General features: G+C 69.0%; 26 protein-coding genes (2 of these 26 only partly in view). 10 read left to right on the top strand and 16 right to left on the bottom strand.

Annotated features, from left to right (window positions below):
• A protein-coding gene (locus tag ACLJRL_RS34550; RefSeq protein ID WP_410660561.1) for an SDR family NAD(P)-dependent oxidoreductase crosses the window boundary here: on the top strand, nt 1-902 show its 3' portion. It extends 34 nt beyond the left edge of the window; only the last 902 of its 936 coding nucleotides appear in the window; the start codon falls outside the window, past its left edge; the stop codon is at nt 900-902.
• A 73-nt stretch (nt 903-975) separates the two neighbouring features.
• Here ACLJRL_RS34550 and ACLJRL_RS34545 read toward each other — a convergent pair whose 3' ends face one another.
• The 3 genes from ACLJRL_RS34545 to ACLJRL_RS34535 all read right to left on the bottom strand — a co-directional run bounded on the left by ACLJRL_RS34545 (nt 976) and on the right by ACLJRL_RS34535 (nt 2,868).
• Nucleotides 976-1,692: an anti-sigma factor domain-containing protein gene (locus ACLJRL_RS34545; RefSeq protein ID WP_410660560.1), complete on the bottom strand. Its 717-nt coding sequence runs from the start codon at nt 1,690-1,692 to the stop codon at nt 976-978.
• Nucleotides 1,689-2,285, bottom strand: coding sequence for an ECF RNA polymerase sigma factor SigK (sigK, locus tag ACLJRL_RS34540; RefSeq protein ID WP_410660559.1), 597 nt, complete (start codon nt 2,283-2,285; stop codon nt 1,689-1,691). The genes ACLJRL_RS34545 and sigK overlap by 4 nt, the downstream gene beginning before the upstream one ends.
• Before the next feature lie 121 nt (nt 2,286-2,406).
• Entirely contained in the window at nt 2,407-2,868 is a 462-nt protein-coding gene (locus tag ACLJRL_RS34535) for a MarR family winged helix-turn-helix transcriptional regulator (RefSeq protein WP_410660558.1), read from the bottom strand.
• A gap of 93 nt (nt 2,869-2,961) precedes the next feature.
• On the opposite strand from ACLJRL_RS34535, the gene ACLJRL_RS34530 reads away from it, so the two are divergent.
• A complete protein-coding gene (locus ACLJRL_RS34530) occupies nt 2,962-4,140 on the top strand; it encodes a cytochrome P450 (RefSeq protein WP_410660557.1) in 1,179 nt (392 codons plus the stop codon).
• Here the strand turns inward: ACLJRL_RS34530 and ACLJRL_RS34525 are convergent.
• The 3 genes from ACLJRL_RS34525 to ACLJRL_RS34515 form a co-directional block, all read right to left on the bottom strand.
• Nucleotides 4,130-4,336: a CsbD family protein gene (locus ACLJRL_RS34525; RefSeq protein WP_410660556.1), complete on the bottom strand. Its 207-nt coding sequence runs from the start codon at nt 4,334-4,336 to the stop codon at nt 4,130-4,132. The two genes, ACLJRL_RS34530 and ACLJRL_RS34525, sit on opposite strands and share 11 nt — an antisense overlap.
• Before the next feature lie 128 nt (nt 4,337-4,464).
• Entirely contained in the window at nt 4,465-4,965 is a 501-nt protein-coding gene (locus ACLJRL_RS34520) for an ATP-binding protein (RefSeq protein WP_410660555.1), read from the bottom strand.
• A 60-nt stretch (nt 4,966-5,025) separates the two neighbouring features.
• Entirely contained in the window at nt 5,026-17,049 is a 12,024-nt protein-coding gene (locus ACLJRL_RS34515; protein WP_410660554.1) for an amino acid adenylation domain-containing protein, read from the bottom strand.
• Nucleotides 17,050-17,240: 191 nt separating this feature from the next.
• Here ACLJRL_RS34515 and ACLJRL_RS34510 point away from each other — a divergent pair, with 191 nt between their 5' ends.
• Nucleotides 17,241-17,852, top strand: coding sequence for a LysE family translocator (locus tag ACLJRL_RS34510; protein WP_410660553.1), 612 nt, complete (start codon nt 17,241-17,243; stop codon nt 17,850-17,852).
• Nucleotides 17,853-17,863: 11 nt separating this feature from the next.
• Nucleotides 17,864-18,541 (top strand): B3/4 domain-containing protein, encoded by a 678-nt coding sequence (locus ACLJRL_RS34505; protein WP_410660552.1) that lies wholly within the window; start codon nt 17,864-17,866, stop codon nt 18,539-18,541.
• A 7-nt stretch (nt 18,542-18,548) separates the two neighbouring features.
• On the opposite strand, the gene ACLJRL_RS34500 is transcribed toward ACLJRL_RS34505, so the two are convergent.
• Together ACLJRL_RS34500 and ACLJRL_RS34495 are read right to left on the bottom strand one after the other, a co-directional pair.
• Nucleotides 18,549-19,490, bottom strand: a complete 942-nt coding sequence (locus tag ACLJRL_RS34500) for a Ku protein (RefSeq protein WP_410660551.1) — start codon at nt 19,488-19,490, stop codon at nt 18,549-18,551.
• 58 nt (nt 19,491-19,548) lie between these two features.
• Nucleotides 19,549-19,827, bottom strand: coding sequence for a YggT family protein (locus ACLJRL_RS34495; protein WP_410660550.1), 279 nt, complete (start codon nt 19,825-19,827; stop codon nt 19,549-19,551).
• 429 nt (nt 19,828-20,256) lie between these two features.
• On the opposite strand from ACLJRL_RS34495, the gene ACLJRL_RS34490 reads away from it, so the two are divergent.
• Both ACLJRL_RS34490 and ACLJRL_RS34485 read left to right on the top strand, forming a co-directional pair.
• The gene (locus tag ACLJRL_RS34490; protein WP_410660549.1) at nt 20,257-23,187 is read left to right on the top strand and encodes a BTAD domain-containing putative transcriptional regulator; all 2,931 of its coding nucleotides are present in this window, start codon (nt 20,257-20,259) and stop codon (nt 23,185-23,187) included.
• Between the two features lie 311 nt (nt 23,188-23,498).
• The gene (locus ACLJRL_RS34485) at nt 23,499-24,521 is read left to right on the top strand and encodes a SagB/ThcOx family dehydrogenase (RefSeq protein WP_410660548.1); all 1,023 of its coding nucleotides are present in this window, start codon (nt 23,499-23,501) and stop codon (nt 24,519-24,521) included.
• Nucleotides 24,522-24,959: 438 nt separating this feature from the next.
• On the opposite strand, the gene ACLJRL_RS34480 is transcribed toward ACLJRL_RS34485, so the two are convergent.
• The 3 genes from ACLJRL_RS34480 to ACLJRL_RS34470 all read right to left on the bottom strand — a co-directional run bounded on the left by ACLJRL_RS34480 (nt 24,960) and on the right by ACLJRL_RS34470 (nt 28,821).
• Entirely contained in the window at nt 24,960-26,636 is a 1,677-nt protein-coding gene (locus tag ACLJRL_RS34480; RefSeq protein WP_410660547.1) for an MFS transporter, read from the bottom strand.
• Nucleotides 26,637-26,871: 235 nt separating this feature from the next.
• Complete coding sequence (locus tag ACLJRL_RS34475) at nt 26,872-27,579, bottom strand: DUF4097 family beta strand repeat-containing protein (protein ID WP_410660546.1); 708 nt, start codon at nt 27,577-27,579, stop codon at nt 26,872-26,874.
• A 12-nt stretch (nt 27,580-27,591) separates the two neighbouring features.
• Nucleotides 27,592-28,821 carry a cytochrome P450 gene (locus ACLJRL_RS34470; protein WP_410660545.1) on the bottom strand — a complete coding sequence of 410 codons (1,230 nt, stop codon included), beginning with the start codon at nt 28,819-28,821 and terminating at the stop codon, nt 27,592-27,594.
• Between the two features lie 296 nt (nt 28,822-29,117).
• Here ACLJRL_RS34470 and ddaH point away from each other — a divergent pair, with 296 nt between their 5' ends.
• Nucleotides 29,118-29,960 (top strand): dimethylargininase, encoded by an 843-nt coding sequence (gene ddaH / locus ACLJRL_RS34465; protein ID WP_410660544.1) that lies wholly within the window; start codon nt 29,118-29,120, stop codon nt 29,958-29,960.
• A 127-nt stretch (nt 29,961-30,087) separates the two neighbouring features.
• Here the strand turns inward: ddaH and ACLJRL_RS34460 are convergent, their stop codons facing one another.
• The 5 genes from ACLJRL_RS34460 to ACLJRL_RS34440 form a co-directional block, all read right to left on the bottom strand.
• Entirely contained in the window at nt 30,088-30,774 is a 687-nt protein-coding gene (locus tag ACLJRL_RS34460) for an LmbU family transcriptional regulator (protein WP_410660543.1), read from the bottom strand.
• Nucleotides 30,775-31,022: 248 nt separating this feature from the next.
• A complete protein-coding gene (locus ACLJRL_RS34455) occupies nt 31,023-31,244 on the bottom strand; it encodes an MbtH family protein (protein WP_410660542.1) in 222 nt (73 codons plus the stop codon).
• Between the two features lie 30 nt (nt 31,245-31,274).
• Complete coding sequence (locus ACLJRL_RS34450; RefSeq protein ID WP_410660541.1) at nt 31,275-32,549, bottom strand: lysine N(6)-hydroxylase/L-ornithine N(5)-oxygenase family protein; 1,275 nt, start codon at nt 32,547-32,549, stop codon at nt 31,275-31,277.
• Nucleotides 32,550-32,699: 150 nt separating this feature from the next.
• Entirely contained in the window at nt 32,700-48,893 is a 16,194-nt protein-coding gene (locus ACLJRL_RS34445; RefSeq protein WP_410660540.1) for an amino acid adenylation domain-containing protein, read from the bottom strand.
• A gap of 8 nt (nt 48,894-48,901) precedes the next feature.
• The gene (locus ACLJRL_RS34440; RefSeq protein ID WP_410660539.1) at nt 48,902-54,559 is read right to left on the bottom strand and encodes an amino acid adenylation domain-containing protein; all 5,658 of its coding nucleotides are present in this window, start codon (nt 54,557-54,559) and stop codon (nt 48,902-48,904) included.
• 380 nt (nt 54,560-54,939) lie between these two features.
• Between ACLJRL_RS34440 and ACLJRL_RS34435 the strand changes: the two genes are divergently transcribed.
• The 3 genes in view from ACLJRL_RS34435 to ACLJRL_RS34425 are tightly spaced (at most 52 nt apart) and all read left to right on the top strand, a layout consistent with a single transcriptional unit that may run on beyond the window.
• Nucleotides 54,940-55,584: an FMN-binding negative transcriptional regulator gene (locus tag ACLJRL_RS34435; protein WP_410660538.1), complete on the top strand. Its 645-nt coding sequence runs from the start codon at nt 54,940-54,942 to the stop codon at nt 55,582-55,584.
• A gap of 52 nt (nt 55,585-55,636) precedes the next feature.
• Nucleotides 55,637-56,437: a thioesterase II family protein gene (locus ACLJRL_RS34430; RefSeq protein WP_410660537.1), complete on the top strand. Its 801-nt coding sequence runs from the start codon at nt 55,637-55,639 to the stop codon at nt 56,435-56,437.
• On the top strand, nt 56,434-57,671 hold the 5' end (the start) of the coding sequence (locus tag ACLJRL_RS34425) for an SDR family NAD(P)-dependent oxidoreductase (protein ID WP_410660536.1). 2,524 nt of this gene lie beyond the right edge of the window; 1,238 of the gene's 3,762 nt are visible here — the first part of the coding sequence; its start codon is at nt 56,434-56,436; its stop codon lies beyond the right edge, outside the window. The genes ACLJRL_RS34430 and ACLJRL_RS34425 overlap by 4 nt, the downstream gene beginning before the upstream one ends.

Genomic DNA, 57,671 nt, shown 5'->3' with positions numbered 1-57,671 from the left:
TCGACCGGACGCTGCTCGGGTACAGCAGCATCGGGCACCTTCTGCGCAAGCGATGGTGGCCCGAGGACCCGCGGCCGGACGCGCTCGCGGGCAAGGTCGCCGTCGTGACCGGTGCGAAGGCCGGCCTCGGCAAGGCCACCGCCATCGGGCTGGCGAAACTGGGCGCGACCGTCCGGATCGCGGTCCGCGGCGACGGCGACGCCGCCCGCGCCGAGATCGAACGCGCCGCGCCCGGCGGACAGGTCGTCGTCGACCACTGCGACGTCAGCCTGATCTCGTCCGTGCGCGACTACGCCAAGAACCTCGACGGCGAGGTGGACATCCTCGTCCACAACGCCGGTGTGATGCCTTCGGAACGCCGGGAAACCGCCGAGGGCAACGAACTGATGCTGGCCACCCACGTGCTCGGACCACATCTGCTGACCGCGTTGCTGCGCCCGAAGTTCGCCGACGGCGCGCGGGTGATCTGGATCAGCTCCGGCGGCATGTACGGCCAGCCGCTGCGCGCCGACGACCTGCAATATCGCGAGGGCGCCTACCGGCCGGCGGCCGGATACGCGCGCACCAAACGGATGCAGGTTGTCCTCGCCGAACTCTGGGCGGACGAACTGGACGGCTCCGGGGTCACGGTGCACAGCGCCCACCCCGGCTGGGCGGACACGCCCGGCGTCGCGACCTCACTGCCGACCTTCCAGAAGGTGACCCGGCCGATCCTGCGCGACGCCGAGCAGGGCGCGGACACCTTCGTCTGGCTCGCCGCGGCCGAAGAACCGGGCCGGTACAACGGGATGTTCTGGCACGACCGGGCCCAGCGGCCGACGCACTACCTCGGCAAGACCCGGGAAACCGCCGCGCAGCGCCACGAGCTGTGGCAGTCCTGCGGGCGGCTCACCGGCCTCTAGATCTCGATGCCGTGAAGGCCCCTTGAGGGACTCTGAGTCCCTCAAGGGGGCCTTCACGGACCTGCTTTAGTGGCTAGACGAGGGAGAGCATCGCGACGGCCGGGTTGGTCGGCGTCCGCGAACCTCCCGCGGGCTCGGCGGTGATCCCGACCCGGTCGATGCCCTGCGGCAGATCCGCCAGCATCGGCCGGGTCCGATGTGGACCGTCCTCCGTCATCAGCCCGGCCGAGTGCACGCCGCTCGCACCGATGAGCCAGACCTGGTAGACCCGGCCGGGCGCGAGTGGCGGCAGGTCGTTCGCCAGCACGACGACCTTGCCCTGGCTTTGCGAGATCACCACGCTGGTCGTCCCGGCGCCCTTCACCGTCGAGGCGTCGGGCGCGGTGAGCACGGTGTTCACCGCGGCGAGTTGCTGCTGGGCGGGGTCGCCGCCCGGTTCGGTGGTCGTGGTGGCCAGGCCGAACACCAGCGCCGCGACGGCCGCCGCCGCGGCACCCAGCAGGGCGATCCGCACGGACGGCTTCTTCACCGGCTCGGCGCGGCGGACCGCCGCCACCAGCGGCGGCCACTGCCGAACGTGCGCGATCTCGGTGAGGGTCACCTCCCGCAGCCGAGGCGGGGGTGCGCCGGCGACCGCACTGCCCAGGCGGGCCGCGGTCTCCCGCAGTTCCCGGACCTCCTGCCGGCACGCGTCGCAGCCCCGCAGATGCCGCTTGAACGCCACGGCCTCCTCGTCCGGGACGGCGTCCACGGCGTAGGCCCCGGTCAGTGTGTGCAGTTCCGCCGTCATTGCCCCACCCCCAGGCAGTCACGCAGCCGGATGAGTCCATCGCGGATGCGGGTCTTCACCGTGCCGGGCGCGGTCTTGAGCACTTCCGCGACCTCCGGGTAGGTGTAACCGTTGTAGTAAGCGAGCACGACCGATTCGCGTTGCAGATCGGTCAGCGCCGACAGGCACTGACGCACCCGCTCCTGTTCCAGATTGGCGATGGTGGACTCGGCGACCTCGTCGAAGGGACGCCGGAAATCGAGCCGTCCCGCGCGGTCGTCCCGATCGAGCGCCGCCTGATGCGAACGCACCCTGTCCACGGCTCGCCGGTGCGCGATCGTGAGCACCCAGGCCAGGGTGCTGCCCTTGCCCGGTTTGAACCGGGCCGCCGTGCGCCAGACCTCCACCAAGACCTCCTGGGTCACCTCCTCGGCGAACGTGCCGTTGCGGACGACCCGGTTCACCACTCCCCACACCGGTCCCGCCACCACGTCGTACAGATCGGCGAACGCCTGCTCGTCCCCGGCCGCGACCCGTTGCATCAGGCTCGCTTCGGCCGGCTCCGCTCCGGTGCCGCCGTTTTCGCGCAGACTCGTCCGCACACCCTCGACCATCAAGCTGCCTCCACCTCACCCGACGCCCGGCTACGCGGTGCCATGACGTCTGACAGTGATTCGGGGCCGCGGCGCCCGCGGACTGGTCAGGTGACGGAATCCACCCGAACGGTGCCGGGTGCTACTCGGCGAGCAGTCCGTCCATTGTGGATCGCAGGTTCCGCAGGAAGGACTCGAACCGCTCGATCTCCTCCGCCGGGTATTCCGCCACCAGCCCCGCGAGCCCGGCACTGAACGGGCCGAAGAACTCGCGCGCGGGCCCCTGGATGTCGGGGCCGCTGCGCAGGGTGACCACCCGCCGGTCGGTGCTCTCCCGGGTCCGCACCACGTAACCGAGACCTTCCAGCCGGTTCAGCAGGTTCGTGGTCGCGCCGGAGGTCAGTGAGACGCGCTCACCGAGACGGGCCGGGGACAGCGGCGAGCCGGTGTCTTCGGCGTAGAGGATCTCGACCAGGGCGGCGGCGTCGGTGGAGTGCAGGCCGAGCCAGTCCGCGAAACGGCGGGTGAACTCGGTGTAGTTCGCCCCGAAACCGCGGAGACCGTCCAGCATCGACGCGGTCCGCGCCGCGACCTCATCCTCCATCGACGGTTCTCCTCCTCGTTCCAGGTGCTTTGACAACCTACCGGCCACGAATATACCTTCATTGTGAAGCTACTTTCTCATGAAGGAGTTGCGTTGCTCCCCGACCCGTTCGCCGCGACGACCCGCGGTATCACCGAGCCCGACCCCGCCCGTGCCGCGTTGCGCGCCGCCGGTCCCCTCGTCGAAGTGCCCGCCCCGGCGGGCGGAAAGGCGTGGATCGTGACCGAGGAGGGCCTGGCCCGAGAGGTCCTCTCCGACCCGCGCATCGCCAAAGACCCCGCGCTCGCCCCGGCGGACTGGATCCCGCTGCTGGCCGGGCTCGAGCAGACGGCCGCCGAGCAGCCATCCCTCACCACGCTGGACGGACCGGACCACACGCTGCTGCGGCGCGCGCACGCCCCGCTGCTCAGCGCCAAACGCATTCAGGCGCAGTCCGGCCGGATCCACGAAATCGCCCGTGAGCTGCTGACGGACCTCGGCAGCGGCCCCGTCGACCTGATGGACGGATTCTCCACCCGCTTCCCGCTCACCGTGCTGCTCGACCTGCTGGGAATCCCGCTCGACCTGCTCGACGACGCCGTCGACGCGTGCCGCCGAATGTCCAGCCCCGAACCGGGCGCCCAGGGCAAGGCCATCGCCGCGATCGCCGAGCTGGCGGCCGCGGGCCTGACACCGGACCGGAACGGGCTCGCGGCGGAACTCCGCGACCGGGTCCCGCCCGGGACGACCGAAAACGACCTGCGGTACCACCTGTTCGGGCTGATCTTCGCCGGGCAGCTGACCACCGACGCGTCACTCGGTTTCCTGTTCGCGAGGCTTCTCAACGGGGACGAGACACCCGAGGACGAACTCGTCCGCGAAACGCTGCGGGAGCACCCGCCCGCCCCGTTCACCCTCTGGCGGTTCACCACCACCGAGATCGACCTCGCCGGGACCCGGCTCCCCGCCCGGTCACCCGTGCTCGTCGACATCCAGGGCATCAACACCGATCCCGCCCGGAGACCCGGCCCGGACCTGGCTTTCGGGGCGGGCGCGCACTTCTGCGTCGGCGCCCAGCTCGCGCAGCTCGAACTGCGGGCGGCGGCGGCGGTCCTGCGCACCGACTTCCCCCAGGCGCGGCTCGCCGTACCCCACGCCGAACTCCGGCAGTCGTTCCTCGGCGGTATCCAGGGCACACGGCTCGTTGGCCTGCCGATCGTCCTGCGCGATCGAAAACGGTCCGGGGCCGCGGAGAACCGCCGCCCCGGACCGGAAGGACCCGCTACTTCTTGAAGACGTCGCGGACCTTGTCCGCCGCGTCGCCGACGGCGTCCTTCACGTTCTCGACGGCGCCCTTGAGACCGGCCTTCGCCTGGTCCGTCTGGCCCTCCGCGCGCAACTCTTCGTTGCCGGTGGCGTCGCCGGCCGTCTCCTTGGCCTTACCGCCGAGTTCCTCGGCCTTGTTGCTGATCTTGTCGCCCAACGACATCGAGACCTCCTCCGTCCATGGCGCTCGGATCGGGCGCCGTACACAGTAAGGACAGCCCGCTCGCGGGATTCGTCATGCGCACGAACGGGTGATCACGCTCACGCCCTCGGTAAAAGCGCGTGAAGGGCTCAGCCGGACCAGCCGCTCAGCCGGGACAGGAGCCGTTCGAGGACCTCGGGATCGGCGCCGACGGGATCACCCGAGACGGGCTCGTCCACCAGGGTCCGGCGGTCTCCCCGGCGCGGCAGCTGCACCTGTCCGGCGGACAGGCCGCCGGGCAGCGGCAGCTCGCACCAGATGGTCACCCCGTCGGTCTCGCACGGCACCACCCCGGTCCGTTCGCCTGGTGCGGGCGTCGGCGCCGCGAGGCCGGCGAGGCCGTGATCGACCTCGATGACCAGCACGTCCGCCTGGAGCCGCAATCTCAGCGTCAGGAACGGCGGTTCCTTCGGATCAGCGGCGTCGACGAGCGCGCCCACCAGTCTGGCGGCGGCGGTCTTCGCCTGATCGAGTAACGGCCGCAAGGACCAATCCGACAAGATGAGGCGGACGAAGAGCTCGGAGCACAACACGGCATTCGGTTGTGCCACCAGCCGGAGGTCGTCCACCTGGGAGGTGCGCGCGCTCAAACCCTCGCCTTCCGCGTCGACGTGCGAGCGTGCATCATGCCACCCCATCCGGTGACGGATTCAAGCCGCCTCGGCGCTGTCGATGATCGCCTCCAGCGCGGTGCGCCAGAGCCCGGCCAGCGAACGGACCTCGTTCTCTCCCAGCAGCCCCGCCACCCAGCCCCAATAGGACACCAGTTCGGGCCCTTCCGGCTGGTCGACGATCCACAGGCTGGACTCCAGCACATGCGAAACCCGCATGTCCGGCTCGCTGCCCCCGCCCATGATCGTCGGCGAATCGGCGGTGGGCAGCCAGTTCCGCCGGTCGTCGGCCGCGGTGAACCGCCCGAGGTAGTTGAACTTCAGCCGCGGCGGGGTCAGTGCCGCGAGCCCCGGCGCCGTGTCCGGGTTGAGGTAGCGCAACATCCCGTAGCCGAGCCCGCTGTCCGGAAGCGCCCGCAGCTGGTCCCGCACTCGTCGCACGGCCCGGCCCAGGTCAGGCCCGGCAGTGAGGACGTCGTCCCAGCCGACATCACCGGTGGCGAACCACGCGGGGAAGACGTTGACCAGCCAGCCGACAGTGCGCGAAGTGTCGGCGCCCGCGGAAATCGGGTCCCGGCCGTGTCCTTGGAGGTCGACCAGTACGCCGGACGTGTTCCGCCAGCGGGCGAAGGCCAGAGCGAGCGCGGTGTAGAGCGCGTCGTGGGCCCCGCACGAGAAAGCCGCCGGGACGGTGGTGAGGAGCGAACGCGTCTGTTCCGAGGGAAGGGAAAGACCGAAGGTGCGCAACGAGGACACCGTGTCCCGGGCGGGATCGAGCGGACGGCGTTCGATCCGCGGGTTCGGCCGCCGGAGGATCTCCGTCCACAAAGGAAGCTCCGCGACCCGTTCCGGGCTCGTCGACTGTTCCGCCAGTTCGCGTGACCAGGCCCAGAAAGACGTCGCGGACGGCGGGAGTTCCGGTTCCACACCCGCTCGCACCGCATCGCAGACGGTGCCGAGTTCTTCCAGCAGCACTCGCCAGGACATCGCGTCGATCACCAGGTGATGCGCGACCAGCAGCAGCCTGCCCGGCTCCTCGCCCGCGTCGAGCCACACCGCTTGCAGCATTTTCCCCGCCTCCGGGTCGAGACGCTGCTGAGCAGCGATCGCCTCGGCGTCCACTGTGGATCCGGTGGCCCGGCGCAGGATCGCGTCGGCGTCCCCGAAGTCCGGTTTGGTGACTTCGAGGGTCAAACCGCTGTCCCGCTTGAGTTTCGCGCGAAGCGCGCCATGTCGTTCGAGGAGGACGTCGAGCGCGGTGACCAGGTCGGTCCGGCGAAGCCCGGCAGGAGTGCGGACGATCATCGCGAGGTGATACTCCTCGATCGGCCCGCCGAGTTCGGCCAGCCTCGCGACGATCGGGGTCAGGCCGGTCTCCCCGACGAGGTCTGCCGCACCCGTGTCATAGCCCGAAGACAGAGGCCGGGCCACCGCGGCCAGTCCGAGGACGGTCTGTTCGGTCAGGACGTCGCGCGGGGTGATCTCCAGCCCGGCCGCCCTGGCCTCGCTCACCAAGCGCACGGAGACGATGCTGTCGCCGCCGAGGTCGAAGAAGCTGTCGTCGATCCCGACCCGCCGTACCCCGAGGACCTCGGCGAACACATCGGACAGGATCCGCTCGGTGTCGTTCCTCGGCGATCTGCCCGGCACGGCCTTCTCGAAGTCAGGCGCAGGCAAGGCCTTACGGTCGAGTTTCCCGTTCACCGTCAAGGGAAGCCGGTCCAGGACGACGAACGCGGCGGGAACCATATGTGACGGCACCGCCTTCGCGACGAACTCGCGGAGATCCGCCGGCGGCTCGTCCCCCTCGGGAACGACGTACCCGACAAGGCGCCGCGCACCTGGCTCGTCCTCCCGGACCACCACCGCGACCTGCCCGACGGCCGGATGACGCACGGCCGCGGCCTCGATCTCGCCGGGCTCGATCCGGAAGCCGCGGATCTTGACCTGATCGTCCGCACGGCCGTGGTACTCCAGTGTCCCGTCGGCGCGCCACCGTGCGACGTCGCCACTGCGGTACATCAGCCCTGGCGCGAAGGGATCGGCCACGAATCGGCTCGCCGTCAACCCCGGGCGACCGAGATACCCGCGCGCCAGACCCGCACCGGCGACGTACATTTCGCCGCGGACACCCTGCGGAACCGGCCGCAGCCTTTCGTCCAAGACGTACACGCGCAGATCCGGAAGTGCTGTCCCGACGAGGCTTCCGGCCTCCGACGCGCACAGTTCGCGGCCGAGTTCCTGGTGTGTGACGTGCACGGTGGTTTCGGTGATGCCGTACATGTTGACGAGAGTCGGCCCCGCCGGATGCGTGTCGTACCAGTCCGCCAGCTGCGCGAACTGCAGTGCTTCTCCCCCGAAAACGACGTAGCGCAAAGAATTCTCGCCCGGTGTCGCCCGGTCCGCGGCGATGAACTGGGAGAACGCCGACGGCGTCTGGTTCAGCACGGTCACCCGCTGTCCGCGTACCAGACGCACGAACTCCTCCGGGGATCGCGTGACCTCGCGGGGTACGACGACGAGCTTTCCGCCGTGCAGCAACGGTCCCCACAGTTCCCAGACCGAGAAGTCGAAGGCGTAGGAATGGAACAACGTCCAGACGTCGTCGTCGCCGAACCCGAACGACGACGCGGTGGTGTCGAAGAGCCGCACCACGTTCCGGTGCGTCACCAGGACGCCCTTCGGTTGTCCGGTCGAGCCCGAGGTGTAGATGGCGTACGCGGGGTTGTCCGGCGTGGCACGACGTTCCGGAAGCGGTGCGCCGGAGTACGCGGACAACGCTCCATCCGCGAGTTCAGCGGCCGAAACCACGACGTCGGGTCGCGCGTCCGCGAGCACATAAGCGACGCGTTCGGCGGGATAGTCCGGGTCGATCGGGACGTACGCCCCGCCCGCCTTGAGCACCGCGAGCACGGCGACGACGAGGTCGGCCGAACGCGGGAGCAGCAGCCCGACCCGGCTCTCCGCCCGGACACCGCGTTCGATCAGCAGCCGGGCGAGCCGGTTCGCGCGGACGTCGAGTTCCCGGTAGGTCAGGGAAACCTCGTCGCAGACCACAGCGATGTTGTCCGGCACCACCGCAACCTGTGCTTCGAACAGCTCGGGCAACGTGACGTCCCGCCCCTTCCCAGTGGGAATCGGGCTCATGAACCGAGCACGTTCGTCCTTTGTGGTCAGATCGATGTCGCCGATCCGGCTCTCCGGGTCCGCCGCCCAGGCCATGAGCGCGTGCCGCAGGCGATCCATCAACCGCAGGACCGTGCCGCCGTCGAAGACGTCGGTGCTGAAGTTGACCCTGCCGGTCAAGGTCTTGTCGCGCTCCTCGATGAATTCGAGGGACAGGTCGAGTTTGGCGGTGTTCCAGGCCACCGGTTCCGGCCGGACGGCGAGCCCGGGCGGCGAGAACACCGGCCGTTCGGTGTTCTGCACGGTCAGCATCACCTGGAACAAGGGGTGGCGGGACTGGGAACGCTCGGGTTTGAGGACGTCGACCAGCCGCTCGAACGGCACGTCCTGATGGTCGTACGCGGCGAGAACGGTCTCGCGCACCTGCCTGAGCAGGTCCCGGAAGGACGGCTCTCCGGAGGTGTCCGTGCGCAGCACCAAGGTGTTCAGGAAGCACCCGACCAGCTCCGAAAGCGCCTCGTCGGTGCGGCCGGCGAGGGGGGTGCCGATCGGGATGTCGGTGCCCGCGCCCATTCCGGTGAGCAGCGCGGCGAGCCCGGCCTGCAGCACCATGAACACCGTCGTGCCGGTTTCACGGGCAAGGCCGGTGAGCGCGCGGTGGACCTCGGCGGGCCAGTCGAAGGTCGCCAGTTCGCCTCGATAGGACGCGATCTCGGGACGCGGCCGGTCGGTGGGCAGGGCGATCTCGGACGGCAGATCCGCCAGCGCGGACCGCCAGTACGCGAGTTGCCTGCCGAACAGGCTGCCGGGATCGCCTTCCGCGCCGAGCCGGGCGCGCTGCCACAGCGTGTAATCCACATACTGCACCGGCAGCGGTGACCACGCCGGTGGTGTTCCCTCGATCCTGGCCGCGTACGCCTCGGAAAGGTCCCGGAAGAACGGCGCCTGCGACCAGCCGTCCCCGGCGATGTGGTGGTAGACCCCGTACAGCACATGGGTTTCCGGGCCGAGTTCGAACAACGACACGCGCAGCGGCGTCTCGCAGCTGAGGAAGAATTCGTAGGCCGACGCGTCGGACATCCGCGCCGGCAGTTCGGCTTCCGTTGTCGGCACGACGTCGAGTTCCGGTGCGGCGGCGGGAAGGACCACTTGGCTCGGCACCCCGCCGTCGTGCGGGAACACGGTGCGCAGGACTTCGTGGCGGTCGGCGACATCGGCCAGCGCGGCCCGCAACGCCGTGCGGTCGAGACGTCCGGTCAGGCGGAAACTCCAGACCATGTTGTAGGCGTGCCCGATCCCGTCGAGTTGCTGCAGGTACCAGAGCCTCAGCTGCGCCGAGGAAAGCGGGATGACGGCGGGTCGCGGATGACGGCCCAGCGGCCTGCTCGCGGCGTCCGCGCCGGACAGCCGTCGTGCGAGCGTCGCGACCGTCGGTGCGTCGAACAGGTCCCGCACCTTCAGTTCGACGCCGAGCACGGTGCGCGCCTTGCCGACGAGCCGGGTGGCCAGCAGCGAATGCCCACCGAGGTCGAAGAAGTCGTCGTCGACCCCGGCGCGCTCCAGTCCCAGCACGTCGGCGAACAGTTCGGTGAGCACGGCCTCTTCGGTGGTCCTGGGCGCGCGGTACTCACCGGCGGCGAACTCCGGGTCGGGCAGCGCCTTCCGGTCCAGTTTCCCGTTGGGCGACAGGGGAAGACGATCGAGTGCGACGAGCGCGGACGGGACCATGAACTCCGGCAGCCGTCCGGCGGCGAAGTCACGCAGCCCGGTCACGTCGACATCCGCGGGCACGACGTACCCGGCGAGCCGCTTGCCGTCGGTGGCGACGACCGCGGCCTGCTCGACACCCGGGTACGCGGTCAGCGCGGCCTCGACCTCGCCGGGCTCGACGCGGAAACCCCGGACCTTGAGCTGGGAATCGCTCCGGCCCGCGTACTCCAGCCTGCCGCCGGACCAGCGGGCGAGGTCGCCGGTCCGGTACATCCGCGACCCGGGTGCGCCGAAGGGATCCGCGACGAACCGTTCCGACGTCTGCCCGAAGCGGCCGTGATAGCCACGGCCGACGAGACCGGCGACGTACAACTCGCCGACGACGCCTTTCGGAACCGGCCCCAGCCCCGGGCCGAGGACGTAGGTTCGCATGTTTCCCAGCGGTGCGCCGATCGGCACGGAGACGTCGTCGCCCCCGTCGTCAGCCAAGAAAGTACTGGCGTAGAACGATTCCGTCTGACCATAGGCGTTGACCACCCGGATTCCGGGGAAGGCGGTGCGCACCCGGCGGCCCAGGGACGACGGCAGCGCCTCCCCCGCGAACACCACGGTGTCCACTGTGGTCTTTCCTTCGAGTTCGTCCACGATCTCGGCGAAGACGGACGGCACGGTGGAAATCACGCCCCCGTCCCAGCTTTCGCGTTCGCCGAGCGCGAGGACGTCGCGGGCGATCTCGACCGTCCCGCCGTGGCACAGCGCGGTGAAGATCTCGAACACCGAGACGTCGAAGTTGATCGACGTCCCGGCGAACAGCCGGACCCCTGGCGCCATGCCCACCACGGGCGCCAGCCGCAGCACGCCGTTGACGACGCAGTCGTGGGTGATGGCGACGCCCTTGGGGACACCCGTCGATCCCGACGTGTACAGCACGTAAGCCAGGTTTTCCGGCCGCGCTTCGGCCGGTTCGCGCTCCGGACCGGCTTCGTCCAGGTACAGCAACGGTGTCCCGTCGTCGGGCAGGACCGTCGCGGCGCCCGGCGTCGTGACGATCAGTTCCGGCCGGGCGTCGGACAGGACATGCGTCAGCCGGGCGCTCGGATAGCGCGGGTCGATCGGCAGATAGGCGGCACCGGATTTCAGCACCCCGAGCAACCCGGCGACCAGATCGGCCGACCGTTCCACCGCCACACCGACCACCGATTCCGGCTTCGCCCCGCGCCGGGCCAGCCGTCGCGCCAGGCGATTCGCGCGCGCGTCCAGTTCCGCATAAGTCCAGCTCACCCCGTCGCAGACCACCGCGAGCGCGTCGGGAGTCGCCGCGGCCTGCCGGGCGAACAGGCCGTGGATCGTGGTTTCCGGGGTAGGCACGGCGGTGTCGCGGAGCAGCCGTTCGCGCTCTTCCGGCGCGAGGACGTCGATGGTGGCCAGCTGGGCGTAGGGTTCGCTCAGCAGCACCTTCAGCACCCGCGCGAGCCGGGCGGCGATCTCCGCGGCGGCTTCCTCGGTGAAGAGGTTTCGCTGGTACTGCAGGGAAAGCCGCGGATGCGGGTCGGCGGCGGCGAGCACGGTCAGCGGGTAGTGGGTGCCGGAGCGCGGGCGCACCCCGGTGAAGGCGATCCCCGCCGTCGTGGTCGCGTCCGAGAGACCGGCGCGGTCGATCGGGTAGGACTCGAAGACGACCAGGGTGTCGAACAGTGTCGGCAGCCCGGTCGCCTGCTGGATCTCGCTCAGCCCGTGGTGATGGTGATCGAGCAGCCCGGCCTGACGGTGTTGCAACCCGGTCAGCAGGCTCGCGAACGTCTCGTGCGGCGAGGTTTCGACCCGCACCGGCACGGTGTTGATGAACAACCCGACGATCGAGCCCACCCCTGGCAGCGCCGAAGGACGGCCCGACACGGTCGCTCCGAAAAGGACGTCGCGCCGCCCGGTCAACTGTCCCAAAAGGACCGACCAGGCGCCTTGGATCAGCGTGTTCACCGTGACACCGAGATCGGCGGCGCGCCGGGTCAGTTCGACCGGTCCGTTCTCGGACAGGAGCACGGCGACCTGACCGATGCCACGCTTTCCGGAAACACCGTCCTTTCCGGACACCCCGGCCGGCGCCAGCAAAGTCGGTTCGTCGACACCGGCGAGTTCCGAGGCCCAGGCGCGGGTGGCTTCGGCATGATCCTGCCGTGTCCGCCAGGCCAGGAAGTCGCGGAAGCCGCGGACGTCGGGCAGCGCCGAGGCGTCGCCACCGGAGCCGTAGAGCCGCAGCAGATCCTCCATCAGCAACGGGAGCGACCAGCCGTCGAACAGGGCGTGATGCGCGGTGAGCACCAGCTCGGACCGCTCGTCTTCCAGCCGTACCAAGGTCATCCGCACCATGGGCGGTTCCGCGAGATCGAACGGGGTGGCGTGGTCGTCGTCGAGAAGTCTTTCCAGCGCCTCCCCGGTGTCGTCGAGGTGCCGGAGGTCGACCTCCCGCCAGGGCAGCTCGACGCGATCGAGCACCAGCTGGACCAGGTCTGCGCCACCCGGCACGAACGCGGTCCGCAATCCTGCGTAGCGGTCGAGGATCGCCTGTCCGGCGGCGCGCATCCGGGCGGGGTCGACCGGCCCGGAGACGTGGAACGCGAGCTGCATCAGGTAGGCGTCGTAAGCGCTGTCGGCGAGCAGAGAGTGGAACAGGAGGCCGGACTGCAAGGGGGTCGACGGCCACACGTCGACGAGACCCGGGTACGCGCGCTCCCACTTTTCGAGTTCCTTTTGCGTCGCCGAAACGAGCGGCAGGTCCGACGGTGTGAGGCCGCCCGCTCCCTGCCCGGCGACGTGCCCGGCCAGCCCGGTCAGGGCGAGGCACCAGAGGTCGGCGAGTTCCTGGACCTCGTCGCGGGTGAGCAGTCCGGCGGGGAAACCGAAGTGTGCGGTGAGCCGCGCGCCGTCGTCCCCGTCGTCGACCAGGGCATTGACCTCCACAGTGGACAGTGCGGGCCTGCCGGGGTCCGGCGCCGCGACCAGGTCGGTGAGACCGCTCGCCTGCGTCCACGGCTCACCGGACGGCGCACGGAACCGGCCGAGGTAGTTGAACCCGATCTGGCCCGCCTGATGCCGGGCCAGCACTGGCGCGGTCTCGGGGTTCAGGTAGCGCAGCAGGCCATAGCCGATGCCCTTGTCCGGCAGAGCGCGAAGCTGTTCTTTGATCGTCTTGACGGCGTCACCCGCCGCGCGCCCGCCCTCGAAGGCGTTGTCGAGGTCGATTCCGGCGAGATCGAGCCGCGCCGGGTACATGCTGGTGAACCAGCCGACCGTGCGGGAGAGGTCCGCGCCGGGCACGATCTCCTGTTCCCTGCCATGGCCTTCCAGCCGGATCACCGCCGACGTCTCGTCCACCCCGCGCTTCTCGCGCCACTTGGCGAGGGCGAGCGCGAGCGCGGCGAGCAGGCCGTCGTCGACTCCGGCCCGGAACGCCGCCGGGAGAGCGGTGAGCAGGGCTTCCGTCACCGCCACGGGCAACTGCATCTCGACGGTGTCCACGGTGGAGGCCAGATCGCGTGCGGGATCGAACGGACGTGCCCCCAGTGCGGGGTCCGGTCCCTCCACTATGGACTTCCACTGCGTAAGTTCGGCGACTCGCTCGGGCTCGGCCGCCTCCTCCACCAGGGCATGCGCCCACCGGCGTGCCGAGGTCCCCACCGCGGGAAGCTCGGCGGCCCGCTCCCAAGCCGCGGCGAAGTCGGGCAGCAGGATCCGCCAGGAAACCCCGTCGACGACGAGGTGGTGCAGCACGATCAGCAGCCGTCCCTCGCCGGACGGCGGGTCGAACCAGACGAACCGCGCCATCACCCCGGCCGTGGGATCGAGCAGGCCGGCGGCCGCGTCCAGCGCCGCGTCGACTGCGCCGTCTGCGCCGTCTTCAACCCGGTGGATCAGTGTCGCGGCGTCAAGCGATCCGGGCGGCCCGGCCACCAGGCCGTCGGCCACGAGCGCGGACCGGAGCAGGTCGTGCCGGTCGAGCACGGCGGCGATGGTCCGGGTGAGGCCGTCCGCGTCGATCTCCTCGGGCAGGCCGACCAGCATCGCCATCGAGAACCGGTCATGCCCGCCGCCGAGTTCGCCGAGATACCGGGCGATCGGGGGCAGCGGCATCCAGCCGACACCACCGCCGTCGAGTTCTTCGAGGGCCGGTACACCCGAGTCGCGGCGGGCGACCCCGGCCAGTCCGGCGACCGTGCGGCATTCGAAGACCTGCCGGGGGCTCACCTCGACACCCAGCGCCCGCGCCCGGGTGACCACCTGGATCGAGCGGATGCTGTCGCCGCCCGCGGTGAAGAAGTCGTCGTCGATCCCGACCCGGTCCACTCCGAGGACTTCGGCGTAGACCCGGGCGAGAACGTCCTCGGCGGGCGATCGCGGTGCCCGGTACTCGCCGACGGCGGCCTCGGGGTCGGGCAGCGCCGCCCGGTCGAGCTTTCCGTTGGGGGTCAGCGGGAACCGGTCGAGGATCACGAGGTTCGACGGGACCATGAAGTCCGGGAGCCGGGCCGCTGCGAACGCCCGCAGTTCGCCGGCGGAGACCCCGGCGGTCAGGTCGGCTTCGGTGCCGGTGATCCCGGAACCGGTGGGCACGACGTACCCGATGAGCCGCTTCTCCCGGACGAGGACCGCGGCACGGGAGACGCCGGGGTGGGCCGTGAGCGCCGCTTCGACCTCGGCAGGCTCGACGCGGAAGCCGCGCACCTTGACCTGGTCGTCCGCCCGGCCGGCGTATTCGAGTGCGCCGCCGGACCAGCGGGCGAGGTCGCCGGTGCGGTACATCCGGTGACCGGGCGGGCCGAACGGGTCGGCGACGAACCGTTCGCCCGTCGGCCCCGGGCGTCCGTGATAGCCGCGCGCGACCTCGCCCGCGACGTACAACTCCCCCACCACGCCCGGCGGTACCGGCTTCAGGCCCGGACCGAGGACGTAGGTCCGCATGTTGCCCAGCGGTGTCCCGATCGGCACGACGCCGGTGGCCTCCGCGACCTCGAACTCGACCGCGAACTCGACCTCGAAAAGAGTGGCGTAGAAGGATTCCGTCTGACCGTAGGCGTTCACGATCCGCACGCCGGGGAGCGCCTCGCGCACCTTGGCCGTCAGTTCCGCCGTCAGCGCCTCACCGGCGAAGACGACCGTCTCGATGTCGATCTGGCCGGGCACCTGGTCCACCAGTTCGGCGAAGACCGACGGCACCGTGCTGACGACACCGCCTGCCCAGCCTCCGCGTTCGCCGATCGCCAGGACGTCCGGCACGACCTCGACACTCCCACCGTGCGCGAGCGTCGTGACGATCTCGAAGACCGACACGTCGAAGTTGACCGACGTGGCCGCCAGGGTCGTCGTCTCCGGGCCGATCCCGAGGGCGGGCGCGAGCCGCGTGACGCCGTTGACGACGCCCGCGTGAGTGATGGCCACGCCTTTCGGCCGTCCCGTGGAGCCCGACGTGTACATGACGTACGCGAGGTCTGCCGACGACGCCGGGCAAACGCAGGCGTCACCGGCGGCGAAGTCGATCTCTTCGACGAGGACGTGCGGGATGTCTTCGCCCGGCAAGATTTCCTGCGCCGCTACGTCGGTGAGGATCACCTGGGGCCGGGCGTCGGACAGGATCAGGCCCAGCCGTTCACTCGGGTACTTCGGGTCGATCGGCACGTATCCCGCGCCGGACTTCAGCACACCCAGCAAGCCGGGAACGAGGTCCGCCGTACGCGACAAAGCCAGCCCCACCAAGGAACCTCGCTCCACCCCGCGACCGGCGAGGGCGCGGGCCACGGCGTCCGCACGCGCGTTCACCTCGGCGTAGGTCCACCTGACGTCGCCGCACACCACCGCCACGCCGTCCGGGGTCGCGGTGACCTGTCGCTCGAACAATCCCGGCACGGTCAGGTCCGGTGTCGTGACGGCGGTGTCGTTGACCTCGCGGAACCACGTCTTTTCGGTTTCCGCCAGCAGGTCCACCGACGCTATCGGCTGCCCGGGGGCGGCCAGGGCGGTTTCGAGGAACGCCGCGAGCCTCGTCGCGTAGAACTCGACGTCGTCCGCGCTGTAGGCCTCGTCGGCGCCGACCTCGATGTACAGGTCGCTGTCGGAGCGGCCGGTGAAGTACAGCAGGATCATCAGGCCGTCGATCGCCCCGGCCGCGGAACCGGCGAAGGCGGCTCGGCTACCCGCGAAGTCCAGTTCGTGGGAGAACAACATCAGGTTGAGGTTCGGGCCGAACCGGCCGGTGATCGATCCCTGCTCGCTGGTCGCGCGAGACACGTCATAGGCGGAGTGCGCGAAGACCGCTTTCATCTCGGCGGCGACGGAATCGGCGACGTCGAGAAGGCTGGCGGCGACCGGGACGTCCGCCCGGATCGGCACGACGTTGGCGCGCAGGCCGTAGGTCTTCTTCAGCGGGCCTGGCCGGTTCGCCGACGTCATCGAGAACGTGAACTCGGCCTGGCCGGAGAACTGCCGGAAGAAGGCGGCGGCGCCCGCGGTGAGAAGGGTGGCCAGGGGAACCCCGGGGCGGGTCCAGGCGTCCACTACCTCGCGGGCCACGGAAACGGTGTGGTGCGGCCGATCCGCGCCCCGCTCGCCGGGAAGCCGGACCGCGCCGGGGGCGTCGGCGAGATACTCACGCCAGAATTCGGCGTCCTCCAAGGATTTCGCGGAGTCCTGGTAGCTCCGCTCGGCTTCGGCGAGCAGAGCCGGATCGCCGGACGCCGACGGCTCGGGCACCGGGTCACCGCCCGACAACGCCGTGTAGATCTCCGCGACCCGATGCGAGAACAGGCGGATCATCCCGTAGCCGTCGGTCACGATGTGGTGGAAGACCACCACGAGCGCGAACCGGGTCTCGGCGATCTTGATCAGCGCCGCGTCGAAGAGCGGGTCCCGAGCGAGGTCGACGGGCCGCTGTTCGAGGCTCGAAGCATGACCCCACGCCGCGGCTTCCGGATCGGCTTCCCCGGTGACGTCGGCGAAGTGAGGCCGCCAGTCGCCGAGTTCGCGAGGCACCTGACGCAGACCGTCCGTGTCCTCGACGAAGTTGACCAGTGCGGTTCCCGCCTCACCGAGGGCCATCCGGAGCGCGCTGTCCATTATGGACGGCTCGACCGGCCCGTCGACGATCCACCGGGCGGAGATGGTGTTCGGCCTCTCGGGCGCCAGTTTCTGCGCCAGCCAAACGGCTTTCTGCGCCGACGACACTCGCGGAGAACGCAAACCGACCATCCCCTTAAGACGAACCGACCCCTGGACCCACTCCTGCCAGCGTCCGGTCGACGGGACGGCATGGTCAAGACGATCGGCTCCCGGACGCTGTCCCGAAGCCTTCGCGCGCCTTCTTATGGTCCCCTGAACTGAGCCGAGTTTGGCTCTGTTCAGCAGACCAAAAGCGGCGCAGAGTGGTCTCCGTGAGCATCGCCTTCCTGATCACCACGCTGGTCGTGGTCGCCACCCCCGGCACCGGGGTGGTCTATACGCTGTCCGCCGGTCTGGCCCGCGGGAGACGCGCGAGCGTGATCGCCGCGACGGCCTGCACGCTCGGCATCGTCCCGCATATGATCGCCGCGATCACCGGGCTCGCCGCGCTGCTGCACGCGAGCGCGGTGGCGTTCGAAATCATCAAATACCTCGGCGTGGCCTACCTTCTCTACATGGCGTGGTCGACGTTGAAGGACCGGGACGCGATCGTCGTGGAGGGCGATCCCGAACCCCGGTCGGCGCTGCGGACGATCACGTCGGGCGTGCTGATCAATGTTTTGAACCCGAAGCTGACGCTGTTCTTCTTCGCGTTCCTGCCGCAGTTCGTCCCGGCGGGCGAGCCCGGCTCCCTCCCGCGGATGCTGCTGCTGAGCGGGGTGTTCATGCTGGCGACGTTCGTGGTGTTCAGCGTGTACGGCATCCTCGCCGCCGGCGTCCGCGACCAGGTCATCTCGCGGCCGCGCGTACTCGCCTGGATGCGGCGGATCTTCGCCGGCTCCTTCGCCGTGCTCGGCGTCAAACTCGCGTTCACCACCCAGTAGACAGGTCTCGTATGCGACTCCAGCACAACCCCGCGATCCGCGCCGACCACCCCGGCCTCGCCGTCGGGACGCTCTCGGCCACCGGCGTCACCCCCGAACTCGCGGTCGACGAAGCCATCGAGAAGTACCTCGACCAGGCGACGCGGCGGCTCGCGGACGGTCCGGAATCGGAGTTCCCGGAAATCCAGGCCTGGCGGCGGGCGTTCACCAAGATGGGCCTGAAGCCGACGCAGTACCGGTGCGCGTCGGAATCGCTGTTGCGACGACTCAGGAAGGAGCGCACGCTCCCCCGGATCCACCCGGTGATCGATCTCTGCAACGCGGTCTCGGTCGCGTTCGCCATCCCCGTCGCGGTCCTCGACGTCGCGAAGATCGGCGGGGCGCTCGAAGTCCGCTACGCGCGGGGAGACGAGAAGTACGTGACCTTCGCGGGCACCGTGGAGAACCCGAACCCGGGCGAGGTGATCTTTGCCGACGAAGACGGCCAAGCCCACGCTCGGCGATGGACGAACCGGCAGAGCGGGCACTCGGCCGTCTCATCGTCGACGTCGGACGTGCTGATCGTCTCGGAAGGCCTGCACGCGACGGCGTCCGAGGATGTCGGGCGGCTGATCGCGGCGGTGGCGGCCGAACTGGCGACGGCGGGTGTGAGTGTCGGTCCCCACCAGCAGCCGCAATTAGAGGACTGAACGCGGCTCACGAGGCCTTGAGCGCCTTCTCCAGTCTGGCCCGCGTCATCTTCGAGCGCCCCTTGATGTCCCGATCCCGCGCCAGCTTCTCCAGCTCCGCCTTCGACAGGCTCGACAGGTCCTTCGACGGCGACTTCGCGGCCGTGCGCTTGGTTCCTGCGGTCTTCTTCTTGGACTTCCCGCTCTCGACGCTCTTCGAAAGCGCCTCGAACAGGTCGACGACCTTCGTCGGCTCACCGGGCTCGGTGGCCGGAGTGATCGTCTCGCCCTTCTTCTTGGCCTTGATCAGTTTCCGGACGCGATCGGTATAGGTGTCGCGGAACTCCTCGGGCCGCCAGTCGTCGCTCATCGCCTCGATGAGGTCGACGGCCATGTCGAGTTCCTTGCCGCGCGCCTTGGCCTTGCCCGGCAGGTCCGGCAGCTGCTCGGCGGGGTCTCGGAGGTCCGCGGCGAAATGCAGGGTGTTGAGCACCATGACACCCTCACCGGCGCGGACGAGCGCCAGATACTCGCGGCCGCGCATGACGAACTTCGCGGTCCCGGCCTTGTTCGACGAACGCATCGCCTCGAGCAGCAACGCATACGGACGCTCGAATTCCTCTTTGGCGGGCGCGAGCCAGTAGGTCTTGTCGAAGAACATCGGGTCGATGTCGTCCAGTTCGACGAAGCTCTCGATGTCGAGCGACTTCGACCGGCCGGGGGCGATCTCGTCGAGCTCCTCGGATTCGACGACCACATACTCGCCGCTGTCGAGCTCGTAACCCTTGACGATGTCGTCGTAGTCGACTTCCTTGCCGGTGCGCTCGTTCACCCGCCGGTACCGGATCCGGTCCTCGGTCCCGCGCTGGAACTGGCGGAAGTGCACCGTGTGGTCCTCGACGGCGCTGTACAGCCGCACCGGCACGGTCACCAGACCGAGTGAAAGCGAACCGCTCCAGACCGGGCGCATGGGCGCACTCCTCTCGTCCACCCGCCTGGTACCCGGATTCGGGACCGATCACACCTGGTCAGAGACTGAAGGCGACCGACTGCAGGATGAGGACGACGAAGAACACGATGGTGAAGGCCAGGTCGATCGCCACTCCGCCGGCGCGCACCGGCCGGATCACGCGGCGGACGGGCGCGATCACCGGTTCGGTCAGCCGGTGGGTGATCCCGCGCGCCCGGAACGACCAGGGTGGCAGACGCCTGGCGAGGTTGACGGCCCAGTCCAGCACCAGCCGGGCGACGAGCACGATCAGGAACACGGTGAGCAGGAAGCCCAGCAGATTGCCAAGAGCACTCATGACGGCACACTCCTCTTCGACCAGTGTGCCCGGCTTTGCTAGGAGGAGCCTGTGACCGCGAAGGGCTCCCAGGGCGGTTGGCCACCCCCAGATCGAAGGCCAACCGCCGCGGAGCCCCTTCAGGTGGCTCGGCGCGCTGCCCCGTCGCGCCGAACCCGCTCAGCCGATGTCATCAGTTTTCCAAGCGCCTGCATCGGAATTACATCGGTTCACCACCGGCCGGCATCCACGCAGTTCAGCGGGTTCGGAGGGTAGGATCAGACCGGATTCGAGGCAGGCGCGAAGCCGCCGATTAGGCCGAATGCCGGACAGCGTTCCCCCACGCCGACCTGGCTGGGCGCCGACGCGGTGGGTTAGGGTGCCGGTCACCGGGCGAGACGACTGGGAGGTAGTGCGTGAGCACGCTCACGGTCTCGGACATAGTGGCACATGACCGCCGTTCCTCCACCTGAAACGACAGGATCGCCGCGAACCGGCGATCTCCAGGGCACCGGTCATCCCCCTCAGCTCAGCTTCTCCGTGCTCGGCCCGCTCGAAGCCGAGGTCGACGGAGCCCCCGTCCGGCTCGGCGGACGTCGTGAGCAGCGTCTTCTCGCCGCCCTGCTGATCAACGCGGGCCGGCTCGTCCCGGCGTCGTACCTGATCGGCACGATGTGGCCGGAGCAGCCGCCGAAGACCGCGGTACGCCAGGTCAGCAACGCGATCGCCCGGCTGCGGCACGATCTCGGCGTCGCGCGGTCGGCCGTGATCACCACCGGGTCCGCGTACCGGATCGCCGCGGGCAGCGCTTGGCTCGACTCCGCCCGGTTCGAGGCCGACTACCGCCAGGGCGCCGAACTCCTGGCCGCGGGGCTGATCTCGCAGGCGGCGGCCAAACTCGCCGACGCGCTCGCGCTCTGGCGCGGCCCCGCCTTCGACGGGCTCGAGGGTGACGCCATCGAACAGACCGCGCGACGGCTGGACGAAGAGCGGCTCGCCGCCTGCGAACTCCTCATCGGCGCCCGGCTCCGGCTCGGGGAGACCGACGCGGCGGTCCGGGAGGCCTTCGACCTCTCCGTGCGGCATCCCACCCGCGAGACCCTGCAGTGCCTGACCATGCTGGCGCTCTACCGCGCCGGCCGCGGCGCCGACGCGCTCCGGGCGTTCGACCGGGCCAGGACGGCGCTGGCCGAGGAGCTCGGCGTCGACCCGAGTGCCGAACTCAGCGCACTCCACCAGCAGATCCTGCGCACCGACGCCGAGCTGATGGAGGACACCTCGCTCGTCCGGTACGGCGTCGGCGGGCTCCGGGCCGGGCTGGACACCGGCGGGCGTCGTGAGGACGCGGACGCCCAGAAGTCGCTCTTCCCCCGCCCGGCACAGCTGCCCGCGGATCTCCCCGCGTTCGGCGGGCGGTCCACCGAACTGCGAGCGGTCCTCGAAATCGGCCAGGACGGCTCGACGGCGGGGCCGCGGCTGATCGCGATCGACGGCATGCCCGGGGTCGGGAAGACCGCGCTGGCCGTCCACGCCGCGCATCGCCTCGAGCCGATGTTCCCCGACGGTCAGCTCTTCGTGAACCTGGAGGGCTTCTCCCCCGCCGGCGACCCCGTGGACCCGGCCGCGGCACTGGAGGCGCTGCTGCGCTCCCTCGGCATCCAGGGCTCGGACATCCCCGCCGGGACCGGGCAGCGCGCGGCGCTGTTCCGCAGCTGTCTCGCCGGCAAGCGCATGCTCGTGGTGCTGGACAACGCGATCAGCGCGGCGCAGGTGAGCCCGCTCCTGCCCGGTTCGGCGAGTTGCTGCGTGCTGATCACCAGCCGGACCCGGCTCGCCGACCTCGACGGCGCGGAGCTGCTCTCCCTGGAACCGTTCAGCCGGGCCGACGCGGTGGACCTGCTGGGCCGGATCGTCGGGCCGTCGCGGCTCAAGAAGGAATCCCCCGACGCCGCCGACCTGGTCGCGAGCCTGTGCGGCGACCTCCCGCTCGCGCTGGCGGTCACGGCGAGCCGGCTGCGGGCGCGGTCGTCCTGGACCCTCGACTTCGTCGCCCGCCAGCTTCGCGACGAGCGGAACAGATTCGGCGAACTCACCGCCGGGGAACGGGATGTCGCCGGCGCCTTCCGCGTTTCCTACCTGAACCTGCCCGAAGCCGAACGTCGGGTGTTCCGACGTCTGAGTCATCACCCGGGCGCCGCATTCGATCTGCATTCCACCGCGGCGCTGGCGGAAGTGGACCTCGGCGAGGCCCGCCGCCTGGCCGAACGCCTGGTCGATGTGAATCTTTTGCGGCAACCGTCGATGGACCGGTATGAAATGCACGACCTTCTCCGCAGCTACGCCCGTGAACTGCTGCTGGCGGAAGAGCCGGAAGACGAACGCGAAGCCATGATGCGGCGCTTGTTCGACTACTACCGCTGCACGGTCGCCGCCGCGATGGAATTCATCGACCCCGGCTCCGAGGACGACCCGCACGACGGCCTCGAAGTCCCGAAGAGCGAATTCGGGCAATCCTTCGCCGACTACGACCAGGCCGCGCACTGGCTGGACACCCATTGGCAGGACGTCCTGCCGGTGGCGGTCGCGATGAACCATTTCCAGCGCTATTCGGACCTCGTCCTCTTCTCCTCCTCGGTCTGGCGCTACTTCAACAACCGTGGCCATTACCAGCAGGCCCGGGAAATCCACACCCTCGCCCTGTCCGCCGCGCGGGCCACCGGAAACCTGGTCCTCGAGTACCAGGCCTTGCACAACTACGGCCTCACGTTGTGGCGAGCGGAGGAGTACGCCGAAGCGAACCGCCTGTTCGCCGAGGTGTTCGAGCTGGCGACGGCCGCGGGCGACGTCCGGATGCAGTGCCGGGCGAAGGGGAATTCCGCCCTCACCCACTGGCTCACCGGCGAACCGGAAGAGGCGATCGAGCAGCTCAGCTGGGTCCGGGATACCGCGAAGGCCACGGGGAACGTCCTCATCGAGGCCCGCGCCCGGCACCGGATCGGGCTGATCCACACCGAGAACGGCCGGCACCTCGAAGCGGCCGAGCAACTCGACCACGCCTTGCGGCTGGCCAACGAAAACGAATCACCGGATCTCGAAGCGGAATGTTTCATCGCCCTCGGGATCAATTCGCGCTCTCTCGGCGACAGCGAACTCGCGATCGGCCAGTTCACCACCGCGGTGGAAGTCCTGGAATCGACCGGGAATCGCAGCATGCAGCCCGTCGCCCATCAAGAGATGGCGAACGCTCTCGACATTCTCGGTGATCGATCGAAAGCGGACCGTCATCGCCGGCAGGCTTTGCGGCTGTACGCCGATCTCGGTATTTCGGACGCCCCCGAGGTTCGCGAACTCATACAGCGCCTGAACGATCACTCGGCGTAATTCATCAGGCTCCTCCTGTACTCTGATGGCGTAGGTATATTCGCTTGACCGGAGTAACTGATCACGTAGAGGATCGGCCGCATGGAAGACGATGATGACGAATTCCTGACCGAGATCGAGGCTGAGTACCGCGTTCTTCAACCGTGGGGACCGTTCGATCCCCCGCCGGGCGGAGGGCCGCCTTTCCGTCCGCGACGCTGAATGACCGGACGGATTCGGAAAGTATTCACACTACTGGGGACTGGGGCGCAAGACATTCAATGCTGGTAAGGGTTTCCTCCTGTGGAACGCTCTACTGGTCCGAGGGTGACGTGATCTGGGACGACCACCTCGGACATCGCCAGCTCAAACTCGCCGAAGGCACCGAACAGGTCCTGCGGTGGTTCAGTTCGTGGCGAGAAGCGGAGTCCGTGCGTGAGGCGGACGAGACTCCCGAAACACGGGAAAAGCTCGTGCGCATCACGCGGACGATGATCCGCTACGACGTGCTGGTGGTCCGGGGGTCACCCCGCCAGCTGAGGGAAGAGGAGATCCTTCGCGACTGGGGGCCCTGGGGGGCATCCGCGAGGGCTTTCCATTTCGGCACCAGATCTCTGCGCGAAACGCGGTTCACGACCAGTGAAGTGACCGCGAAAACCTTGCTGGAGAAGGCGAAGGCCAGTCCTCCGCCTTCTCCCGCGAGGCCGTCCGGCGAGCACGATTCACTGCCGCTGCCGGAACCTTCACCTGAGCCGCTGAACGCGATCGGGCTCGGCGACGCGCTGAGCAAGCGCAGAAGCATGCGTGAGTTCGGCGAAGAACCCGTCCGCCTGCACGCGCTGAGCGCCGTGCTCGCGGCGGCCCGGCCGACGAGGCCGGAAACCCACTCCGACATCCCGGCCACCGGGAACGTCTTCAAGACGAGCCCTTCCGGCGGCGCGAGGCATCCGACCGAGGTGTACGTCTACGCGCGGAACGTCGACGGCCTGGATCGCGGGGTCTACCACTACGACGCCTTCGGGCACCGGCTCACCCCGCTCGACGGGAAGATCGACGACGACGGGCTGGTCGAGCTCGCCGGAGACCAGCAGTGGGCCGGGAACGCCGGCGCCCTGCTGATCTACACGAGTGTCATCGAGCGGAACCAGTGGAAGTACGAGATGAGCCGGACCTACCGGATCCTGCTCATGGACGTCGGCCACCTCAGCCAGACCGTGTACCTGCTGGCGACCGCGCTCGGGCTGAACATCACCTTCACCGCCGCCCTCCGTGACGAGATGGTCGAGGAACTCCTCGGCTGCGACCCGTCGAACGAACTGGTGCTCGGTATGTCCGTCCTCGGCGCTCGCGCGTGAAGGACTCTTCGCTGCTCCGAGCATGCCGGGAACTTGAACAGTAGCGGCCCTGCCACTCCCGGTCGTCCACAAAGGACACCGACTGTGCCGAATTGTCCGCTTGATCGCCAATCGTCCGGATCCTGAAGTGCGTGAGGGCCACCTTCAGGGACTCTGAGTCCCTGAAGGTGGCCCTCACGGACCTACCGGAACATCACCTGGGACCCCATGCTCAAGGCTACTGAAGCCACAACCCCAGCCCGATCAGGCCACCTTCATGTCCTGGACTCGGGGCCAAGGGTGCCGCGAAAGCCACTTTCGGGGCACCTGACGCCCTGAAAGTGGCTTTCGCGGCTTCTTTGGGGCGGCCCGCCGGGCCTGGTCGGCTTTCCCGAGGGCGATTGATCACCCACGATCCGCGGCACCGAAACCACACACCAACTTCACGGAATCACTCATCTAGACGTGGATCGGGGGTTCGGCGGCCGCCGGTGCGGCTTCCGACTCTTCCTCCACCTTGGGATTCCGGACCAGCAGGGAGATCAGGCCCGCCACGAAGGAGACCCCGACCGCCACGGCGAAGACCGTGTGCAGCCCCTGGATGAAGGTCTCGTGCGCGGCACGCGTCAGCGTCCCGACGACCTCCTGCACCTGGCCCGCCGGCATCCCGGTCTGGCTCAGCTGCGCGGCGATCGCGTCCTGCGACGCGGGCCCGAAGCCCAGCTCGACCGACTTCCGGACTTCTTCGTTGGTCGCCAGCTGCTCGGCGACCGGGCCACCGCCGCTCCCGAAGGCGTCCCGCACGTTCGACGCGAAGTTCGCCATCACCGAGGACGCGAGCAGCGTGCCGAACACCGAGGTACCGAGCACTCCGCCGAGCTGCGTCATCGACTGCTGCACCCCGGAGGCGACACCGGCCTTTTCGACCGGGGCGTTCCCGAGGATCGCCTGCGTCGCGGCGACCATCATGAAGCCCATGCCGAACCCGCCGAGCACCAGCGAAGGCGCCAGCGTCAGCATGCCGGAATCGGTCTCCAGCAACAGAAGCACGGCCAGCGAACCGGTGACGAAGACGGAACCGGCCACCAGCGCGCCCCGGACCCCGAGCTTGCTCGTCACCCAGCCACCCACCGGCGACGAGATGGTGAAGACCGCGGTCAGCGGGAGCAGTGCGATCCCCGCCGCGACGCCGTCCTTCCCTTGTACGCCCTGCAGATAGAACGTCAGGTAGAACAGGATCGCGTAGAACGCGAACATCACCACGACCATCAGCAAGGTGCCGATCGAAAGCGACCGGTCCCGGAAGAGGCCGAGCGGCACCATCGGGTGCTTGCTCTTCAGCTCGATCACCAGGAAGACCCCGAGCAGGACCAGGCCCAGTCCCAGGAATCCCAGTGTGTGCGTGGAAACCCAGCCCTTGAGCTGCGCGTTGCTGATCGCCCAGACGACGCTCACCATGGCCAGCGTGAGCGTGATCGCGCCGGGGACGTCCAGCGGTGCCGGCGTTCCCTGCGTGGACTCCTTGACACACAGGAGACCGAGCAGCACGGCCAGCGCGCCGAGGGGCAGATTGATGAAGAACACCCACGGCCAGCTCGCGGTCTCGACGAGCACGCCACCCAGGATCGGGCCCGCGGCCAGCGCCAGTGCGGTGAACGAGCTGAAGATGCCGATCGCCATCGCGAGCTTGTCCACCGGGAACGCGGTACGGATGACCGCGATCGCCGACGGCACCAGCAGTGCACCGAAGATCGCCTGCAACACGCGGCCGCCGACGAGCACCTCGATGGACCCGGCCATCCCGCAGACCGCCGAAGCGAGCGTGAACCCGCTGACGCCGATCAGGAATCCCTTCTTGCGGCCGATCTTGTCGGCCACCGTGCCCATCGGGATCAGCAGGCCGGCCAGCACCAGCAGATAGCCGACGGTGACCCACTGGATCTCTTCGAGACCCGCTTTGAGGTCCGCGGCGATCGCGGGGTTCGCGATCGCCACGACGGTCCCGTCGATCTGCACCACCATGATCCCGAGGGCCACCGCGATCAGGCTCAGCCACGAGCGCAGCGTCGTCTTGGTCGTCTCCCCCGGCCCGGCGGCAGGCGGATCGGCGTGGTTTTCGAGTGCCGTTTCACTCATGTCCGAGCTCCTTCCCAGTCATATGAAACAAAATTCCCAGTCAAACAGAAGAACTAGAACCCCGGCGTCGCCTGCTCCTTCCGGTCGGCCATTCGCACTCCCAGTCCCTTGAGGACGAACGCGTTAGGGGTCGCGGCCCCGGAAACCGTGGGGGTGGTCGATTCCCGGGGCCGCCGCGCGGCCCGGTGAGCGCGACTGGGATCACTCACCCGCCGGGCCAAGCCAGTGGAATCCGTCATGATCCGCCCCCGGCCGCACTCGCTTCGGCGCTTTCACGGAAGGCTTGGTGGATCACGATGTCGCCGGTCGACGTGCGGCCACGGACCTCCACGCGCTCGTCACCGTCGCCATTCTTGAAGTCGTTGCGCACGGTGCCGTGCCGCGTGGCGACGTCGAAGTGCGCGGCGGCATCTTCACGGATGCCGACGTCGAGCGCGCCGGTGGCGGTGTTCAGGACGACCCGCCCGCGCCCGAGTTCGCCGATCCGGACGTTCCCGGACGCGGTGGCGATCGCGACCGGACCGGCGGCGCTGCCGACGACGACGTCGCCGGAGCCGCTGGTCACCTTGAGCGAACCCGTGCGCTGCAAGCGAATGTCTCCGCTGGAGGTCTTGACCTCGCAGTCACCGAGCCGCCCTTCGCCCTGGAAAGTCGCGGCCGCCGTTTCACCCCGCACCGGGGACCCCGACGGCACCTCGACGCGGACGGCGATCGAGCCGGCCTTTCCGAACAGGCCGAACGCTTTCGGTGCTTTGATCAGCAGTTCGCTTTCGGTCAGCTCGACCACGGTCAGTTCGGCGGCCGTGATGTCGGCGCCGTTCGCTTCGTCGCTCGGCCCGACCACGACGACGGTGTCGGCGCGGTCGCTCGCCACGACGCGGATATCGCCGGCGGCGACTTCGACGAGGACGAGAATCGGTACGGGGGTGGGGAAGCTCGGCATCTCGGGCTCCTCTCAGATCTTCACCGGCACGCGGACGAGGTGATTGCCCTCGCCCGGCCAGCAGGCCTGTTCCAGGCCGTCGCGGCCGACCGCGAGACGGAGGCTTTCGCGTTGGATGACGAGCCGGTCCAGGGCGATTTCCGCCTGGAGTCTCGCCAGCCCCGCGCCGAGGCAGTAATGGGCGCCGTGCCCGAACGCGACATGGTTTTCGCCGCGTTTGGGGGGTCGAGAGAGGTCGAGCCGCTCAGGAGAGTCGAATTCGCCCGGGTCGTGGTTGACCGCGAGGATCGCGCTCGTCACCGATTCCCCGCGCTTCACGGGACAACCGGTGAATTCCAGGTCCTCCGTCGCGTACATCGACGCGCCGATGGACACCGGCGAGGTGAACCGGAGCAGCTCGTGGATCGCACGAGGCAAAGACTCCGGTTCGGCCCGCAGTCGCGCCAGCTCGCCCGGGTTGTCGAGCAGGGAGAGGACCGCGTTGGCGATGAAATGGGCCGGGGGGTGGTGGCCGGTGTTGATCAGGACGAAGACCAGCGAGATCATTTCCTTCTCGGTGGGGCGGTCCTCGTCCTCGCCGTCCCAGAGCAGACCCGAGATCAGGTCCCCTGTGGGCTCGTCGTACCGTCGTTCGATGAGCTCCCTCGTGTAGCCCACCACGCCTTCGATTCCGGCTTTGATACCGGCGGGATCGCCGCCGAACGCGTACTGCCGGATCCAGGCGCACATCTTCGGCTGGTCTTCGGCGTCGACCCCGATCAATTCGCAGATCGACGTACTCGCCAGCGGATAACAGAAATCGTGCAGCAGGTCGCCTTCACCCTTTTCGGCGAGCTGCTCGATCAGGCCGTCGGCGATCCGTTCCACGTTCGGGCGCAATTCCCGCACCCGGCGGGCGGTGAAAGTCCGGATCACCTTGCCGCGAAGCCGGGAATGGTCTTTTCCGTCCAGCAGGACGAGACTGGTCAGGTATTCGAGGTAGTCCACCGGGAGGCCGTACGCCTCCATCATCTGCACCTCGATACCCGGCCCCTCCATACCGGGGACCTTGCTGCGATCCCGGACGAAACGCGGGTCGTTGTAGGCCTTCTTCACGTCGTCGTAGCGGGTGAGCAGCCAGGTGGGCGTCTCGACGCCGGGCAGGGTGACACTCACCAGCGGCGAGGTCTCACGCAGTCCCGCGTACCCGCGGATCGGGTCGTTCACCAGCTCAGGCGTCAGGTCGACGGGTGGCCGAGCCATGGTCGATCCTCCTATTCACGCTGATCGGAAGGGGAACGGGTTCCCCGGCCCGCGAAACTGAGGACCAATCTGACAGAACGGCCTTGACTGCGCCTTGGGCGGCGGTAACGCGGACCTCTGCTCCACGGGAAGCTCTCCGGCTCCGCGTGCACTGTCCCGTCGGCGAGACGACCGGGAAATCGATCCGGTGCGTGTTAGCGTCAAAGGCGGGTGAATGCGCCCCGATGATTCTAACGCCGGTTTTCGCGTGGCACGCACCGTTTCCGGCATCCTTTCTTTTCGACAAAGGGGAAAATGTGACGCAGACAATCGAGGACCGGGGACTGAGGACCTTCAAGTCGGCGAAGACGAGGCACCTGCTGATGTGCCGCCCGGCCTACTTCGACGTGACCTATTCGATCAACCCGTGGATGGACCCCGGCAAGGAGACGTCGCCGGACGTCGGGCTCGACCAGTGGAAGCGGCTGCACGACCTGTTCGTCGCGCTGGGCCACGAGGTCGAACTCGTCGAGCCGGTCCCGGGCCTGCCGGACATGGTGTTCTCCGCCAACGGCGCGATCGTGATCGACGGCAAGGTGCTGGTGGCGAAGTTCCGGCACCGGCAACGGGCCGACGAGGCCGAGGCGTACCTCGACTGGTTCAGCTTCGGCGGCTGGGACGAGGTCCGCCAGGCGGAATACGTCAACGAAGGCGAGGGCGATTTCCTCCTCGCCGGCGGGGAGATCCTCGCGGCCAGCGGATTCCGCACCGACCCGCGTTCCCACGACGAGGTCCGCGAGTTCTTCGGCCGTCCGGTGCTGAGCCTGGAACTGGTCGACCCGCGCTTCTACCACCTCGACACCGCGCTGGCCGTGCTCAACGGGAACGAGGTCATGTACTACCCGGAGGCGTTCTCGTTCGCGAGCCAGGCGCTGCTCGCCGACCGCTTCCCCGACGCGATCCTCGCCGACGAGGCCGACGCCGAGGTGTTCGGGCTCAACGCGCTCTCGGACGGCCTGCACGTCATGCTGCCGACCCGCGCCGTCGGGCTCGCCGCGCAGTTGCGGGAACGCGGCTACCTGCCGATCGGGATCGAACTGGGTGAACTGCTCAAGGCCGGTGGCAGCGTGAAGTGCTGCACCCTGGAACTGCGCTCCTGACCATCTCGCCGGAAAGCGCGTGAGGGCCACCCTCAGGGACTCTGAGTCCCTGAGGGTGGCCCTCACGCGCTTTTCTCCTATCGTCGTTCGAGGCCGGCGGCCGGGAACGACTTCTTTGTGGCTTTCCTCAGGCCTCCAGCGCCGCCGGGACCTCGGACTCGGTCTCCTCGTGGAGTGCCTGCTCGGCGGCCCGGTCGAGGGTGGCGAGCACCCAGCGGTCGAAGTCGAAGCCGGACTGGTCGGCGGCCTTGCGCCACCACACCAGCCGCCGGTTCGGCACCTCGATACGCGGGATCATCGCGGCCTGCTCCCTGGCGGTGATCTCCCCGCCCGCGGCATCGACGCGCACGGCCCGGATCTGCGTCCTGAGCTGCTTGGTCGTCCAGGTCGCCTGTTCGGCGCGGTCCAGCCACCAGTCCTGCTCCTCGGTCGGCAGCGAAGCGACCTCGGCGTGGTGCTGGAAGCTCAGCCGCGACCGGCGGCGCGTCAGGTCGAACCGCCGGGAGACCCAGGCGTAGTTGCGCAGCGTCTGGTATTGCAGCCCGGCCGCGCGGATCGCCCGCACATAGCGGTCCGAGAAGTTCTTCTTGCCGTAGACGAGCCAGTCACCGAGCCACCACGACGAAGAATCGACGATCCCGGAGAGCTGGCGGCCCGCCTTCTCCCAGTCCTCGAAGCTGAGATCGTGCGAGATCCGCAGCCCCACGCCGCTCATCAGCACCTGCTCGCCGGGCAGCCTGCCCAACCGCGGCACCGGCAGCGGCGGAGGAGCGGTGACACCGGCCGGGACTTCCACCTCTTGTGTGATACTCATGCAAATCCAACCCCCATACTGTCGACTCGCTCTGGGGTGGGTCGGATCCCTTGTGTGGAAAGGAAACCCGTTCGGCCCCCGGAACTCGTGACACCTAGTTAACGCCGGGCCGATGGCTTCACGCTAACGCCGCACTGACGCCGGAACGCGCACCCGATCGCGCAAGGGTTGGCAGCAAGAGAAAAGCGGCGCCTCCGCACGGCGGAACCGTGTGAGACGCCGCATCCCGCGAGCGGTTCGCCGTGGTCTCAAGCCCCGTCGGCCGCCATGGCCTCCCGCAGGCTCCTGGGCCGCATGTCGGTCCAGTTCTCCTCGACGTAGGCCAGGCACTCCTGGCGGCCGTCCTCACCGAAGACGACCCGCCAGCCGGCGGGCACCTCGGTGAAGGTCGGCCATAGCGAGTGCTGGTCCTCGTCGTTCACCAGCACGTAGAAACGGCCGTTGTCGTCGTCGAACGGGTTGGTGCTCATGATCGGTTCAACTCCCCTGTCGGTGGCCGGTCAGCCGGCCAGCTTGGCCTGGCGCCGGTCCGCGATCGAATCGGCGATCTCGCCGCTGCGGACGGCGATGTTGGACAGCAGCGACGAAGCGAGGCCGTGCGTGTGCTCCGTGCCGCCCTGAAGGTAGATACCGCACTGGAGTTCAGGCGTGGTAACGAGCCGGTAATCCCGCTCTACGCGGAACCTGCCCTCGTCGTCACGGACGCAGTAGGGCTCCAGGTCGCCGAGGATCTCGGTCGGCTCCATGGACTCGTAGCCGGTGGAACAGATCAGGACGTCGACGTCGATGTCGTAGGAGTCCTCCGTCATGAGGGAGTTCACGGTGACCCTGGTGTCGTTCCCGATCTGCTTGACGCGGTCCACCCGCGACAGGTTGACGAAGTTCAGCCGCGGCGTCTTGTGGACCTCGTCCTGGTACACGCGGCGGAAGAGGTCGCGGATGACCTCGTCGTCGGCCACGCCGTAGTTGGTGTTGCGGTGGTGCTTCCAGAACGCGGCCCGCGAACGGTCCGTGCCGTGGTAGTAGTCGTCGACGGCGGCGGCGTCGAAGATCCGGTTCGCGAACGGTGTGTCGTCCGCGATCGAGTATCCGTAGGCCGAGAGGATCACCGAGATCTCGGCGTCCGGAACGGTGTCGTAGATGAACCGGACGATCTCGGCGGCACTCTGGCCGCCGCCGACGACGGCCACCCGCTTCTGCTCGCCGTGGTTCCAGCCGCGGAACCGCTCGAGGAATTCCGAGCTGTGCCAGACGCTTTCGCTGCGGTCGATGCCCACCGGCATCTTGGGCACCAGCCCGGTCGAGATGACGACGTTGCGCGCGTCGACCAGTTTCGTGCCGCCGTCGGTGTCGCCGATTTCGAGCTGGACGCTGTCGACGATTCCCCCGCCGGCCGCCTCGGGAAGCCGGATCGAGCGGACCTCGGTGCTGTACTGGACGCGGTCGGAAACCCGCTGCTCCGCCCATTCCAGGTAGTCGTGGAACTCCTGCCGGGTCGGGAAGAAGTCCTGGTTGTTGACGAAGTGCGCCAGCCGGCCCGCCGAGTGCAGGTACGAGATGAAACTGAAGCGGGACACCGGGTTCCGGAACGTCGCCAGATCTTTCAGGAAGGAGATCTGCATCTTCGCCTCGGGCAGCAGCATGTTGCGGTGCCAGCCGAGCGATGCCTGCTTCTCGAAGAAGGCGGCGCTGAGGGAATTCTCCTTGTCGGTGCCGTAGTGCTCCTCCAGCGCGATGGCGAGCGACAGGTTGGACGGACCGAACCCTATGCCCACGACGTCGTATAGTTCTCGCTCACGAGCTTCCATGAAACTGATCTCCCGTCGAATGACATTCAACACGTGCTGCGCTAACGGTCAGTGTCCCGAGCTGGAAATCAGGCGCATATCTCGGCGGCCCACCGATATATACACCGCATTCCCAACTCAGGACACTAGCTTTGCGTTGATGGCCTTGCTGATCTGCGCAGCGGAATCGGACGAGCACATGTCGTAGTGTTCGACGTGGACGTCGTATTCCTCTACGTCACCGGTGATATGCGGACCCCAGAGCCCGACGTAGGAGTCGTCCTCGTTCTTTGTCGCGTTGAAGAACAAGGCATCTCCACGATAAACCGGTGAAGTGAACTCGCGCAACAAAGTCATGTGGTCGACCAGTACCGTGGCCGAGGTCTGGAGCAGGTGTTCGTATTCGTCGGCACCGACGAGGCTGCCGATGTAGTCGCCGAGCAGGTTCCGTACTTCGTCGACGCTGAGCACTTCGCCCTGGGCGAAGTAACTGCTCGGCACCGCGTCGAGCAAGGCGAGCAGCGCCACTTCATGGCCTCGTGCCTGCAGTTCCGCGGCGATGGCGTGCGCCGCGGTGCCGCCGAAGGAGTACCCGATCAAGTGGAACGGGCCCTCGGGCTGAACCGCGAGAATCTGTTCCAGATAGTCCTCGACCATCATTTCCAGCGATTCGGGGTTCACCGCCGATTCGTCATAGCCCCGCGATTGCAGTGCGTAGAACGGGCGGTCCGCCGGGAGGTACGGGGCGAATCCGAGGTAAGGCCAGGAAAGGCCGAGACCCGGATGGATCCCCCACAGCGGTTCCTTCTCCCCGCCGTCCTTGATCGAGAGCACGACGGCATGGGGATCCGCGAAGTCGGCGGAATCCCCGCCCGAGGAGAGATGCGCGGCCAGTTGCGCGACGGTCGCCGCCTGGAACACCGCGCGGATCGGGATTTCGATCCCCAGTTCCGCCTTGATCCGGCTGATCAGCCGGGTGGCGAGCAGGGAATGCCCGCCCAGGGCGAAGAAGTTGTCGTCCACCCCGATCCGGTCGATCTCCAGGATTTCGGAGAACAGGCGGGTCAGTGTCTCCTCCTGCGCCGTCCGGGGCGGGCGGTACGCCTCGCCGGCGAAGTCCGGCTCCGGCAACGCCTTCCGGTCCAGTTTCCCGTTGGGGGTCAACGGCAACCGGTCCAGCACGAGCAGCGCTGACGGCACCATGAACTCCGGCAGCCGGGCGGCGGCGAACGCGCGCAGTTCCCGCACTTCGACGTCGCCCACCACGTAGCCCACGAGCCGTTTGGTGGACGCGCCCAGTGCGACGACGGCAGCCTGGGCCACGCCGGGGTGCGCGGTCAGCGCGGCCTCGACCTCCCCCGGTTCGATCCGGAACCCGCGGATCTTGACCTGCGAGTCCCCGCGCCCCACGTACTCGAGCACGCCGTCGGCGTTCCACCGCGCGAGATCGCCGGTGCGATACATCCGCTCCCCCGCGCTGAAGGGGTCCGCCACGAAACGCTCGGCGGTGAGTCCGCCGCGGCCGTGGTAGCCGCGGCCGACCGCTCCACCGACGTACAACTCGCCCACGACACCCTGCGGAACCGGCAGCAGGCCCGGGCCGAGGACGTAGGTCCGCATACCGCCCAGCGAGGTGCCGATCGGCGCACCGCCGGCGACATCCCCCGAAACGGTGTACGTGGTGGCGTAGAAGGACTCCGTCTGCCCATAGGCGTTGATGATCCGTGTGTCCGGGAAGGCCTCCCGGACACGGCTCACCAGGCCTGAGGACAACCCTTCGCCCGCGAACACCAGAGTGTCCACAGTGGTCTTCCCGGCGAGGTCGTCGACCAGTTCGGCGAAGACCGACGGGACCGTGGAGAGCACACTGCCCGACCAGTCTCCGCGTTCGCCCAGTTCCAGGACGTCGCGGACGATCTCGATCGCGGCTCCGTGGGTCAGCGCGGTGAAGATCTCGAACACCGAGACGTCGAAGTTGATCGACGTCCCCGCGAGTATCCGGGAACCCCGCCTCGCGCCCACTTCCGACGCCAGCCGCAGCACGCCGTTGACCACCGTGCCGTGGGTGATCGCGACACCCTTCGGCGTCCCCGTCGACCCGGAGGTGTACATGACGTACGCCAGGTTCTCCGGCCGCAACCCGACCGCCGGTTCGACGTCGCCGCCCGGGTCGTCGAGGTCGAGCCCGTCCAGCCGCACGAGCCGACCCGAAGACTCGGGCAGGACGCCCTCGGTCTCGCTGTCGGTCAGCACCAGTACCGGCCGCGCCTCGGAAAGCACGTGGTCCAGCCGGCTGCTGGGGTACTTCGGGTCGATCGGCAGGTACGCCGCACCGGTCTTGAGGATCGCGAGCATCGCGACCACCAGCTCGGCCGACCGCGGCAGCGCGAGCCCGACCACGGCCTCCGGACCGGCGCCGAACGCGATCAAGCGGTGCGCCAGGCGGTTCGCCCGCGTGTCCAGTCGCCGGTACGTCAGCTCCTCGGCTCCGCACACCACCGCGAGCGCGTCCGGCGTCGCGGCCACCTGCTGCTCGACCAGTTCCGGGACGGTCAGGTCGCGGCCGGCGGCGGGCTCGCCGCCCGCTTCGGGCACGGGCAGGTCCAGCACCCGCAGCGAACCGACCGGCACGTGCGGATCGGTGGCCAGCTGGCGGAGGATCCGTTCCAGCGCGGCCCCCATCCGTTCGGCGGCCGCTCGGCCGATCACGTTCTGCTGATACTGCAGGGAAAGCCGCAGGTATGGATCGGCGTCGGCCATCACGGTCACCGGGTAGTGCGTGCCCGAGAACGGGCGGATGCCGGTGAAGGCGATCCCCGCCGAGGAGAACGCGTTCGCCATCCCCTCGCGGTCGACCGGGTAGGACTCGAACACCACCAGGGTGTCGAACAACGTCTTCAGCCCGGTGGGCCGCTGGATCTCGGTCAGCCCGAAGTGGTGGTGGTCGAGCAGTTTGGCCTGCCGCTTCTGAAGCCGCGTCAGCATCTCGGCCACCGTGTCCGCCGGACCGCATTCGACGCGCACCGGCAGGGTGTTGATGAACAGCCCCACCATCGAGTCGACACCGGTCAGCTCCGGCGGCCGCCCGGAGACGGTCGCGCCGAACACGACGTCCGACCGGCCGGTCAGCTGCCCGAGCAGAAGCGCCCAGGCTCCCTGCACCAGCGTGTTCACCGTGATACCGAGTTCGGACGCCCGCCGGTTCAGCTCGCGGGACTCCGGCACCGGCAGGGTCGCCTCGACCTGGCCGATCCCCGAAGCGTCGGCATCGGCGTCGGCGGAGAAGGTCGTGCCGATCAACGTCGGTTCGTCGACACCGTCGAGTTCCGCCCCCCACGCCCGCAGCGCCTCGGCACGGTCCTGTTCGGACAGCCACACCATGAACTCGCGGTAGCCGCGGATCCTGGGCAGCACCGAGCCGTCCCCGGCCGCCCCGTAGAGGCGGATGATGTCCTGCATCAGCACCGGCAGCGACCAGCCGTCGAACAGCACGTGGTGCGCGGTGAAGACCAGTTCGAACCGCTCGGTGTCCATGCGCAGCAACGTCATCCGCAGCAGCGGCGGCGTCTCCGGATCGAACCTGGTCGCCTGGTCCTCGGCGAGGAAGCGCTCGAACGCCGCTTCCCGCTCCGTCTCGGGCAGGCCGCGCAGGTCGATCTCCTTCCACGGAATGTCGACGCCGTCGAGCACCACCTGCACCCGCTCGCCGTCGGCGTTCGGCACGAACACCACCCGCAGATTCGCGTGGCGGGCGAGCAGCGCCCGCCCGGCGGCGCGCATACGTTCCGGGTCGACGAGTCCGCTCACGTGGAACGCGAGCTGCATCTGGTAGGCGTCGTTCCCGGTTTCGTCCACCATGGACTGGAACAGCAGCCCCGATTGCAGCGCTGTCAGCGGCCAGACGTCGGCCACCACCGGATACCTCGCCTCCCAGCCGTCGATATCGGCCTGGGTGACCGAAACCAGCGGCAGGTCCGACGGCGTCCGGCCACCGGCACCGGGTCCGGCCGCGTGCCGGGCCAGCGCGGTCAGCGCCTCGCACCACAGGTCCGCGAGTTCCCGGACCTCACTCGCGGAGAGCACCCCGGAGGGGAACCCGAACAGCGCGTCCAGCTGGGCGCCGAGTTCGGTGTCGATGACGACGGCGTTGATCTCCACCGTCGACATCGCCGGCATGTCGTCGTCGAGGTCGGCGGCCAGTTCGGACAGCTCCGGCGCCTGGGTCCAGCCCAGCCCGCGCAACGCCTCGGGCATGTCTGCGGTGGAGAACCGGCCGAGGTAGTTGAAACCGATCTGCCCGGTCGGGTGCGGAGCCAGCTCCGCCGACGTCTCCGGGTTGAGGTAGCGCAGCAACCCGAAGCCCATGCCCTTGTCGGGGGCCCGCAGCAGTTGTTCCTTGACCGCCTTGATGATCTCGCCCGCGGCCGGGCCGGCCGCGAACGCCTCGTCGAGATCGAACCCGCCGAGGTCGAGGCGGACGGGGAACATGCTGGTGAACCAGCCCAGAGTGCTGGACAGATCGGCGCCGGGGATGATCTCTTCCTCGCGTCCGTGCCCTTCGAGCCGGATCAGTGCCGAGGACTCGTCCACTCCCCGGCCGGCGCGCCACTTCGCCAGCGCCATCGCGAGCCCGGCGAGCAGGCCGTCGTTGACGCCGCCGTGGAACGCGGCCGGAACCGTGGTGAGCAACGCGTCGGTGACCGCGGGCGGCAGTTTGACGCTGAGCCGCTCCACAGTGGACAGGACGTCGACGGCCGGATCGAGCGGCCGCGAGCCGAGCACCGGGTCGGGACCGTCCACAACGGACTCCCACAGCGCCAGTTCCGCCACCCGATCCGGAGACGACGCCTCGTCGAGAAGGGCGTGCGTCCACCGGCGGACCGACGTCGCCACGGCCGGGAGTTCCGGCGTCTTGCCGTCCCGGACGCTTTCCCACGCCGCCGCGAGGTCGGGCAGGATTATCCGCCACGACACACCGTCGACGACGAGGTGGTGCAGCACGACGGAAAGCCGTCCCGAGACGTCGGGTCCGCCGTCGAACCAGACGAACCGTGTCATCACGCCCGCCGCCGGCTCCAGCAGTGCCGTCGCCGCGTTCAACTCGGCCGAAGCCAAGCCCTGCCAAGCCTCCGAAGCCCAGTCACCGTCACATTCGACGCGGTGGACGAGGCTCGCGGCGTCAACCGAACCGGGCGGCGTGACCTCGATCGCGCCGTCACCGTCGAGGATCAGGCGCGACCGCAGGAGGTCGTGCCGGTCGAGGACCGCGTTCAGCGTCTTCGCCAGACCGTCCAGGTCGATGCCCACCGGCAGCTCGACGGTCGCCGACATGGAGAACCGGTCGAACGAGCCGCCCAATTCCAGCATGTACTTCGCGACCGGCAGCAGCGGGAGCACGCCGGAACCGCCGCCCTCGAACTCCTCCAGCACCGGTCCCGCGCCCGAAAGCCGTTTCGCCACCGCGATCTCGGCCAGCTCGGCGACGTTGCGGTACTCGAAGATCTCCCGCGGGCTGACCTCGACACCCTGCGCCCTGGCGCGGGTGACCACCTGGATCGAACGGATACTGTCCCCGCCCACGGCGAAGAAGTCGTCATCGACGCCGACGCGGTCGAGGCCCAGGACCTCGGCGTACACCGCGGCGAGGATCTTCTCCTCCGGTGTGACCGGCGCACGGTACTCGCCACCGGTGAACTCCGGCTCGGGCAGCGCCTTGCGGTCGAGCTTCCCGTTGGGGCTCAGGGGAAGCCTGTCGAGGATGACGAACACCGACGGCACCATGAACTCCGGCAGCTTCGCCGCGACGAACCGCCGCAGTTCCCGGATGTCCACCCCCGCGTTCATGTCGAAGTCGAGGTCGCCGATGTCGTCGACGTTCCCGACCCCTTCGCTCTCCGCCCCGGTCGGGACGACGTACCCGACCAGTTGCTTGCCACCGGAACCCCGCCCCTCGCGCACCACCGCCACCGCCTGGGCGACGCCCGGGTGCGCGGTCATCGCGGCCTCGATCTCGGCCGGTTCGATGCGGAACCCGCGCACCTTGACCTGCGCGTCACCGCGGCCGACGTACTCCAGCACGCCGTCGGCGGTCCACCGGGCGAGGTCGCCGGTGCGGTACATCCGGTCGCCGGAACGGCCGAACGGGTCGGCGACGAACCGCTCCGCCGTCATGTCCGTGCGCCCGAAGTAGCCCCGGCCGACGACACCGCCGACGTAAAGCTCACCGGCGACGCCCGGCGGCACCGGGAGCAGACCCGGGCCGAGGACGTAGGTCCGCATGTTCCCGATCGGAGCACCGATCGGGGCAGGACCGGTCGCCGCCGGCTCCGCCGAAGCGGGCAGGCCGAACGTGGTGGCGTAGAAGGTTTCGCTCTGCCCGTAGGCGTTGACGACCCGGGCATCCGGGATCGCCTCGCGCACCTTGGCGACCAGCGACGCCGACAGGCCCTCACCGGCGAAGACCACGGTGCCGGCGGAGATCCCGCCGGAAACCTGGTCCAGCAGTTCGGAGAACACCGACGGGACCGTGCTGATCAGGCCGCCGGACCAGCCGCCGCGTTCGCCCGCCACGAGGACGTCGCGGACGATCTCGACGCTGTTGCCCGCGCACAGCGAGGTGAAGATCTCGAACACCGAGACGTCGAAGTTGATCGACGTCCCCGCCAGCGTCCGCGAACCCGGCACCAGGCCGACCGCTTCCGCCAGCCGCAGCACCCCGTTGACGACGTTGTGGTGCGTGATCGCGACGCCCTTGGGTGTACCGGTGGAGCCGGAGGTGTAGATCAGGTACGCCAGGTTCTCCGGCCGCAGGTCGCCGGTGAGGTTCGAGGCGTCCCCGGATGTGAGGTCCAGTTCGTCGAGCAGGAGCCGCGGGATGTCGTTCTCCGGCACCACCTTCACCGTCTCGGCGTCGGTGAGCATCAGCTCCGGCCGGGCGTCGCTCAGGACGTGGCCCAGCCGTGCGCTCGGGTAGCGCGGGTCGATCGGCAGGTACGCCGCGCCCGACTTGAGCACGCCGAGCAGGCCGACGACCAGATCCTCGTCACGGGGCAGGGAAAGCCCGACCACTGCTTCCGGTCCGGCGCCACGGCGGACCAGTTCGCGGGCGAGCCGGTTGGCCCGGGCGTTCAGGTCCGCGTAGGTCAGCTCCCGGTCCTCGAACACCACCGCGACCGCGTCCGGCGTCGCCTCGGCCTGTCGCTCGAACAGACCGGGGATGGTCAGCTCGGGCGTGGGCTCAAAGGTGTCGTTGAGCGCGTCGAGCAAGTGGGTGCGCTCGCCGGCGTCGAGGACGTCGATCGCGCCGACGCGGACCTCAGGCTCGGCGACGATCCGACGCAGCACCTTGAGGTACCGGTCGGCCATGACCTCGATCGTCTCGCGGTCGAACAGGTCGAAGGCGAACTCGATGTCGCCCTCCACCTCACGGCCGTCCGCCCCGGTGACCTCGGCGAGGTTGAAGAACAGGTCGAACTTCGAGGTGCCGGTCAGCGCCCGTTCGATGCCGACCTTCAGCCCCGGCAGCTCGAACTCCGACCCCGCGTAGTTCTGCCAGGCGAACATCACCTGGAACAGCGGGTGATACGCGGCGGAGCGGTCGGGGTTGAGCACTTCCACCAACCGCTCGAACGGCGCGTCCTGGTTCTCGTACGCGGCAAGGGACTTGTCCCGTACGCCGTCGAGCAGCCGGGCGAACTCGGGGTTTCCGTCGAGTTCGGCCCGCAGCACCCACGTGTTGACGAAGAAACCGATCTGGTCGGTCAGCGCCTCGTCGGTCCGGCCGGCGATCGGCGCGCCGATGGTGATGTCGCCCCCGCCGCCCAGCTGGTGCAGGAGCACCGCCAGCACGGACTGCAGGACCATCGACACCGTGACGTCGCGGTCGCGGGCGAGCCTTTCCACCGCTGCCAGCAGTTCCGGCTCGATGGTGAAGCTCACCATGTCACCCTGATAGCTGGCCTTGGGCGGGCGCGGGCGGTCGGTCGGCAGTTGCAGCGGCTGCGGGACCCCGGCCAGCTCCTTGCGCCAGTACTCGGACTGCGCGTTCAGCAGGCTGTCCTCTTCGGACTCGTCGCCGAGCAGTTCGCGCTGCCACAGGGTGTAGTCGGCGTACTGGACCGGCAGCTCTTCCCAACCTGGCGCCTCGCCCCGCAGCCGGGCCGAGTACGCCGTCGCGAGGTCCCGGGCCAGCGGCGCCAGCGACTCGCCGTCACCGGCGATATGGTGCAGCACCAAGACCAGCACGTACTCGTCCTCGCCGAACCGGATCAGCCTCGGCCGCAGGGGCACGTCGGTGGCGAGCACGAACGGGTAGTCGACCGCTTCGGCGACTGCTTCGTCTAATTTGGACGGTGCGACTTCGACGAGCGGGACGTCCACCCGGGCCTCGCCGACCGGCAGGACCCGCTGGTACGGAACACCCTCGGCGTCCTCGGCGAAGACCGTGCGCAGGCTTTCGTGGCGGGCCACGACATCGCGCAGGGATTCCGCCAAGGCGTCCGCGTCCAGCTCACCCGTCAGCCGCAGGGCCAGCGGGATGTTGTAGGTGGACGACGGGCCGTCGAACTTGTGGATGAACCACATCCGCCGCTGGGCGTAGGAAAGCGGAAGCCGTTCCGGACGGTCTTCCGCGCGCAGCAACGGTGGCCGCACGTGGACGTCGGCGGAAAGGTGCCTGCCCAGCGCGGCGACGGTCGGGCTCTCGAACACGATCCGGATCGGGATCTCGACGGCCAGTTCGGTGCGGATCCGGCTGATCAGCCGGGTCGCGACCAAGGAATGCCCACCGAGCGCGAAGAAGTCGTCGTCGATCCCGACCCGGTCGAGCCCGAGGACCTCGGCGTACAGCCCGGCCAACGTCTCTTCGGTGGCCGTCCGGGGCGCACGATAGGCACCGGTACCGAACTCCGGCTCCGGCAGCGCGGCCCGGTCGAGCTTCCCGTTGAGCATCAACGGGATCCGGTCGAGGACGACGAACGCCGACGGGACCATGAACTCCGGCAGCCGGTCCACGACGAACGCACGCAGGGCGTCGACGTCCACGTCCCCGACCACGTATCCGATGAGACGCTGGGTCCCGTTGCCGTCACGGGCGATGACGACGGCCTGGGCGACGTCCGGGTGCGCGGCCAGCGCGGCCTCGACCTCACCCGGCTCGATCCGGAACCCGCGCACCTTCACCTGGACGTCGCCGCGGCCGGCGTACTCCAGCACGCCGTCGGCGGTCCACCGGGCCAGGTCACCGGTGCGGTACATCCTCTCGCCGAGAGGACCGAACGGATCGGCGACGAAGCGCTCCGCGGTCAGGCCGGTGCGGCCGAAGTAGCCGCGGCCGACACCGCCCGCCACGTACAGTTCGCCCACCACTCCCTGGGGAACGGGGTTGAGGCCCGGGCCGAGGACATAGGCCCGCATATTGCCCAGCGGCGTCCCGATCGGCGCGCCACCGGTACCCGTCCACTCGTCGGACGCGGTGAACGTGCTGGCGTAGAACGATTCGCTCTGCCCGTAGGCGTTGACGACGCGGACGTCCGGGATCGCCTCGCGAACCTGGCGCACCAGCGTCGCGGGCAGCGCCTCGCCGGCGAAGACCACCGTGTCCGCGGTGACCTTGCCCGCCACCTGGTCGAGCAGTTCGGCGAAGGCGGACGGGACCGTGCTGATCAGGCCGCCGGTCCAGCCGCCGCGTTCGCCGAGCACGAGGACGTCGCGGACGACCTCGACGCTGCCGCCGGTGCAGAGAGTGGTGAACAGTTCGAACACCGAGACGTCGAAGTTGATCGACGTCCCCGCCAGCGTCCGCGATCCCGCCTCGGCGCCGACGACCGGAGCCAGCCGCAGGACGCCGTTGACCACGTTGCGATGCGTGATCGCGACGCCCTTCGGCTGTCCGGTCGAGCCGGAGGTGTAGATCAGATACGCCAGATCCTGCGGGTGCAGCGGCGCGAGCCGGTCCGCGTCGGTGAGGTTGCCGTCCGTCCCGTCGAGTGCGTCCCCGAAGTACAGCGTGGGGATCTCGTTGCCCGGCAGCACCTTCACGGTCTCGGCGTCGGTGAGGATCAGGTGCGGCCGCGACTCGGAGAGGATGAAGTCCAGCCGGTGGCTGGGATACTTCGGGTCGATCGGCAGGTACGCCGCCCCCGACTTCAGGACCCCGAGCAGCGCCACCACCAGGTCCGCCGAGCGTGGCAGGGACAGCCCGACCACGGTCTCCGGTCCGGCCCCGCGCCCGACCAGGGTGCGGGCCAGGCGGTTCGCCCGAGCGTTCAGTTCGCGGTAGGTCAGCTCCTGGTCCTCGAAGACCACGGCGACCGCGTCCGGGGTCTCGGCCGCCTGGTGCTCGAACAGCGCAGGGAGCGTGATTTCGGGTGTCGGCTCGGCGGTGTCGTTGAACGCCCGCAGCAGCCGTTCGCGCTCGACGGCGTCGATGACCTCGACCGAACCCATCTTCACGTGCGGATCGGTGACCAGCTGCCGCAGCACCCGGCCGAACCGGGCCGCGAGCAGCGCGACGGCCTCGGGATCGAGCACGTTGCGCTGGTAGACCAGGTTCAGCCGCAGATGCGGGTCGGCGTCGGCCATCACGGTCACCGGGTAGTGCGTGGCCGAGAACGGCCGGATCCCGGTGATCTCCAGTCCGGCGCTCTCGTGCGCGTCGTTCAGCCCGGCCTGGTCGACCGGGTACGACTCGAAGACCACGAGCGTGTCGAACAGGTTGGTCAGCCCCACGGCCCGCTGGATCTCGCTCAGGCTGAAGTGGTGCTGGTCCAGCAACGCGCCCTGGCGGTTCTGCAGTGCCGTGAGTACCTCGGCGAGCGTGTCACCCTGCGAGTACCGCACCCGGACGGGCAGCGTGTTGATGAACATGCCGACCATCGAGTCCACACCGGACAGTGCGGGCGGACGGCCGGACACCGTGGCACCGAAGACCACGTCCTGGCGCGAGGTCAGCTGTCCCAGCAGGACACCCCAGGCACCCTGGACGAGGGTGTTGACGGTGACGCCGAGTTCGGCCGCGCGCCGGGTCAGCTCCCGCATTTCGGCGCCGGGCAGTTCGACCTCGACCTGGTCCACGCCGGTGCTGTCCTTTTCGGACAGTGCATCCGGCACCAGGATCGTCGGCTCCTCGACACCGTCGAACTCGGCGCTCCACAACCGGACCGACTCGTCGCGGTCCTGCTTGGCCAGCCAGTTCAGGAAGTCCTTGTAGCCGCGCACTCTCGGCAGCGCGGCGGTGTCGCCCCGGTAGGCGTAGAGCCGCAGAAGGTCCTGCATGAGCAGGGGCAGCGACCAGCCGTCGAAGAGGACGTGGTTCGCGGTGAGCACGAGTTCCGAGCGGTCGTCCGCCATCCGCAGCAGCGAAAGACGCAGCATCGGCGGCCGTGTGACCTCGAAGTGCTCGCTGTGATCCTCGATGAGGAACCGCTCGAAGGCTTCGTCGCGTTCGGTCTCGCCGAGGCCGCGCAGATCGATCTCGCGCCACGGCAGCTCGACGCCCTCGACGACGAGCTGCACCTGTTCACCGGCTGCGTTGTCGACGAACGCGGTCCGCAGGTTCGGGTACCGGTCCAGCATCGCCTGGCCGGCCGCCCGCATCCGGTCGGCGTCGACTTCGCCGGACAGGTGCATCGCCAGCTGCATCTGGTAGGCGTCGAACGAGGAGTCGACCAGCATGGTGTGGAACAGCAGGCCGGACTGCAGCGCGGTCAGCGGCCAGATGTCGGCCAGGCCGGGATACTCGCACTCCCACTTCTCGATGTCGTTCTGGGTCACCGAAACCAGCGGCACGTCCGACGGCGTCAGCCCACCGGCACTCGGCTCGGCGACGTGCCGTGCCAGATCCTCGAGCGCCGCCGTCCAGAGACCGGCCAGCTCCTCGACGTCCTCACGGGAGAACAGCGCGGCGGGGAACCCGAACGAGGCGACGAGCCGGTCACCGGTGACCATCGCCTGGACATCCAAAGTGGACAGAGCGGGCATGTCGGCGTCGAGGTCGGCTTCCAGCTCGGCGGTGTCCGGCGCCTGGGTCCAGCCCAGCCCTCGCAGTTCCTCCGGCATGTCAGCCTCGGAGAACCGGCCGAGGTAGTTGAACCCGATCTGCCCGGTCGCGTGCCCGGCCAGCTCGGCACCCGTCTCCGCGTTCAGGTAGCGCAGGAGCCCGTAGCCCATTCCCTTGTCCGGGACGGCGAGCAGCTGTTCCTTGACGGCTTTGACCACCGAGCCGACAGACGCCGCGATGCCTGCGGTGCCTCCAACGTCGAGCCGGACCGGGAACATGCTGGTGAACCAGCCGACCGTGCGGGAAAGGTCGGCGCCGGGCACGATCTCCTCTTCACGGCCGTGGCCTTCGAGGCGGATCAGGGTCGAGGACTCGGTCACGCCTCGCCGGGCACGCCATCGTGCGACCGCCATCGCCAGGGTGGCGAGCAGCCCGTCGTTGACGCCACCGCGGTAGGCGGCGGGTACGGACGTCAGCAGCGCGTCGGTCACCGGCGCCGGAAGCTCGACGCGGACGTGCTCCACAGTGGACAGCAGGTCCACGGCGGGGTCGAGCGGACGCGAGCCCAGCACCGGGTCCGGACCGTCCACGACGGACCGCCAGAGGTCCATTTCCGTGACCCGCTCGGCGGCTTCGTCGATGAGCGCGTGCGTCCAGCGCCGTGCCGACGTCGTGACCTCGGGCAGTTCGGCTGCCCGGCCCTCGCGGACGGCTCCCCAAGCGGCCGCGAAGTCGGGGATGAGGATGCGCCAGGAAACGCCGTCGACCACGAGGTGGTGCAGGGCGACGGCGAGCCGGCCGCCCTCGGCCTTGTCGAACCAGACGAACCGCGCCATCACGCCGCCGACCGGGTCGAGCCGTCCGGCGGCCGTGTTCAGTTCGGCGGTGGCCCGCTCACGCCAGGCGTCGTCCCACTCGCCGTCGTGCTCGACTCGGTGGACCAAAGGCGCGACGTCGACCGAGCCCCGGGGGAAGACTTCGATCGCCCATTCGCCGTTCTTGACCAGCTGCGAGCGCAGCATGTCGTGCCGGTCGAGCACGGCGGCGATCGTGGCGTGCAGCCCGGCCTCGTCGATCCCCGCGGGAAGGTCCAGCCATACGGACATCGCGAACCGGTCGAACCCGCCGCCCATTTCCGTCATGTACTTCGCGATGGGCAGCAAGGGAAGCCTGCCGACGCCACCGCCCTCGAACTCCTCCAGGACGGCGCTCGCACCGGCCTGCTCGTTCTCCAGCGCGACTTCGGCGAGCCGGGCGGCCGTGCGGCATTCGAAGATCTCGCGAGGGGAAACGTCGATCCCGCGCGCCCGGGCACGGGTCACCACCTGGATCGAGCGGATGCTGTCCCCGCCGATGGCGAAGAAGTCGTCGTCGGCGCCGACGCGGTCGAGGCCGAGCACCTCGGCGTAGACCGCCGCGATGGTCTTCTCCTCCTCGGTCGACGGCGCACGGTACTCGCCGCCGGTGAACTCCGGCTCCGGGAGCGCCTTGCGGTCGAGTTTCCCGTTGGGTGCCAGCGGAAGCCGGTCCAGCAGCACGAACGCCGACGGGACCATGAACTCCGGAAGCCGCTGCGAGGCGAACTTGCGCAGGTCCGCCATCTCGACACCGGCACGGAAGTCGGCGTTGCCCGCGTCGCCGGTGAAAGCGGGGACGATGTAGCCGACCAGCTGTTTGGCGGCGCCGCGGCCGTCACGCGCGATCACGGCGGCCTGGGCGACGCCGGGGTGCGCGGTCAGCGCGGCCTCGACCTCGCCGGGCTCGATCCGGAAGCCGCGGACCTTGACCTGCGCGTCGCCGCGGCCCGCGTACTCCAGCCGTCCGCCGTCGTTCCAGCGGGCGAGGTCGCCGGTCCGGTACATGCGTTCGCCGTCCGGGCCGAACGGATCCGGCACGAAGCGCTCCGCCGTCAGACCGGGCCGGCCGTGGTAGCCACGGCCGATCGCGCCCGCGACGTAGAGTTCGCCCACGACACCCGGAGCGACCGGGGTGAGGTCCGGGCTCAGCACGTAGGTCCGCAGATTCCCCAGCGGGGTGCCGATCGGCGCGTTGCGCGCACCGTCCCAGTCGTCCTCGGGCGCCAAGGTGAACGTGCTGGCGTAGAAGGATTCGCTCTGCCCATAGGCGTTGACCACCCGGACGCCGGGCATCGCCTCACGGACCCGCTTGACCAGCGAGCCCGGCAGGCCCTCACCCGCGAACACGACGGTGTCCACAGTGGATTTCTCGGCGATGACGTCGACCAGTTCGGCGAACACCGACGGGACGGTGCTGACCACGTTGCCCGCCCAGCCGTCGCGCTCGCCCAGCACGAGGACGTCGCGGACGACCTCGACGGTGGCGCCATGGCACAGCGAGGTGAAGAGTTCGAACACCGAGACGTCGAAGTTGATCGACGTCCCCGCCAGCATCCGCGCACCCGGCTTCGCGCCGACGACCTCGGCCAGCCGCAGGACGCCGTTGACGACTCCGGCGTGCGTGATCGCGACTCCCTTCGGCGTTCCTGTCGAGCCCGACGTGTACATGACGTAGGCGAGGTTCTGCGGCATCGCCGGTACCAGGCGGGCGGTCTCGTCACCCAGTTCGTCCAGGCACACCAACGGAACGCCGGTCTCCGGCAGCCCGGGCGCGGTCGCGGTATCGGTGAGGATGAAGGCGGGTTTCGCCTCGGAGAGCACGAAGTCGAGCCTGCTGCTGGGGTACTTCGGGTCGATCGGCAGATACGCCGCACCGGTCTTGAGGATCGCGAGCATCGCGACGACCAGTTCGGCCGAGCGCGGAACGGCCAGACCCGCAAGGATTTCCGGGCGAAGTCCCTTCGCGGCGAGCTGCTCCGCCAGCCGGCTCGCGCGGTCGTCCAGCTCACGGTAGGTCAGCTCGGTGCCCTCGAACACCACCGCGACCGCGTCCGGGGTCTCGGCCGCCTGACGCTCGACGAGACCGGGGACGGTGGTGTCCGGTGTGGACACAGCCGTGGCGTTGAGGCCGGTGAGCAGCCGCTCCCGCTCCTCGGTGGTGAGTACGTCGATCTGCCCGACAGGCAGTCCGGGCGTGGTGACCAGTCCGCGCAGGACCCGCGCGAACCGGGCACCGATCGCCTCCACCGTGGCGTGGGTGAACAGGTCGGTGGCGTACTCGATCTCGCCGCGGATGCCGCCGGTAGCCTGCGGGATAAAGTTGAATTCGAGGTCGAACTTGGCCGTGCCGCTGGGAATCGTCTCCAGCGACGCCTTGAGGCCGGGCAGGTCGACGTCGACGTGGTTCACGCTCTGCCAGGTGAACATGACCTGGAAGACGGGGTGATACGCGGTGGAGCGCTCGGGCTTGAGGATCTCCACCAGCCGCTCGAACGGCGCGTCCTGGTTGTCGTAGGCGGCCAGCGCCTTTTCCCCGACGCGGTCGAGCAGGTCGCCGCCCACCGGGTTGTCGCTCAGGTCGACGCGCAGCACCCAGGTGTTGACGAAGAACCCGATGAGGTCCATCAGGGCCTCGTCGGTCCGGCCCGCGATCGTGGAGCCGATGGTGATGTCGTCGCCTCCGCCGAGCTGGCGCAACAGAACCGCCAGCGTCGACTGCAGCATCATCGGCAGGGTCAGCCCGCGCGAACGGGCCAGTTCCTCGGCCGCCGCGACCAGTTCCGGGTCGATCTCGTAGTGCGCCATGGCCCCGCGGTGGCTGGCGACCGGCGGACGCGGATGATCGATCGGGAGCGGCACCTGCTGCGGAACCCCGGTCAGCTCGGCGGTCCAGTACTCGAGCTGCGCGGCGATCGCACTGTCCGGATCGGACTCCTCGCCCAGCGCCTCCCGGTGCCACAGCGTGTAGTCCGTGTACTGCACCGGAAGTTCGGGCAGCTCCGCTTCGACGCCCTCCAGCCGGGCGGCGTAGGACTCCGACAGGTCGCGGATCAGCGGAGCGATCGACTCGCCGTCGGCGGCGATGTGGTGGATCAGCAGCACGAGGACGTGTTCGTCCACAGCGGACCGGAACAGCGTCGCCCGCACCGGGATCTCGGCCGACAGGTCGAAGGCGTACGCCGACGCCGAGGCGATCCCGGCCTGGACCTCATCCGCGGCGACGTCGACGACCGGCAGCGCCAAGTTCGCCGACTCCTCGGACGCGACCTGCTGGTACGGGACGCCGTCGGCGTCCTCGATGTACAGCGTCCGCAGGCTTTCGTGCCGACGCACCAGGTCGCCGAGCGCGGTCCGCAGGGCCTCGGTGTCCAGCACACCCGGCAACCGCAGCACGATCGGGATGTTGTAAGTCGCCGACGGTCCCTCGAAACGATGGATGAACCACAGTCTGCGCTGCGCGAACGAAAGGGGAATCATCTCCGGTTCTACTCCTTGATCATTTTGCGCAGTTGTGGCCTGCTGGCCTTGGCGATGGTGGTCCACTCACCGGCGAGCCGGGCAATCGTCGGGTACTGGAAGATCGACCGGATCGACACGCTGACCCCGAGTTCCTTGCGGATCCGCCCGATGAGCCGGGTGGCCATCAGCGAATTGCCGCCGATCCCGAAGAAGTCGTCGTCGATGCCGACGTCCTCGACGCCGAGCACGGCGGCGAAGAGTCCACAAAGGACCTCTTCCTGTTTCGTCCGGGGACCGCGTTTGTCGGTGGGCCCGGTTTCTTCTTCGGCCAGCTCCCGCACGATCTCAAGCACGCCGTCGGCGGTCCAGCGGGCCAGCTCGCCGGTGCGGTACATCCGCTCCCCGTCGACGCGGGGGTCGGCGACGAACCGGCCCGCGGTCAGCGCGGCGTCCCCGTGGTGGCCACGAGCGACCGGGCCCGCGACGTACAACTCCCCCACCACGCCAGGCAGGGCCGGGGTGAGCCCGGAACCGAGGACATACGCGCGGCTGTGACCCAGGGAAGCGTCGATGGCGAACTCCGAGTTATCGGAGAGATCGACCTCGGCTCCGGCGCACAGGGCGGCGAGGACTTCCAGCACCGTCGCCGCCCGGACCCGTTCACCCGCCGCGACACTCGTGGCCAACCGGGTCACCTCGCGGACAAGCACCTCGTGAGTGACCGCGACGGCGTCATCGCGCAAGCACGCGAGATGACGCGGTCCGATCGGCTGCGCCGGGTCGGTGTCGTGCCCGCCGGGTTTGCCGAGCAGCTCTGCCGTGCCGATGCTCACCGAGGCCTCGGCGTGCGTGCCCAGGACATACGCGGCACCCGCCTTGAGCGTCGCGAGCACAGCCGTGACGAGGTCCGCCGAATGCGGCAGCGCGATCGCCACCACCTTTTCCGGTCCGGCGCCGGCCTGGATCAGCCGGTGCGCGAGGAGGTTCGCGACCGTGTTGAGTTCGCGATAACTCACCGGCGCGTCCCCGGTGACGGCGATCGCGTCCGGTGTCGCGGCGGCCTGCCGCTCGAACAGTGCCGGGACGGTCTCCTCGGCCGTCGTGATACCCGGGATACCGAAGCCTCGCACCAGTTCGCGCTCGGCCTCGTCGAGCACCTCCACCGCGCCGATCTTCAGGCCCGGCTCGGCCACGACCTGCCGCAGCACCCGGAGGAACCGCTCCGAGACACGCTCGACGGCGTCCTGCTCGAAGACGTTCAGCTGGTAGTCGAAGGTCAGCCGCAGCGGTGCGGTGGACAGGACCATCAGCGTCAGCGGGTAGTTCCCGCCGGGCGCCGAACGCACGCCGTCGACCCGGACCCCGGCGGCGGCCGCGGCCTCGCCGATCCCGGCCTGATCCACCGGATAGGACTGGAAGACGACGAGGGTGTCGAACAGCGAGTCGACCCCGGCCGCCCGGTGGATCTCGCTCAGGCCGTAGTGATGGTGGTCCATCAGAGCCGCCTGGCGGTCCTGCAGACGGGTCAGCACGTTCGCGAACGTCTCGCCCGGCGCGCAGTCCGCCCGCACGGGAACGGTGTTGATGAACATGCCGACCATGGACTCGACCCCGGTGAGCGCCGACGGACGACCGGAGACCGTGGCACCGAAGACGACGTCCCGGCGTCCGGCCAGCCTGCCCAGCAGAACCGCCCAGACCCCTTGCACCAGCGTGTTCGCCGTGACGCCGAGTTCCGCGGCGCGACGGGAAAGCTCACGCGACTCGTCATCGGAAAGGGCGATCTCGACCTGTCCGATCCCGGCGTGCGTGTCCACTTCGGACTCCGGGGCGAGCAGGGTCGGCTTGTCGACACCGTCGAGTTCGGCGGCCCAGGCGCGGGCTGCCTCGTCGTTGTCCCGTTTCGCCTGCCACGCCAAGAAGTCCTGGAAGCCGCGGGCCTCGGGCAGCACGGAGGCGTCGCCGCCCACCGCGTAGAGCCGCAGCAGTTCCTCCAGCAGCACCAGTTCCGACCAGCCGTCGAACAAGAGGTGATGCGCGGTCAGGACGAGCTCGTACACCTCGTCGCCGGTCCGCACCAAGGCCAGCCGCAGCAACGGCGGCGCGGTGAGATCGAAGCTGACAGCGTGGTCCTCGGCCAGCAGCCGCTGGAACGCGTCGGCCCGGTAGTCCGGCGGCACCGAACTCAGGTCGGTCTTCCACCAGGGCAGTTTCACGTTGTCCAGCACGATCTGGACGTGCCCGCCCTGGGCGTCGGTGACGAACGCGGTCCGCAGGTTCGCGTGCCGGTCCAGGAGCGCCTGTCCGGCGGCGCGCATGCGCTTGGCCTCGACCTTGCCGTGGAGCCGGAAGGAGAGCTGCATCTGGTACGCGTCGGATTTCGCGTCGGACAGCAGGGTGTGGAACAGCATCCCGGACTGCAGCGGGGTCAGCGGCCAGGCGTCCGCGAACCCGCTGTAGCGCTTCTTCCAGGCGGCGAGCTCGGCCGGCGTGGCGTTGACCAGCGACGTCGGCTCGTACGACTCCTCGAACTGCTCTTCGCCCGAAGTCCGGTTGACGTCCACGACCCCGGCGAGCCGCGCGACCGTCTTGGCCTCGAAGATCTCGCGCGGGCTGACCCGCATACCCGCAGCCCTGGCCCGAGAGCCGAGCTGGATCGAGCGGATACTGTCGCCGCCCATCATGAAGAAGTCGTCGTCGACGCCGACCCGCTCCAGGCCCAGGACATCGGCGAACAGTCCCGCGAGTGCGGCTTCGTCCTCAGTGGACGGTGCTCGGTACTCCGAACCGGCGAACTCCGGTTCCGGCAGTGCTCGCCGGTCGAGTTTCCCGTTCGGGGTCAGGGGAAGATGGTCGAGTACCACCAGCGCGGCGGGGATCATGAACTCCGGCAGCCGTTCCACGACGAAGTCCCGCAGTTCGGCAGCGTCGAGGGCAGCGGCTTCCCGGTCCTGGACCACGTAGCCGACGAGCTGCTTGGCGCCGCCCTTGCTCTCCCTGGCGATGACGACCGCGTGCCCGACTCCGGCGTGGGCGGCCAGCGCCGCTTCGATCTCGCCGAGTTCGATCCGGAAGCCGCGCACCTTCACCTGGAAGTCGACACGGCCGACATAGTCGATCACGCCGTCGGCACGCCATTTCACCAGGTCACCGGTGCGGTACATCCGCTCGCCCGGGGTGAACGGGTCGGCGATGAACCGGTCGGAGGTCATCCCCGGCCGGTTGAGGTAGCCGCGGGCCAGCTGGACGCCGGCCAGGTACAGCTCACCGGTGACACCGACCGGGACCGGCCGCAGCGCCGAGTCGAGCACGTACAACCGGGTGTTCCACACCGGCCCGCCGATCGGGACGCTGGTGGCGCCCGGCTCGGAGCGGTGCTTCCAGTACGTGACCTCGACCGCGGCCTCGGTGGGCCCGTAGAGGTTGTGCAATTCGGTCTTCGGGAAGGCCTTCGCGAACCGTTCGGCCAGATCGACCGGCAGTGCCTCACCCGCGGCCTCGACCCGCCGCAGGCTCGTGATGCCCTGCGCGGCGGGCTCGTCGACGAACGCCGTCAGCATCGAGGGGACGAAGTCGACCTCCGTCACGTTCTGCTCGCGGATCAGCCGGGCCAGGTACTCCGGATCCTTGTGCCCGTCCGGCCGCGCGATCACCAGTGCCGAACCGACCAGCAGCGGCCAGAACAGTTCCGGTACCGAGACGTCGAACCCGATCGACGTCTTCAGCAGCATCCGGTCGCTCTCGGTGAGCCCGTATTCGTCGTGCCCCCAGTGGAGGCGGTTCATGATCGCAGCGTGGGAGACCACGACCCCCTTGGGACCGCCGGTCGAACCCGAGGTGTAGATGACGTAGGCGGCGTTCGTCACCGCCACGTCCACTGTGGACGGATTTGTGACCGGATACGCCGACACGTCGGGCAACTCGTCGAGGATCAGCAGCGGGGTCGCGTCGTCGAGCATGTAGGTGACCCGCTCTTCCGGCAGGTCCGGGTCGATCGGGAGATACGCGGCGCCTGCCTTGAGCACCGCGTAGAGCGCGACGAGCAGTTCGAACGACCGCGGCCGCCGGACGGCGACGAGGGTCTCCGGTCCCGCGCCCTGCTCGATGAGCCAGTGCGCGAGCCGGTTCGCCCGGGCGTTCATCTCGGCGTAGCTGAGCTTCTGCCCTTCGAAGATGAGCGCGGTACGGCTCGGGGTGAGCTCCACCTGCTTCTCGAACGCGGTGATGAGGGTGTCCTCCGGAACCGGCGCGGCGGTGTCGTTGAAGGTGCGCAAGATCCGGTTCCGCTCGTCGGCACCGAGCATGTCAAGCGCGCCGATGCGGGCACGGGGATCGGCCACCATCTGCTGCACCAGGCGGACGAGCCGGGTCGCGATACTCCGGATCGCGCCCTGTTCGAACATGTTCCGCTGGAACTGCAGCGAAAGCCGCACCTGCGCGTCGGCCTCGGCCAGCACGGTCAGCGGGTAGTGGTTGCCGATGAACGGGCGGATCCCGGTGACGGCGATCCCCGCCGCGGCGGTGGTCTCGTTGATACCGATGCGTTCCACCGGCGCGGAGTCGAACAGCACCAGCGTGTCGAACAGCGAACTGAGGCCGGTGGCCTGGTGGATGTCGGTCAGGCCGTGGTACTGGTGCTCGGCCAGTTCGGCCTGCCTGTCCTGCAAGCGGTGCAGGAACTCGAAGACCGTGTCCGCCGGGCTGAACCGCACCCGCACCGGAACGGTGTTGACGAAGGTGCCGATCATCGCGTCGGAACCGGCGAGCGCGGACGGGCGGCCGGGCACGGTCGCGCCGAACAGGACGTCTTCGCGTCCGGTCAGGCCGCCGAGCAGAATCGCCCACGCGCCTTGGACGAGCGTGTTCACGCCGACGCCGAGTTCCACGGCGCGCCAAGAGAGTTCGCGGGCCTCGCCGACCGGCAGCGGGGCCTCCACCCGGCCGATCCCGGCGGTGTCCACTTCGGACGCCGTCGCGGGAACGAGCAGCGTGGGCTCCTCGACTCCTTCGAGTTCTTCAGCCCAGACACGGGCCGTCGTCACCCGGTCCTGTTCGGACAGCCAGGTGAGGAACTCCTCGTACTCCGAAATCCGCGGCAACCCCTGGGGGTCGCCGTTCGAGGTGTAGAGGCGCAGCAGTTCGCGCATCAGCGGCCGTACCGAACGGCCGTCGAAGAGCACGTGGTGCGCGGTCACCACCAGTTCGGCCCGGTCCGGGCCCAGTTCCACCAGTGTCACCCGCAGCAACGGTGGCTTCGCCAGATCGAACCGCTCACCGCGGTCCTCGACGAGGAACCGTTCGAAGGCCACTCCCCTGGCCCCTTCGGCCAGCGCGCCGAGATCGATCTGCCGCCACGGCAGTTCGACCCCTTCGACGACGACGCGGACATGGTCGCCGGCGTCGTCCGCGACCACCGCGGTCCGGAGGTTCGTGTGCCGCTCCAGCAGCGCGCGAGCGGCCCCGTGGAGCCGTTTCGCGTCGACCTGCCCGGACAGGTGCACGACGAACTGGAGCTTGTAGGTGTCGAAGGCGGATTCGTCCACCATGCTGTGGAACAACAGCCCCGACTGCAACGGGGTCAACGGCCAGACATCGGTCAGCCCCGGATATTTCCTTTCCCAAGCGTCGATTTCGTCCTGGTCCACCGAAACCAGCGACACGTCCGACGGCGTCAACCCTCCCACGACCGGACCGGCCAACTCCCACACCCCATCTCTGCCTGAAACATCCACCCCGGATTCGCTCTCCGGGGAATGCGGAATTCTCTTGACGGAATTCTCTTGACATCGGACGCCTGCTGCCCCCAGCGGCGCTTGCCCCGCGGTCACCTGAACACCGGGGATTCGGGCCGGAAGATCTCCGCCCTCCACCACCTTCTGCCTTCCGGCGCCATCGGGTCAAGGAACTTCCTGACCACGCCGTTTCCGGTGTCGTTCCCCCGTCCTGTCGACGGGACAGCCCTTCGCCGAAGCCACCGCAGAAGTGTATGAAGAGAAACGTCCGGCTTTTTGTGTCGCGAACAACGACCCGCCGAACCTGAACATTTTGAAAGGATGTGCGTCGAATGTTCGTTCCCCATCACTATCGCGAACCGAACGGGACGTGGATGGTCGACGTGCTCCGCGGCAATCCGTTGGCGCTCATGCTGTCCAACGGCCCCGAGGACGGCGAGCCGTTCGCGACCCACCTCCCGGTGATCCCCGATCCGGAAATGGGCGGCGAATGGTCGGAGGACCTTTCGGGCGGCCTTTTACTGGGGCATATGAACCGTGCGAATCCGCATTGGAAATCACTCGAGGACGGCACACCGGTGCTGGTGATCTTCACCGGCCCGCACGCCTATATCTCGCCGACCGTCTACGAAGTGACCCCCGCGGCGCCGACGTGGAACTTCACCTCGGTACACGCGCACGGGGTACTGCACAAGATCACCGGCATGGAACCCACGCTCGACGTCGTGAAAGCGACAGTGCGTGCCTTCGAAGCCGATTTCGGCACAGGCTGGGACATGGAGCAGTCCCAGAACTACTTCCGGCAGATCGCGCCCGCCGTCGGCGCCTTCCGGATCTCCATCACCAAGGCCGACGGCATGTTCAAGCTCAGCCAGGAACAGAAACCCGAAGTCCGGGACAGGGTCGTGCAGTCCTTCGCCGAACGCGACTCGGCACGGCACCGCGCCACCGCGAAGCTCATGACCCAGCTCCCCTGAAGACCCAGCCTTTGAAGATCCAGCCGGCCCTGAAAGTGCGAGGTGTGACCACATGACCGTCGACAGCGCGGAGCTGGTCGTCGAAACCCCCTACATCTGGCGCGCACGGCGCCCGGATGCCCGCCACCGCCTGATCTGTTTCCCGCACGCCGGTGCCGGAGCGGGCGCGTACGCCGAGTGGGCGGACCTGCTGCCGCCGGAGATCGAACTCGTCGCCGTGCAGTTGCCGGGCAGGCAGAACCGCATCATGGAGGACCCGTTCACCGAGACCGGGCCGCTGGTCCGTGTGCTCGCCCAAGCGCTCCGTCCGATACTGAACAGCCCGGTATTGGACGGCTCGTTCGCCTTCTTCGGGCATTCCTGCGGGGCGGTGATGGCCTACGAGCTCGCCCGCGTGCTCCGGGGCCGCGGCACCGCCGGCCCCGGCCACCTGTTCTTCTCCGCCCAGCCCGCTCCGCAGCTGTTCGACCAGGTTCCCCGGCTGCACGACCTCACCGACGAGGAGTTCCGCGAGGAGGTCGCGCGGCTCGGCGGGCTCGACCCGGAGATCGCCGAGGACGACGACGTCATGGACGCACTGCTGCCGACCTTGCGCGCGGACTTCGAGATGTGGGAGCAGCATCCGGTCGCCCCCGGTGAGCCGCTGGACATCCCGATCACCGTGTTGTCCGGCCGGGACGACCCCCGCGCGCCCGGGACCACCGTCGAGGGCTGGCGCGAGCACACCACCGGGCCGTTCCACGCCGAGTACTACCCGGGCGGCCACTTCTACTTCCTCGACGCGCCCGCCGAAGTCGTCGGGTTCCTCGGCCAGTCGCTGCTGACGCCGAGCTTGACCGGGAGGGTCTCATGACCACGTCCATCGATCCGGAACTCGTCGCCGGGCTCGAATCCGCCACCCAGGCCGTTCCTGGGGTCTGGCAGGCCGTCGCCGTCGTCCGCCAGGGCGCGCGCGGCACGGCTCCCGCGGCGGCCACACCAACGGCCGCGCCGGTCACCCTCTTGCCGGCCGGTGCCGGGCCGTCGTCCGAGGTCTACGGCCCGGCACCGCGGATTCCCGACGGCTCGCCGATGACCTTGCAGGACGCCCTGCGGCAGGCCGCCGAGCAGGTCCCGGAGAAGGGCACGATCTTCGTTCCCCGTGAGGGCGAAGCGGCGCTGCAGAGCTTCCCGGAACTCATCGCCGACGCCGAGCGGGTCCTCGCCGGGCTGCGCGCCGCCGGACTGCGTCCCGGCGATGCCGCGCTGTTCCAGTTCGACGACAACCGCGGCTACATCACCGCCTTCTGGGCGTGCGTGCTCGGCGGGTTCGTGCCGACACCGGTCGCGGTCGCGACGACGTACGCGGCTCCCAACGCGGTGAACCGGAGGCTGTACAACGCCTGGAACCTGTTGAAGCGCCCCGTCCTGCTCACCGACAGCGCGACCGCGCCCGCTCTCGCCGGCGTCCGTGAACTCTGGGAGGAGCCGGACGTCCGCATCCTGGCCGTCGAGGATCTCGCCGCGCACGAGCGCGACTCCGGCTGGTTCCCGACGGAGCCGGACTCCCCCGTGTTCAACCTGCTCACCTCGGGCAGCACCGGTGTGCCGAAATGCGTGCAGCACACGAACGCCAGCGTGGCGGCGCGGACCTGGTCGAGCGCGCAGGAGCGCGGGTACGGGCCGGACGACGTCACGCTGATCTGGATGCCGCTCGACCACGTCGCGATCGTGATGTACAACGTGCGCGACGTGTTCCTCAAGATCCTGCACGTGAACGCGCGGATCGACGCCTTCCTCGGCGATCCGTTGCTGTGGCTGGATTGGCTGGACGAGTACCAGGCGACCAACACCTGGGCACCGAACTTCGCCTTCGCGATGATCAACGAGCGCGCGGACGAGATCGCCGGGCGGGAGTGGAATCTCTCGCGGGTCCGGGCGATCACGAACGCCGGTGAGCCGGTGGTCGCCGCGACCAGTCACCGTTTCCTCGATCTGCTGGAACCGCACGGCCTGCCCGCCGACGCGATGTGGCCGGCCTGGGGAATGTCGGAGACCTGTTCGGCGGTGACCTACGCCTGCCAGAAACGCGACGACCACGCGGCCGG

It is taken from the genome of Amycolatopsis sp. lyj-112 (genome assembly GCF_046549055.1).
In the GTDB taxonomy this organism is placed as follows: domain Bacteria; phylum Actinomycetota; class Actinomycetes; order Mycobacteriales; family Pseudonocardiaceae; genus Amycolatopsis.
The sequence above is the reverse complement of the archived record's forward strand: the minus strand, read 5'-3'. Positions and strand labels throughout refer to the sequence as shown.

Excerpts from the sequence above, each read along its gene's own strand:
- ACLJRL_RS34545 (WP_410660560.1), bottom strand. The coding sequence starts at position 1,692 with ATGACGGCGGAACTGCACACACTGACCGGGGCCTACGCCGTGGACGCC.
- sigK (WP_410660559.1), bottom strand. The coding sequence starts at position 2,285 with ATGGTCGAGGGTGTGCGGACGAGTCTGCGCGAAAACGGCGGCACCGGA.
- ACLJRL_RS34535 (WP_410660558.1), bottom strand. The coding sequence starts at position 2,868 with ATGGAGGATGAGGTCGCGGCGCGGACCGCGTCGATGCTGGACGGTCTC.
- ACLJRL_RS34525 (WP_410660556.1), bottom strand. The coding sequence starts at position 4,336 with ATGTCGTTGGGCGACAAGATCAGCAACAAGGCCGAGGAACTCGGCGGT.
- ACLJRL_RS34505 (WP_410660552.1), top strand. The coding sequence starts at position 17,864 with ATGCGACTCCAGCACAACCCCGCGATCCGCGCCGACCACCCCGGCCTC.
- ACLJRL_RS34500 (WP_410660551.1), bottom strand. The coding sequence starts at position 19,490 with ATGCGCCCGGTCTGGAGCGGTTCGCTTTCACTCGGTCTGGTGACCGTG.
- ACLJRL_RS34495 (WP_410660550.1), bottom strand. The coding sequence starts at position 19,827 with ATGAGTGCTCTTGGCAATCTGCTGGGCTTCCTGCTCACCGTGTTCCTG.
- ACLJRL_RS34490 (WP_410660549.1), top strand. The coding sequence starts at position 20,257 with ATGACCGCCGTTCCTCCACCTGAAACGACAGGATCGCCGCGAACCGGC.
- ACLJRL_RS34480 (WP_410660547.1), bottom strand. The coding sequence starts at position 26,636 with ATGAGTGAAACGGCACTCGAAAACCACGCCGATCCGCCTGCCGCCGGG.
- ACLJRL_RS34475 (WP_410660546.1), bottom strand. The coding sequence starts at position 27,579 with ATGCCGAGCTTCCCCACCCCCGTACCGATTCTCGTCCTCGTCGAAGTC.
- ACLJRL_RS34470 (WP_410660545.1), bottom strand. The coding sequence starts at position 28,821 with ATGGCTCGGCCACCCGTCGACCTGACGCCTGAGCTGGTGAACGACCCG.
- ACLJRL_RS34460 (WP_410660543.1), bottom strand. The coding sequence starts at position 30,774 with ATGAGTATCACACAAGAGGTGGAAGTCCCGGCCGGTGTCACCGCTCCT.
- ACLJRL_RS34455 (WP_410660542.1), bottom strand. The coding sequence starts at position 31,244 with ATGAGCACCAACCCGTTCGACGACGACAACGGCCGTTTCTACGTGCTG.
- ACLJRL_RS34445 (WP_410660540.1), bottom strand. The coding sequence starts at position 48,893 with ATGATTCCCCTTTCGTTCGCGCAGCGCAGACTGTGGTTCATCCATCGT.
- ACLJRL_RS34435 (WP_410660538.1), top strand. The coding sequence starts at position 54,940 with ATGTTCGTTCCCCATCACTATCGCGAACCGAACGGGACGTGGATGGTC.
- ACLJRL_RS34430 (WP_410660537.1), top strand. The coding sequence starts at position 55,637 with ATGACCGTCGACAGCGCGGAGCTGGTCGTCGAAACCCCCTACATCTGG.